At 49.8% G+C, this 47,919-nt stretch carries 53 protein-coding genes and 1 riboswitch; of the genes, 24 read left to right on the plus strand and 29 right to left on the minus strand.

The annotated features are described in order from the left end of the window. Positions 1–125 precede the first annotated feature (125 nt). Together AC5JLP_RS20415 and AC5JLP_RS20420 are read left to right on the plus strand one after the other, a co-directional pair. Positions 126–1,316 carry a DUF58 domain-containing protein gene (locus tag AC5JLP_RS20415; RefSeq protein ID WP_496069784.1) on the plus strand — a complete coding sequence of 397 codons (1,191 nt, stop codon included), beginning with the start codon at positions 126–128 and terminating at the stop codon, positions 1,314–1,316. A 365-nt stretch (positions 1,317–1,681) separates the two neighbouring features. Next, entirely contained in the window at positions 1,682–2,365 is a 684-nt protein-coding gene (locus AC5JLP_RS20420; protein ID WP_496069785.1) for a potassium channel family protein, read from the plus strand. Positions 2,366–2,659: 294 nt separating this feature from the next. Here AC5JLP_RS20420 and AC5JLP_RS20425 read toward each other — a convergent pair whose 3' ends face one another. Continuing rightward, positions 2,660–3,079, minus strand: coding sequence for a hypothetical protein (locus AC5JLP_RS20425; protein ID WP_496069786.1), 420 nt, complete (start codon positions 3,077–3,079; stop codon positions 2,660–2,662). A gap of 33 nt (positions 3,080–3,112) precedes the next feature. Continuing rightward, positions 3,113–3,162: riboswitch (Glutamine riboswitch) on the minus strand. Positions 3,163–3,397: 235 nt separating this feature from the next. Then, positions 3,398–3,718, minus strand: coding sequence for a hypothetical protein (locus tag AC5JLP_RS20430; protein WP_496069787.1), 321 nt, complete (start codon positions 3,716–3,718; stop codon positions 3,398–3,400). Between the two features lie 305 nt (positions 3,719–4,023). Between AC5JLP_RS20430 and argF the strand changes: the two genes are divergently transcribed. The 3 genes from argF (at position 4,024) to AC5JLP_RS20445 (ending at position 6,905) form a co-directional block, all read left to right on the plus strand. Continuing rightward, entirely contained in the window at positions 4,024–4,944 is a 921-nt protein-coding gene (gene argF, locus AC5JLP_RS20435; protein WP_496069788.1) for an ornithine carbamoyltransferase, read from the plus strand. A 398-nt stretch (positions 4,945–5,342) separates the two neighbouring features. Next, positions 5,343–5,543 (plus strand): hypothetical protein, encoded by a 201-nt coding sequence (locus AC5JLP_RS20440; RefSeq protein WP_496069789.1) that lies wholly within the window; start codon positions 5,343–5,345, stop codon positions 5,541–5,543. 129 nt (positions 5,544–5,672) lie between these two features. After that, positions 5,673–6,905, plus strand: coding sequence for a class I SAM-dependent methyltransferase (locus AC5JLP_RS20445; RefSeq protein WP_496069790.1), 1,233 nt, complete (start codon positions 5,673–5,675; stop codon positions 6,903–6,905). A gap of 454 nt (positions 6,906–7,359) precedes the next feature. Here the strand turns inward: AC5JLP_RS20445 and AC5JLP_RS20450 are convergent, their stop codons facing one another. After that, positions 7,360–8,634 (minus strand): septal ring lytic transglycosylase RlpA family protein, encoded by a 1,275-nt coding sequence (locus tag AC5JLP_RS20450; protein ID WP_496069791.1) that lies wholly within the window; start codon positions 8,632–8,634, stop codon positions 7,360–7,362. Between the two features lie 796 nt (positions 8,635–9,430). Between AC5JLP_RS20450 and AC5JLP_RS20455 the strand changes: the two genes are divergently transcribed. The 3 genes from AC5JLP_RS20455 (at position 9,431) to AC5JLP_RS20465 (ending at position 11,378) form a co-directional block, all read left to right on the plus strand. Then, the gene (locus tag AC5JLP_RS20455) at positions 9,431–9,673 is read left to right on the plus strand and encodes a hypothetical protein (protein ID WP_496069792.1); all 243 of its coding nucleotides are present in this window, start codon (positions 9,431–9,433) and stop codon (positions 9,671–9,673) included. Positions 9,674–9,947: 274 nt separating this feature from the next. Beyond that, positions 9,948–10,826 (plus strand): alpha/beta fold hydrolase, encoded by an 879-nt coding sequence (locus AC5JLP_RS20460; protein ID WP_496069793.1) that lies wholly within the window; start codon positions 9,948–9,950, stop codon positions 10,824–10,826. 165 nt (positions 10,827–10,991) lie between these two features. Beyond that, positions 10,992–11,378, plus strand: coding sequence for a hypothetical protein (locus AC5JLP_RS20465; protein WP_496069794.1), 387 nt, complete (start codon positions 10,992–10,994; stop codon positions 11,376–11,378). Here the strand turns inward: AC5JLP_RS20465 and lipB are convergent. After that, positions 11,329–12,081, minus strand: a complete 753-nt coding sequence (gene lipB, locus AC5JLP_RS20470) for a lipoyl(octanoyl) transferase LipB (protein ID WP_496069795.1) — start codon at positions 12,079–12,081, stop codon at positions 11,329–11,331. The two genes, AC5JLP_RS20465 and lipB, sit on opposite strands and share 50 nt — an antisense overlap. 176 nt (positions 12,082–12,257) lie before the next feature. Here lipB and hpf point away from each other — a divergent pair, with 176 nt between their 5' ends. Further along, the gene (gene hpf / locus AC5JLP_RS20475) at positions 12,258–12,941 is read left to right on the plus strand and encodes a ribosome hibernation-promoting factor, HPF/YfiA family (protein WP_496069796.1); all 684 of its coding nucleotides are present in this window, start codon (positions 12,258–12,260) and stop codon (positions 12,939–12,941) included. A 297-nt stretch (positions 12,942–13,238) separates the two neighbouring features. On the opposite strand, the gene AC5JLP_RS20480 is transcribed toward hpf, so the two are convergent. The 12 genes from AC5JLP_RS20480 to purU form a co-directional block, all read right to left on the minus strand. Continuing rightward, on the minus strand, positions 13,239–14,609 hold the full coding sequence (locus AC5JLP_RS20480) for an FMN-binding glutamate synthase family protein (RefSeq protein WP_496069797.1): 1,371 nt from the start codon (positions 14,607–14,609) through the stop codon (positions 13,239–13,241). Between the two features lie 27 nt (positions 14,610–14,636). Beyond that, positions 14,637–15,557 (minus strand): hypothetical protein, encoded by a 921-nt coding sequence (locus tag AC5JLP_RS20485; RefSeq protein ID WP_496069798.1) that lies wholly within the window; start codon positions 15,555–15,557, stop codon positions 14,637–14,639. 26 nt (positions 15,558–15,583) lie between these two features. Further along, positions 15,584–16,264 carry a hypothetical protein gene (locus AC5JLP_RS20490; protein WP_496069799.1) on the minus strand — a complete coding sequence of 227 codons (681 nt, stop codon included), beginning with the start codon at positions 16,262–16,264 and terminating at the stop codon, positions 15,584–15,586. Then, complete coding sequence (locus AC5JLP_RS20495; protein WP_496069800.1) at positions 16,252–17,160, minus strand: class II glutamine amidotransferase; 909 nt, start codon at positions 17,158–17,160, stop codon at positions 16,252–16,254. Before AC5JLP_RS20495 ends, AC5JLP_RS20490 begins: the two co-directional genes overlap by 13 nt. 169 nt (positions 17,161–17,329) lie before the next feature. After that, positions 17,330–18,658, minus strand: a complete 1,329-nt coding sequence (gene glnT / locus AC5JLP_RS20500; RefSeq protein ID WP_496069801.1) for a type III glutamate--ammonia ligase — start codon at positions 18,656–18,658, stop codon at positions 17,330–17,332. Between the two features lie 181 nt (positions 18,659–18,839). After that, positions 18,840–19,544 (minus strand): hypothetical protein, encoded by a 705-nt coding sequence (locus tag AC5JLP_RS20505; protein ID WP_496069802.1) that lies wholly within the window; start codon positions 19,542–19,544, stop codon positions 18,840–18,842. Next, positions 19,541–22,645, minus strand: coding sequence for a 2Fe-2S iron-sulfur cluster-binding protein (locus AC5JLP_RS20510; protein WP_496069803.1), 3,105 nt, complete (start codon positions 22,643–22,645; stop codon positions 19,541–19,543). Before AC5JLP_RS20510 ends, AC5JLP_RS20505 begins: the two co-directional genes overlap by 4 nt. After that, positions 22,642–22,902, minus strand: coding sequence for a sarcosine oxidase subunit delta (locus AC5JLP_RS20515; protein ID WP_496069804.1), 261 nt, complete (start codon positions 22,900–22,902; stop codon positions 22,642–22,644). Before AC5JLP_RS20515 ends, AC5JLP_RS20510 begins: the two co-directional genes overlap by 4 nt. A gap of 53 nt (positions 22,903–22,955) precedes the next feature. Continuing rightward, the gene (locus AC5JLP_RS20520; RefSeq protein WP_496069805.1) at positions 22,956–23,285 is read right to left on the minus strand and encodes a low molecular weight protein tyrosine phosphatase family protein; all 330 of its coding nucleotides are present in this window, start codon (positions 23,283–23,285) and stop codon (positions 22,956–22,958) included. Positions 23,286–23,310: 25 nt separating this feature from the next. Beyond that, positions 23,311–23,619 (minus strand): antibiotic biosynthesis monooxygenase family protein, encoded by a 309-nt coding sequence (locus AC5JLP_RS20525; protein WP_496069806.1) that lies wholly within the window; start codon positions 23,617–23,619, stop codon positions 23,311–23,313. Positions 23,620–23,734: 115 nt separating this feature from the next. After that, on the minus strand, positions 23,735–24,976 hold the full coding sequence (locus AC5JLP_RS20530; protein WP_496069807.1) for an FAD-dependent oxidoreductase: 1,242 nt from the start codon (positions 24,974–24,976) through the stop codon (positions 23,735–23,737). A gap of 9 nt (positions 24,977–24,985) precedes the next feature. After that, positions 24,986–25,846: a formyltetrahydrofolate deformylase gene (purU, locus tag AC5JLP_RS20535; RefSeq protein ID WP_496069808.1), complete on the minus strand. Its 861-nt coding sequence runs from the start codon at positions 25,844–25,846 to the stop codon at positions 24,986–24,988. A 130-nt stretch (positions 25,847–25,976) separates the two neighbouring features. Between purU and AC5JLP_RS20540 the strand changes: the two genes are divergently transcribed. Beyond that, positions 25,977–26,603: a helix-turn-helix domain-containing protein gene (locus AC5JLP_RS20540; RefSeq protein WP_496069809.1), complete on the plus strand. Its 627-nt coding sequence runs from the start codon at positions 25,977–25,979 to the stop codon at positions 26,601–26,603. Positions 26,604–26,608: 5 nt separating this feature from the next. On the opposite strand, the gene AC5JLP_RS20545 is transcribed toward AC5JLP_RS20540, so the two are convergent. The 4 genes from AC5JLP_RS20545 to AC5JLP_RS20560 form a co-directional block, all read right to left on the minus strand. Further along, positions 26,609–26,986 (minus strand): type II toxin-antitoxin system VapC family toxin, encoded by a 378-nt coding sequence (locus tag AC5JLP_RS20545; protein ID WP_496069810.1) that lies wholly within the window; start codon positions 26,984–26,986, stop codon positions 26,609–26,611. 6 nt (positions 26,987–26,992) lie between these two features. Continuing rightward, positions 26,993–27,211: a type II toxin-antitoxin system VapB family antitoxin gene (vapB, locus tag AC5JLP_RS20550; protein WP_496069811.1), complete on the minus strand. Its 219-nt coding sequence runs from the start codon at positions 27,209–27,211 to the stop codon at positions 26,993–26,995. A gap of 125 nt (positions 27,212–27,336) precedes the next feature. Further along, positions 27,337–27,531, minus strand: coding sequence for a hypothetical protein (locus tag AC5JLP_RS20555; protein WP_496069812.1), 195 nt, complete (start codon positions 27,529–27,531; stop codon positions 27,337–27,339). Further along, positions 27,510–27,929 carry an endonuclease domain-containing protein gene (locus tag AC5JLP_RS20560; protein ID WP_496069813.1) on the minus strand — a complete coding sequence of 140 codons (420 nt, stop codon included), beginning with the start codon at positions 27,927–27,929 and terminating at the stop codon, positions 27,510–27,512. Before AC5JLP_RS20560 ends, AC5JLP_RS20555 begins: the two co-directional genes overlap by 22 nt. A 427-nt stretch (positions 27,930–28,356) precedes the next feature. Between AC5JLP_RS20560 and AC5JLP_RS20565 the strand changes: the two genes are divergently transcribed. The 3 genes from AC5JLP_RS20565 to AC5JLP_RS20575 all read left to right on the plus strand — a co-directional run bounded on the left by AC5JLP_RS20565 (position 28,357) and on the right by AC5JLP_RS20575 (position 32,132). Further along, positions 28,357–31,179 carry a COR domain-containing protein gene (locus tag AC5JLP_RS20565; protein ID WP_496069814.1) on the plus strand — a complete coding sequence of 941 codons (2,823 nt, stop codon included), beginning with the start codon at positions 28,357–28,359 and terminating at the stop codon, positions 31,177–31,179. Between the two features lie 87 nt (positions 31,180–31,266). Continuing rightward, positions 31,267–31,437 carry a hypothetical protein gene (locus tag AC5JLP_RS20570; protein WP_496069815.1) on the plus strand — a complete coding sequence of 57 codons (171 nt, stop codon included), beginning with the start codon at positions 31,267–31,269 and terminating at the stop codon, positions 31,435–31,437. A gap of 323 nt (positions 31,438–31,760) precedes the next feature. Next, positions 31,761–32,132: a hypothetical protein gene (locus AC5JLP_RS20575; protein ID WP_496069816.1), complete on the plus strand. Its 372-nt coding sequence runs from the start codon at positions 31,761–31,763 to the stop codon at positions 32,130–32,132. A 183-nt stretch (positions 32,133–32,315) separates the two neighbouring features. On the opposite strand, the gene AC5JLP_RS20580 is transcribed toward AC5JLP_RS20575, so the two are convergent. Together AC5JLP_RS20580 and nei are read right to left on the minus strand one after the other, a co-directional pair. After that, complete coding sequence (locus AC5JLP_RS20580; RefSeq protein ID WP_496069817.1) at positions 32,316–32,951, minus strand: HD domain-containing protein; 636 nt, start codon at positions 32,949–32,951, stop codon at positions 32,316–32,318. Positions 32,952–32,995: 44 nt separating this feature from the next. Continuing rightward, positions 32,996–33,817: an endonuclease VIII gene (gene nei, locus AC5JLP_RS20585; protein WP_496069818.1), complete on the minus strand. Its 822-nt coding sequence runs from the start codon at positions 33,815–33,817 to the stop codon at positions 32,996–32,998. Between the two features lie 314 nt (positions 33,818–34,131). Here nei and AC5JLP_RS20590 point away from each other — a divergent pair, with 314 nt between their 5' ends. From AC5JLP_RS20590 to AC5JLP_RS20635, 10 genes are all read left to right on the plus strand, one after another. Beyond that, a complete protein-coding gene (locus tag AC5JLP_RS20590) occupies positions 34,132–34,866 on the plus strand; it encodes a hypothetical protein (RefSeq protein ID WP_496069819.1) in 735 nt (244 codons plus the stop codon). Further along, positions 34,863–35,246, plus strand: a complete 384-nt coding sequence (locus AC5JLP_RS20595) for a VOC family protein (RefSeq protein WP_496069820.1) — start codon at positions 34,863–34,865, stop codon at positions 35,244–35,246. The genes AC5JLP_RS20590 and AC5JLP_RS20595 overlap by 4 nt, the downstream gene beginning before the upstream one ends. A gap of 30 nt (positions 35,247–35,276) precedes the next feature. After that, positions 35,277–35,414: a hypothetical protein gene (locus tag AC5JLP_RS20600; protein WP_496069821.1), complete on the plus strand. Its 138-nt coding sequence runs from the start codon at positions 35,277–35,279 to the stop codon at positions 35,412–35,414. A gap of 20 nt (positions 35,415–35,434) precedes the next feature. Continuing rightward, entirely contained in the window at positions 35,435–35,851 is a 417-nt protein-coding gene (locus AC5JLP_RS20605; RefSeq protein ID WP_496069836.1) for a Uma2 family endonuclease, read from the plus strand. Positions 35,852–35,857: 6 nt separating this feature from the next. Continuing rightward, entirely contained in the window at positions 35,858–36,565 is a 708-nt protein-coding gene (gene purQ, locus AC5JLP_RS20610; protein WP_496069822.1) for a phosphoribosylformylglycinamidine synthase subunit PurQ, read from the plus strand. A gap of 110 nt (positions 36,566–36,675) precedes the next feature. Next, positions 36,676–37,164 (plus strand): YfbM family protein, encoded by a 489-nt coding sequence (locus AC5JLP_RS20615; RefSeq protein WP_496069823.1) that lies wholly within the window; start codon positions 36,676–36,678, stop codon positions 37,162–37,164. Between the two features lie 69 nt (positions 37,165–37,233). Continuing rightward, positions 37,234–37,521 carry a hypothetical protein gene (locus tag AC5JLP_RS20620; RefSeq protein WP_496069824.1) on the plus strand — a complete coding sequence of 96 codons (288 nt, stop codon included), beginning with the start codon at positions 37,234–37,236 and terminating at the stop codon, positions 37,519–37,521. Continuing rightward, complete coding sequence (locus AC5JLP_RS20625; RefSeq protein WP_496069825.1) at positions 37,518–37,973, plus strand: type II toxin-antitoxin system VapC family toxin; 456 nt, start codon at positions 37,518–37,520, stop codon at positions 37,971–37,973. The genes AC5JLP_RS20620 and AC5JLP_RS20625 overlap by 4 nt, the downstream gene beginning before the upstream one ends. Before the next feature lie 454 nt (positions 37,974–38,427). Further along, entirely contained in the window at positions 38,428–38,709 is a 282-nt protein-coding gene (locus AC5JLP_RS20630) for a hypothetical protein (RefSeq protein ID WP_496069826.1), read from the plus strand. Positions 38,710–38,773: 64 nt separating this feature from the next. Beyond that, on the plus strand, positions 38,774–38,932 hold the full coding sequence (locus AC5JLP_RS20635; RefSeq protein WP_496069827.1) for a type II toxin-antitoxin system HicB family antitoxin: 159 nt from the start codon (positions 38,774–38,776) through the stop codon (positions 38,930–38,932). On the opposite strand, the gene AC5JLP_RS20640 is transcribed toward AC5JLP_RS20635, so the two are convergent. Continuing rightward, a complete protein-coding gene (locus AC5JLP_RS20640) occupies positions 38,929–39,177 on the minus strand; it encodes a hypothetical protein (protein WP_496069828.1) in 249 nt (82 codons plus the stop codon). The genes AC5JLP_RS20635 and AC5JLP_RS20640 overlap by 4 nt on opposite strands. A 58-nt stretch (positions 39,178–39,235) precedes the next feature. Continuing rightward, a complete protein-coding gene (locus AC5JLP_RS20645) occupies positions 39,236–40,540 on the minus strand; it encodes an ABC transporter substrate-binding protein (protein ID WP_496069829.1) in 1,305 nt (434 codons plus the stop codon). A gap of 260 nt (positions 40,541–40,800) precedes the next feature. On the opposite strand from AC5JLP_RS20645, the gene AC5JLP_RS20650 reads away from it, so the two are divergent. Beyond that, entirely contained in the window at positions 40,801–42,063 is a 1,263-nt protein-coding gene (locus AC5JLP_RS20650; RefSeq protein WP_496069830.1) for a hypothetical protein, read from the plus strand. 39 nt (positions 42,064–42,102) lie between these two features. On the opposite strand, the gene AC5JLP_RS20655 is transcribed toward AC5JLP_RS20650, so the two are convergent. From AC5JLP_RS20655 to AC5JLP_RS20675, 5 genes are all read right to left on the minus strand, one after another. Further along, entirely contained in the window at positions 42,103–42,930 is an 828-nt protein-coding gene (locus AC5JLP_RS20655) for a SirB1 family protein (protein WP_496069831.1), read from the minus strand. A 57-nt stretch (positions 42,931–42,987) separates the two neighbouring features. Further along, positions 42,988–44,544: an FAD-dependent oxidoreductase gene (locus AC5JLP_RS20660; RefSeq protein WP_496069832.1), complete on the minus strand. Its 1,557-nt coding sequence runs from the start codon at positions 44,542–44,544 to the stop codon at positions 42,988–42,990. A 93-nt stretch (positions 44,545–44,637) separates the two neighbouring features. Then, positions 44,638–45,813 (minus strand): beta-ketoacyl-ACP synthase, encoded by a 1,176-nt coding sequence (locus AC5JLP_RS20665; protein WP_496069833.1) that lies wholly within the window; start codon positions 45,811–45,813, stop codon positions 44,638–44,640. Between the two features lie 118 nt (positions 45,814–45,931). Then, positions 45,932–46,693, minus strand: a complete 762-nt coding sequence (locus tag AC5JLP_RS20670) for a peptidylprolyl isomerase (protein WP_496069834.1) — start codon at positions 46,691–46,693, stop codon at positions 45,932–45,934. 81 nt (positions 46,694–46,774) lie between these two features. After that, positions 46,775–47,341 (minus strand): photosystem I assembly protein Ycf4, encoded by a 567-nt coding sequence (locus AC5JLP_RS20675; protein WP_496069835.1) that lies wholly within the window; start codon positions 47,339–47,341, stop codon positions 46,775–46,777. Positions 47,342–47,919: the final 578 nt, after the last annotated feature.

The raw sequence follows: 47,919 nt of genomic DNA on the forward strand, positions 1-47,919 counted from the left end.
CCTGGACTTGGCATGACCTTTTAACCTATCCCACCCTTGTCTGATGCACAACCCTTTATTTGTCTGCACTCTCCACGGATTGATATCTTTGCTTCAGTTTGAGTGCATTTAGCGTAGCAATTTTGATGAACACTGCAAAACGGATCGCTCATTGGCTAGAAACCCATTGGGTTACCCCTGCTTACAGCGGCTGGTTGTTAGGTAGCTTATCCCTCTTCTTTTTTGTCTCCGCCACCAATACGTTAGCAGGTTGGCTTTACGTCATGAGCGGGATTAGCTTTGCCCTGTTAGCGATCGCCGCGATCTTACCTGAGCGCACGTTGCGTAGCCTTCAAATTCAGCGCCGCTCAATCGCTCCTGTAAGCGTTGGAGACCAGCTTACGGTGGAATTAGCGTTAGAAAATGCTACCAACCATCCCAAAACGTTGATTCAAATACACGATTTACTTCCCTTCGTGTTGGCTCCACCCGCGATCGCCGCCATTGAGACCATTGCACCTCGGAGTATCTATACCTGGCGCTATCAGCAACTCGCCCAACGACGCGGCATCTACCGTTGGCATACGGTGAGCCTACGCACCGCCGCACCTCTGGGTCTTTTTTGGTGTCGGCGTTCGCAGAGAGTCCCTGCAACCGCGATCGTGTACCCTACTGTGTTGCCTCTACCCCAATGTCCGTTGATGGATGATATGGGCCGAGATGCGAGTTGGCAGTTTAACCACGATCGCCGTGCCCAGGCAGCGAACGAAGGACTCACACGATCGCTCCGCCCTTATCGTTGGGGAGATCCCATTCGTCTGGTTCATTGGCGCACCAGTGCCCGCTATGGCGAACTGCGTGTCCGCGAACTGGAAACCTTAGCCAGTGACCAGGCACTTATCATCTGCCTGGATAGCGCCATGCTCTGGCAACCCTACCCAAGAGAAGGTAGTTCCGCTGAGCCGTTTGAGCAAGCCGTTGTTGCAGCAGCTTCTCTGTACTTCTATGCGACTCATCGCAACCTACACGTCAAGCTTTGGACCGCAGGCACTGGGTTAATCCATAGCAGTCAAGCTGTACTCGAAACGCTTGCCGCTGTACAGGCTGGCGAAGAGGTTCATGCCGAAGCTCTACCAGACGCCCCCCTGCTTTGGCTGACACAAAACCCGGTTGGGCTGTCTACCTTGCCGATCGGTAGCCGTTGGTTACTTTGGGCAAGAGAACCGCTGGATCTCTCCACCTCGAACAGTCCTGGTCTTTTGGTACAGCCAGACCAGCCACTACAGCTACAGCTTCAAGGGGGACTGGGAGTGAGGGGTGAGGAGCGAGGGGTGTAAGAGAGGCAGGGGCGGCAAGGGAAGCAGACAGGAGACTAGAAGACAGGAAACCTGTATCGCAGAGGGTCTGCGCTGATTGACTGACAAAACTCCTGAAAGGCTGTGGCTTCGTTGCTCACCCGCCCGTAATTAGAAATCGGGCCAGTCCGTGTGCAAACCCGTTGTAGGCTTTGCCTTCCCAAAGGGTAACGGGTTGCAAGTCTCTTGCAGTCTTCTTCAGAGGACTTCCTGCTGTTAGTTCGCACTTTAATGCAAGACGAGGCAGGTGATTGCTAAAAGATTTGTCAGTCAACCAGGAGGCTGCGTGTGAGGAGAGTCAGGTTATCGTGGTATGGACTCCTTCAGACATAAAGGCAATTTAAGCGATGTATGTCCTTATTGGTGGCGCAGGCTTAGTCGGATTGGGATTGGCCCAGCGATTGATCGATCTGGGGCACACGGTTGCCATGATTGATATTGATCCATCGGCCTGCCGCTACGCGCGAGAACAGTTGGGGGTGATGGCGTTTGAAGGCAGTGCCGTCAATACCAGTGTTTTGCTGGAAGCCGGGATTCGCAAGGCAGATGCATTAGCAGCCGTCCTAAGAAACGATGCGCTGAATTTGGCAATGATTACGCTGGCAAAGCACAATGGCGTGCATCATATTCTGGCTCGCATGCGGCATCGAGATTTTGCAGAACCGTATCGCATTGCTGGGGCTACCCATGTCGTCAACGCGATCGATCTTGCCGTTTCAACGATGGCAAACGCGATCGAATACCCTCAGGTAGAATCGATGATGCACTTTGAGCAAGGACAAATAGAAGTGCTAAAACTTGCTGTTCCTGAGTGCTGCAATGTGGTCGATCGAAGCGTAGCAGAAGTTGCCCACGATCCTCGTTTCCCATCTGGCTCACTCATCATTGGTTATCAGCCGCATCCACAAATGAACCTGTCTATTCCAAATGGCAACACGGTTTTAGAAGCAGGCTCAACCATTTTGGTCGTCACAAAACCAGGCTCAATGCGCGAGATGATTGACTTTATCGAACGTTGCACAAAAGATTAGTTTGCCCACATAAAACTGGCTGTAGGCATTAAGATAGTAGCCCTAAATCAGTGTGAGCAAGATTCAATGTGAGGCTATCAGCGATCAGCTTTTGGTGATGTCGATCGCTCATAGCTGACAACAAAATGATCTTCGTATCAGATTAACCACATTAAATTGAGAATGTGACACATTCTGTCAAGGCAAGGCATTGACTTGCCTTGACTCTTAAAGGCTAAATTCTGTATCCTGAACTCTGCATATGAGCGAAAATTCGAAGCCTGACTAACAAGAATCTGACTAATAAAAGCTTGACTAGTGATAGAGGCGTTCTTCAAGCCAGATGTGGACTTCCGCTTCTGATTCCAAATAGGCCGTCTGCCCAGTGAGGGGATCGTAAACTTTCCACCAGGTTTGCCCGGTCCGATCCAGCGTTTGTTGAATTTCAGGCTCTGATGGCGAGAACGAATGCTCAAAGTTAATTGGCTGGTTCAACCAGTGCCAGAGCTTTCTCAACAGCGAGTGTTTCTCAATGGTTTGAGAGCACGGCAAGCTCAGCCGCCGCTCTAAATATTCCACCTGATACTCATAGTCAAGTAGAGCAGCGCGACGGTTGAGTAGCGATCGCCAACGTTGATCTAAATAAGCGATTAACGGCGAGTAAATTGTTTGTGGTTCTGCTGCCCCTTCAGGCAATAACTCTAGTTCTTTATATCGTTGCCATTGCGTTTTCATATCAACGCTCCATAGATCCTGCTAAGAGAATGAAGCGCGTTCCTTCGGGTCTTTATCCCTACTTCCGTCCCTCCCTGAACGGACAAAGCAATCTACTTTGCGTAGTGGTAACGCTCTCTTAAAAATTGATCTCAGAGAAGCGTCATCACACGATGAATTGGCTATTGCTACATAGCTTAGTTAATAGCTAGATTTAAGCGGTTAAGAGAGAGATGAACGGTTTGATTATGCGATCGAGAAAGTGTGCTTGACAAAGCAAGTGTAGAAACAAGTGTTTTAATTCCCATCCTTATCTAGCAAGCAGTAGCTTAATCTTAACTACCGACCCTTGTAGTTCTCTTCAATCCAAAGACGCAGTTCTGCTTCAGAGTCTGCGTAAACAAATTGCCCTGTCTGCGGATTAGATGCGACCCACCAGCGATCGCGACCGTCCACAATTTCACACACTTGCAGCTCTGAGCCACCAAAAAGTCGATTGGCAACAAACTGGGTCATGGTTGTCCACCAGTTGCGGTGTAATTGGACTGCTCCAGTTGTTTTCTGAGGCGCAACCTGCTGCTCCTCTCGCTCTAGCAGCGCGACTAAATGAGGGTTGTTGTTGGCTCTTGCAACGTCCAGACGGTGAGCTAAAGAAGCCATGATGCTGTCCTGGTGACTGTCCAGTCTATGTCGATCGTTGAGATGAAGTACATTTGTCATATGATAGTGGCCCCAAAGGATACAGTTGACGCGGAGCTTGCACCCCGCCATCTATAAATATAAGATTTTTTCTGTATTGCAAGCTACGTTTTAAACGTTTGTTGACATTTTTGATGAATGTTGAGGTTGCGGTAGCGACAAGTGCGCTGCTCAACGGTTGCCGTAGATCTTTTTCAGGAAGACCGCTAGGCGAACGGATGCAGATCTGATAGGGTTTTGAGGAAAATCTTGGAGAGTGAGACGCAATGGGGGCACTGAAAGGGCGGGATCTACTTAGTTTGGCGGATTTGAAAACAGACGAGCTATACGAGCTTTTGCAGTTAGCCGCCGCCTTAAAAGCGGGAACGCTCAAACCGAAGTGCGAAAAAATCCTGGGACTTCTGTTTTACAAAGCGTCCACCCGCACTCGCGTCAGCTTTTCAGCCGCTATGTACCAGCTTGGTGGGCAGGTGCTAGATTTGAACCCCAATGTCACGCAAGTCGGTCGTGGCGAACCATTATCAGATACAGCGCGAGTGCTTGATCGCTATCTCGATATTTTGGCTATCCGCACATTCGACCAGCACGATCTGGAAGCCTTTGCAAGCTACGCCACCATTCCCATCATCAATGCCCTCACCGACTTAGAACATCCCTGCCAGGTGCTTGCTGATCTGCAAACGATACAAGAGTCATTCAGTGACCTCAATGGACTGACGCTGGCCTACATGGGGGACGGAAACAATATGGCGCATTCGCTGATGCTCGGTTGTGCGATGACGGGGATCCATGTGCGCGTTGCGTCGCCACCAGACTATCGCCCTATGGATGCGATCGTCCAAAAGGCGCAAGCGATCGCCAACGGCAAGACCGAAGTTATTGTCACGCTCGACCCACTGGTTGCTATTAAAGGTGCTCAGGTTGTGTATACCGACGTGTGGGCAAGCATGGGGCAAGAAGCGCTCGCAGAAACGCGCATTCCAATCTTTCAGCCTTATCAGGTCAGCGAATCGTTATTAAGCCATGCCGATAAGTCGGCGATCGTGCTGCACTGTTTGCCTGCCCACCGGGGTGAAGAAATCACCGATGCAGTGATAGAAGGATCTCAATCGCGGGTGTGGGATCAAGCTGAAAACCGGATGCACGCGCAAAAAGCATTGCTGGCTAGCCTACTAGGGATAGTGTGACGTAACAGGTAGTAGTCTTACAGCGGCTTTCGTTGTGATTCATCATAAGCCGCGCCCGCAACACTCGGTACCTGTCATAAACGCTGGTAAAACTTGCCCTAACGCTAAGTTTTGCTCAGGATAACCTTGAGTGCTTGTAATGCCCTACTGTGCTGCAATCACAACCTCTCAGGCGCTGAAATTAAGCGCTGAAAAATATTTTATTTTGTAAAATGCTTGCAGTTTAAAGCGTTAACCGCTATCTATAGTAGTGACGCTGAAAGTGAACGGCTACATATAGCGTTTGACTGAAATTCAATGACGTAGTTTTCGTCGCGTTGAATCCCTGTCTCACCAACAGTTCACTGCTGTGAGCTGCAGCCATCAGCAATAAACCCATTAGCCATAGAACGAAACCAATGAGCTACCAACAACAACTGAGTCCGTGGGTCATTCACAAACTGCTGCCAAACCTAAAGCATCTCACAATTACCCGGTTTCGCCGTCGTCCGGATGCTGAAGCTTACCTTAAGGTTTTGATGCAGTCGCAGCCTCAGGCACAATTTGCGATCACGTTTGACGCCGGTTCGACTGAGTTTGCAACTCAAGCTGAGCTGTAATGGCCTGTTTTACCGCCTTGGGAGTGTGGTGTTGAGACAATTAAATAGATACGATCGACAATCTATGGTGCATTCACTCAGTCACAACGTCTACCTATGCCAAAATAGAGACCGCTATGAGTGGTGGTTATGGCAGCGGAGTTTGACAAGCATGATAATAACTTGGCTCTCAGTAAGCTGATCGCTCGACAGCTTGCTGAGAGCTTTCAGCAGCGTCTGACCTTTGCTGAGTATATGGATTTAGCGTTGTACCACCCACGACACGGATACTACGCGACGAATGCAGCCATCATTGGTGAGCGCGGTGACTTTTTCACGTCACCTCATCTGGGCGCAGACTTCGGTGAATTGCTAGCCGAACAGTTTGTGGAAATGTGGGAAGTCATGCAGCATCCGACCCCATTTACCTTAGTTGAAATGGGGGCCGGACAAGGATTGCTAGCAGTTGATATCCTGCGCTACATCCAGCGCCAGTACCCTGAATTTTTGCGATCGCTTGAATACGTCATTGTAGAGCGGGCTGCTGCACTCATTGCTGAGCAGAAGCGGCAACTCAACGCCTCAGAAGTGCCCGATGTGCCTCTCCACTGGTACAGCCTTGATGAGATCCCGCTTCACTCAGTCACAGGCTGCTTCTTTTCTAATGAATTGGTGGATGCTTTTCCTGTGCATCAAATCACCCTGGCAGCAGGGCAACTACAAGAGCTTTACATCACCCTTGTCGAGGGTGAGGATGGTATGGTGCAGTTTGATGAGGTTAGTGGCGAACTGTCCACACCCAGGTTAGCGGAGTACTTCGAGTTGGTCGGCGTTCAGCTAGATGCTGCGATCTATCTCGATCGCTATCGTAGCGAAGTGAATTTGAACGCGCTGGAGTGGCTGCAAAACGTTGCTGATCGCCTTCAACGTGGCTATGTTCTCACTATTGATTATGGGTATACCAGCGATCGCTACTACAGCCCGACTCGTAATCAGGGAACCTTGCAGTGCTATTACCAGCACACACACCACTCAAATCCCTATCTCCACATTGGGCAGCAGGACATCACAGCTCACGTTGATTTCACGGCTTTAATCCGTCAGGGAGAAGCATCTGGCTTGCAGGCGATCGGCTTTACCCAGCAAAGCCTCTTTCTAATGGCACTGGGTTTAGGCGATCGGATGGTTGCACTCAGCCAATCCACAGCCACCAAGCCTCAAGCGATTCAAACCCTACTGCACCAGCGCAACGCCTTGCATCTTCTTATCAACCCGATGGGCTTGGGCAACTTTGGCGTTCTAATACAGTCCAAGGGGCTTACCAGTTCAGAAAGTGTCCATCCACTCAAAGGGCTAAGCTTGCGATCGGGATACTCTAATTAAACAAGCCTTCTAAAGTAAAGCAAAGGCGACCTCAAGGTAGAGCCGCAGAGAATTGCAGCCACTTTCGGTTACATTAATCACACCCGACACTCCAACCCCCATACCCGTTCTTAAAGAACTGTGGCTTAGCCAAGCAACAACCGTTATAAGCGGATGTGACCGTTGACTCAGATAAAGACGATTGATTTAACCGCAGCGCAGACATCAAGCCTCACCGCTATGGCAGATGAAAAACTGTCTCCGCTGCGGCAGTTAGCAAAATGGCCCATTAGGCCAGCTTGCATTTAAGCGCGAAGACTTCAAAGGCATGCAGCTTGAAAGCCTTATCTTTTGTCATCTGACCAACGTTGCTGGTCTCTTTTATAAGACAGCAAAAACGAGACAGCCGAGATGGCATCAGAAACGATAGCAGCTTGTACCGACGGGCTACGGCATCTCTTAGAAGTGCCGTGTTCTAATTACCAGCAGCCGTGATTGCTCTGGGGCTGTTGTCGATCACATCAAGACGTACAGGGGCAACCCCAGACTGGATTAATCCGAGGACACGAGCTGCTGCTGTAGACAAATCAATAACACGATCGCCCGCGTAGGGACCCCGATCATTAATTCGCACAACAACCGACTGACCGTTAGCCAAATTAGTGACAAGCACCTGAGTGCCAAAAGGCAAGGATCTATGTGCTGCCGTCATGGCGTTTTGGTTGAATGGCTCACCGCTAGCACTGGGGCTACCGTGAAACCCAGGACCATACCACGAAGCCATACCGATCAGTCGCTGTCGAATCGCACCAACCGCAACTTGCGTCCAACCATTCGGCTTACCAGACACGCTGGAAAGTGGGGCTGCATTACCCAATAAGCGTCGCAAACGATTGGTTGCTTGGAGTGCGTCTTTCTCCAAGCTACGGGTAGAGTCAGGCAGCATGGTGTTTGCGTCAACAATAGCAATCAGGGTTTTATTAGCCTTAATTGTGTAACGCTCACCTGTAGGAGCCGCTTTGTTAGCTTGCGTATTCCAGCTAACGGTAATGGCTTTGGCATCGATGCCTTCGCGGTTAAGTTGATTAATTCTGGCTGCGATCGCGGCGGCTCTTAAAACGGGATCGTTTTGGGAAAGGGATGCATCAGCCTCTACCTTGCTCGCTGTTTGGGGCTGTGCTCTAGGGGAAAGGGGCACATCAGATGCGCTGGTATCTTCGAGCGCTTTTGCGGCGGCAATGGTGTTATTAGCCGTTGTCGAAGCCGCCTGTTGAATTCCCATCTTCACTTTCGTTGCTTGCGCTTTGCCAGAACCGACAAAAGTCAGGATGGGAATATTACGAACATAAAGGGTGGCAGCGTTGCGACCTGCCAAGTCATGTGCTTGAACTTTCGCGATCGCCTCAAGGTCAGCAGAGGTATTGGTCATCTGAGACTGTTGCTCACCAAGCTTGACGACAGCGCGTGTAGGCTGCAGATCTGGATGAGCTGTTGCGCTAAAAGCACTTGTCTCAACAACTTTGGCAGCTGCTTGAGCGCTGACAGACGTTTGAGCGAGCTGTTGATCGGGGTTGCTTGCTACGTCACCTTGCGTTGAGTCAGGTATTGTAGACTGGCTCGATACTGGGCTAGAGGTAGCCTCAGACACCTGGTTAACGGCGTTGGCTGGAGTTGCGCTGCTAGCTAGCGGCAGTCCAAGCGTGGTCATAAACAAGGTGGCAGTTAAACCACTAAGAACATTTTGATTCATACATCCACGTGTGAAGGGCATATGCCAAAGGGAGATTTGAACCAGCCAAGAAATCTTGATTAATAGTCAAAAATCTTCACTTGACATTTCTCATAACTCGTAGTCTTTCTGCATTTGCTCCTTTGCTTAAGAACTGCAACAGACTATCACGAACTTTTTGCTTTGGGGATCAGGGATTCAACCGACCTCGCCCAAACTAGTGAGTAACTTGTAGTCAAACAAAGCTAGCAAAGCACCGATTAAAGGGCGTTCCGCTGATTGAAGCTAATTTGTGCTTTTTTAGGCACTTCATCAAAACTTTACGTTAACTTTACATTTTTGTGATGTAGATCACCCTGCTGGAGGATGAGGTATCAGAAAGTAAAAGGCTCTATTCTGGGGATGAAATCACGGTTCACGGTCAACGGGTATGTAAAACGTCTTACGCCACCCTTACTCCACGGTTAGGAGCAGCGTAATCTTTCATCGGCGCTTTCGTTAGATGCTTGTGCCAGATGCCAGACGTGGCGGTTCGCTTTGATAATAGACAGGCAACCAAGCCTGTTGATGTCATTCGTCCCTATGAAATTTGAACCAAAGGCTGCGTCTCAAAATAGAGTATGGATGGCGATGTGTATGCATTCGGTTTGGAGGAAACTACTCGTCTAGCTGCACCATACAGAGCGATCGCTCCGCTGCCAAACTTGAACTGCCATTGTGCGTGTGTTGCCCAAAGCACTAGCCATTAACTACTAGCCATTAATTACAGGTGAAACGTCGCTTGCAGCAGAAGAGTCGATGACCTGGTTGGCACAGATTGACCTGGACGCGATCGAATGCCATTGACCTTCAGCCTGCCCGTATTAAAGTGGGCTTGTGCTTCACTGGCTTTGGCGCGCTGGCAATGGCCTTGCTGTTGCTTTACCTTTCGGCATTGCACCCTGAACTCCACTCAGCGCAGCAACTGCATCATGACAGGTATACGTACATTTGGTTTGTTTGCCTGGGTGTTGCAGGACTGTTTACGCTTTGTCGCGGAGCGCTGCGTCCCCCGCAGTAAGCGAATGCTGTAAGCTAAACGAACAGGTGGCACGCATACAAAGTGAGAAACTCAGTGCTTATGACGATCGCCCGTTCGCTTGCAAGCGGTAATCACGTATGGTCGCCGTACTGGGCGAAATGATAGCCTGGAGAAGTAATGCTGTTGAAGGTGTTAAAGAGTTCTCCTGACACAGGACGCATCTAACGATTTTCACTGATGGCACTGCATCAATTTCCTTTGTCAAATCAAGTTATCAGAGCACCCTTTGCGCTCCCTTACTCCACACTTTTCTATGACAGCGCTGTCTTCTGAGTGGCAACATCATTTTGTTGAAACAAATCGTATCCGCCTGCACTGTGTCACCCAGGGGGACGGCGAACTTGTGTTACTCCTGCACGGTTTTCCTGAATTCTGGTATTCTTGGCGGTTTCAAATTCCTGCGCTCGCCCGCCACTTTAAGGTTGTTGTGCCCGATTTAAGGGGCTATAACGAATCAGATAAACCTTCCAGTGGTTATGACTTAGACACGCTTAGCGCTGATATCCGAGGGTTGATTGAAAGCTTGGGGTACGCCCGTGCACACATCGTAGGGCATGACTGGGGCGGCACGATCGCGTGGCATTTAGCACAGAAGTTTCCTCAGTATCTCAACCGCTTAGCCATTCTAAATGCAGCACCACCGCAACGCTTTGTACAAGAAATGGTCAGCAATCTTGACCAGTTGCGCCGCAGTTGGTATGTGCTTGCCTTCCAGGTGCCTGGCATCCCAGAGTGGTTGATTCAGCAAAATCTGAAAGAATTTGTCAGTAACTTGTTTCAGGGGCAGGCTATTCGCAAAGGTGCGTTTTCCAGAGAAGAAACGAAGCTTTACCAATCGGCTTTGGAGAAGCCAGGGGCGTTGTCTGCTGCGCTCAATTACTATCGCCAAATGCTTTCGCCCTGGAGTTGGCTCAAAGACTTTGGACGCACGCCAAATCTTGTGATGGCACCAACCCTGGTGCTGTGGGGTGAAGAGGATCCACTGCTGAGCCAGAACATGATTAAAGAGCTTGACCAACTTGTCCATGCCCCCTTCAAGCTCACGATGGTGCCGCATTGCGGGCACTGGATTCAACAGGAAGCGCCTCAAACCGTGAACCGAGAGTTATTAGCATTTTTGCGGCAGCAGTAAGATACGAAGGCTTTGTTAAGTATCGAAAATTTTGACCTCTGTAGAATTATGCACAAGAATTATGCACAAGAGTTGCTGGTTTGGACTGTCTGCGGTGTGATGCGATCGGTGCTCTTGCTGAGGGATTCAGGTTAAACTCTGGAAAAAATCACGCACTACTGGGTTATGAATAGCGGAGATGGAAACTCTACAACACAGCATCTACTCACTGTCTTGGTTCAGTCAACGGCTGAACTGAGTCAGTCGAACAAGCAGCAGAATCAGAAGATTGACTTGCTCACTGGCCAGATTGGGCATTTAACAGAGGTCGTGACGACAGGGTTTGCCGAACTCAAAGAATTGGCGCAGCAGCAATCTGACACAGCGAAACGGCAAGAGCAGAATATTACCCGTTTGGTGGGGATTGTAGAGGTTGACCTTAAAGAGTTAGCGCAACAGCAATCTAAAACTAAAGAATTGGCGCAGCAACAATCTGAAACGGCAAAACGGCAGGAGCAAAATATCACTCGTCTTGTGGGGATTGTAAAGGCTTTGGTTCAGCAGCGCCCCTAAGGTCTGATTGTTGCTCCTCAACGAGTGTGACCTGAAAAACTTCAGCGAAGGCGATCGCCACTTGCTTCCGTACCTGTTCAAACGACACACTGGGCACAAATTGCTCTAGACTGCCTACTGCCTTATCAGCAATCCCACACGGCACAATGCGATCAAACCCGCTGAGATCGGGGCAAATATTGAGCGCAAAACCGTGCATCGTGATCCAACGGCCTACTTTAATGCCAATTGCAGCAACTTTGCGATCGCCAATCCATACACCCGTCAAACCTGGCAGTCGTTCCCCTCGCAACCCGTAGCTGGCTAATACGCAGAGCAGCACTTCCTCTAATTGGCGTAAGTACCAGTGCAGATCTTTCTGATAGTAGGTCAGGTTTAAAATGGGGTAGCCCACTAGTTGTCCAGGGCAGTGATATGTGACTTCACCACCGCGCTCGACTCGATGCAGTTCCCATTCAGCCTGCGCTGAGTCGAATTTGAGAAATTTAGGACTGGCTGCCTGTCCCAATGTATACGTGGGGGGATGTTCCAGCAAAAGCAGCACATCATTAAGGTGCGGATTTTGGCGACGATTGTCTACTAGCGATCGCTGCCATTCCCAGGCGGTCGTATACGGGACAATACCCTTTTGATAAAGCTGGCAAAGACGACGTTCTGATTGATCGCCGTGCGGTAGTGACATCTCATCAATGCGTTGTATCACTGGTTCAAACTCATCAAAAAATCAAGGGGGTTCCAACGCAACTTTGCAAAAAATGAAGGGTGTTCTAATCAAGAATTGTCAAGGCTTGCAAAACATTCTAACGTCCCCTGTTGTGCAGAATACAAAGTGCTAGGGTGAATGGATACACCCATTCGTTCAGGGGAGGAAGCTCGTTTATGAAGCTTGTCATCCAGGGCAAAAATATCGAAATTACTGATTCGTTACGTGAGTACGTGACCAGCAAGATCGAAAAGGCGGTGAACCACTACCAAAACTTAACGACTGAAGTTGATGTCCATTTGTCTGTTGCTAAGAACCCCCGCATTAACTCTAAACAGACGGCTGAGGTCACGATTTATGTTAACGGTTCGATCGTCCGCGCTGAAGAAGGTAGCGAGAGCCTCTATGCCAGTATCGATTTAGTTGCCGATAAGATTTGCCGCCAGCTTCGTAAATACAAGGAGAAACGTCACGCTCAGAGCCATGCTTCGGTGAAAACAGCAGAGGTGTTGAGTGATCAGCCAGTAGTGGCTGATCTTTTGCAAGATCGATCGCCAGCCTTGCCTCATCAGGTTGTGCGAACCAAATATTTTGCCATGCCTCCCATGACAACGCAGGAAGCATTGGAGCAGTTAGAACTCGTGGATCATGACTTCTATATGTTCCTGAATAGTGAAACAGGTGAGATTAATGTCATCTATGAACGTAATCATGGTGGCTATGGCGTGATCCAACCTCGTAAGGGCAACGGTCACACCAACGGGAAAAACGGAAAAAATGGTAAAACAGCCCACTATGAAGAGAATGGTAACGGCTATGCACATCAAAGCGTACCTGTTGCTGAGGTGAGCCATGCGTAAGCGGCTGTTTGCGCCAACAGCCGCCCAAAACCCTACCTTCTAACGCTAACCGCCTGGTTTGATCACTGTCTCACTAAAGCAGGGTCAAAAGACAGGCGGTTTTTGCATAAGAGGATGTCTTAAAAGGCATGAATTGTTGCCCGAACTGCCCCCCTGCCCCCCAAGTTTGAGAGGTTCTGAGATGGAAGTCCCCCAGAATTGGGGGATAGAGGGGGCGAAGGCAGCGTCTCAGACACTTCTCAGACATCCTCTAATGTTGAAAAAGTAACTTCTGCCTCCTGCCCTCTGCCTTGCCACTTATTGCCAACCTGGAATCCAGGGCGTACCAGCGAGGGGCAATCGTGCCATTGCAGCGGCTTCTACAGTGAGGGCCACCAGATCTTCGCGCTCCAGATGATGGATGTTTTGTTTCCCGCAGGCGCGAGCGATCGTGGTCAGTTCCATATTCAGCGTTTGCAGATAGTTCTTTACTCGTTGCGCACCCACCTCTGGTTCTAACCGCTTCTCCAAAAGGGGATCCTGGGTGGTGACACCAACAGGACATTTTCCAGTGTGGCAGTGATGGCAATAACCGGGAGCGGTGCCGATGGCCGCGTAATCTTCCACCGCCGAGTGGTGTTCGCCTTGCTGGATGTAGGTTTCGCTATTGCAGCCCAACGCAATGAGAATGCCTTGCCCGATCGAAACAGCATCAGCACCCATCGCGATCGCCTTCGCCACGTCGGCTCCTGTGCGAATGCCACCAGATACGATCAATTGAACTTTGCCTTTCATATCCAGATCTTCGAGGGCATCCACTGCCTGACGCACGGCTGCGAGTGTGGGAATGCCCACATGTTCAATAAAGACCGATTGGGTTGCTGCTGTCCCGCCCTGCATACCATCCACCACAATCACATCCGCACCGGAATGCACGGCAAGTTTCACATCGTTGAACGTGCGCGAGGCTCCCACTTTCACATAGATGGGTTTTTCCCAATCCGTGAGTTCTCGCAGTTCTTGAATTTTGATGGTGAGATCGTCGGGGCCTGTCCAGTCGGGGTGACGGCAGGCAGAGCGTTGATCTACGCCTTCGGGTAAAGTACGCATCTGTGCTACGCGAGGATTGATTTTTTGCCCCAGTAACATCCCACCACCGCCCGGTTTTGCGCCCTGACCAATGACGATTTCGATCGCGTCAGCCTTTCGCACATCATCAGGATTAAACCCATAACGAGACGGTAAACACTGATAGATTAAGGTCTTAGAGGAAAGCCGTTCTTCAAGAGTCATGCCACCGTCGCCTGTAGTCGTCGAGGTGCCGACAGCAGTTGCGGCAAGCCCCAGTGCTTCTTTGACATTGGCAGAGAGGGAGCCGAAACTCATGCCTGCGATCGTGATGGGAATCTCCAATTCAATAGGTTTTGTGGCATATCGCGTGCCCAAGATGGTTTTAGTGGTGCATTTTTCCCGATAGCCTTCCAGGGGATACCGCGAGAGAGATGACCCCAAAAACACCAGGTCATCAAAGTGAGGTAAGCGACGTTTGGCACCCAACCCACGAATTTCATACAGACCATGCGCTGCTGCATTTTGAATGTAGCTAATCATGCGGCTGTCGTAGCCCCAGGAAGCTTCGAGCGAAAGCGGTTGATGGGATTGAGCGTTGTTCATATTCACTAATAGCATAATAGGTTTTCCTGATGACCAAATGTCTTAATTTTGCTCTGCCGTAACTTCTCCAACCTTCGTTTTTATCCAACTGTCCCTATCAAAATCAGTTAGATTTTGTTCAGAAATAGTTGCCCTTATGCGAGAAATATTCTTTTGCATAAAAAAGATTGAACGTTCAGCTTTATATTCTTCTAGCTGACGATCATAAAAAGAGAACTTTTCTTGATTCCACTTAAGTTCATCATCCCAGAAAACTTTTGTGATTCTTTTAGGCTTTCTAGGGTGCTGTGAGATATACATATATTCAGGCGTAAAAACTAAAGAAACATTTTGAGTTCCTTCATTTCTAATTTTATAGTTGGCTGTAAACTTTATTAGATCCCAACCACCAGCGGAATTGCCATATGTTAATGGCTCCGCTGCCACAAGCTGGAACTGACGCTTATTAAAAACGATTATCACTACAATAGTCAGTTCAATTCCCGTACCCCCCGTTTTGAGAGGAGCCAAAATAGATTTCTTACCATCTCCTAACAGATCTTTGTACTGAATTTCCCCTCCAATATAATGTGAACGTAGTATAAGACTATCAGTCCTAATAAATTCACCTCGATTACTCCTATCGTAAATATCAAGAATGAAGTCATGCGAGATAGTATATGTCTGAATAACACAGCTTTCCTGAATTTTACCCTTAAGATGTTGAAGTTTACAGCCATGTTTTAAGGCTTTCTGTTGATTCTCAAATTTTGCAGGTTTTTCACTTTTCGGACGTGTGTATATTGCCTCTTCTTCAACAGAGGTGGCAGACGTATTCAAATCAGTTGTTTTTAATTGCGTAGAACTTTGACTGACTACTTGCTGAACTTGTAACAGTTCTGGACAATACGCTGAACCGTATGATGACAAAACTAAAGCGAAGCCAGTAAATGCCAACACGGAGAAACTGTTGTAATAGCCCATAAGTTTTTTAACAACTGCGAATCTTTTTAATACTCCTGATTAGCATCTGCATTCCAGTGATAAAGCTGCTTGGCTGAGGCGAGGCGTTTGAATTCCTTCGGATCGTGAGAAAAACCTGCTTTGGTAAGTAGCTCACCCACCACTTCGTAATCGGCATCGGTCATGGGTTCCATCTGAGCATCGGCACCGAGCGATTTGATGGCACCACGCACGTAGATGACGGCTTCATAGAGAGAATCGCCGAGGGCATCGCCTGCATTGCCGCAAATCACGATGCGTCCTGCCTGTGCCATGAAGGCGGAGAAACTGCCGACACTGCCGCCTACCACAATATCTGCCCCTTTAAGCGAAATGCCACAACGCAGGCTGGCATCACCATCGATAACGAGTAATCCACCCTGAGCCGACGCTCCGGCGGAAACGGAGGCAAAGCCTTTGACGTGGATTCGTCCTGACATCATATTTTCGGCAACACCGGGACCGACGTTACCCAGAATGGTGACGTTTGCGAGCTTGTTCATACCAGCGGCGTAATAGCCTGCATGACCCACAATTTCGACTTCCATCGGCGCATCTAAACCTACTGCAATGTTGTGAGCACCGTTGGGATTTAGAATACGGATGGATTGGTTGCTGGATGGTTGATGGAGAAAGCGATTGACTTCACGCAGGGGTGTTTGAGCGAGGTCGAAGGTTACACCGTCCATACGTACATTTCCTCTGGTGCGGGTTCGTAGATGTGGGCGTGGTTAATGTGGGGAAGATGGGCGAGCGATCGAAATTCGGACGCGATCGCCACATAATCATCGGTTTCGGCGACTACAGCAGGCTTACAGGCAAAAGCATCACGTACCAACGCCAACTGATCAACAGTGCCCATGAGAAAAGTATAGAAACCATCCAGTGCTTCAAAGCCTTTTTGAATGGCTGCTTTCAAATCATCACCTTCCTGCATTCGCCATTCGAGAAAGCGACAGGCGGCTTCGGTGTCATTGTCGGTTTCAAAGTGGATGCCGTGATGTTCAAGCTTGCGACGAATTTCATAGGGATTGGAAAGGGAACCGTTATGGACAAGGCAGAAGTCTTCGCCTGCGGTAAAAGGGTGAGCGTGGGCAGGCGTAACCGCCGATTCCGTTGCCATGCGGGTATGCCCGACGAGATGAGAGCCTTGTAGATCTTGGAAGTGGTAGCGATCGGCAATGCTAGTCGGACTTCCCGCATCTTTGTACAAATCTATCGCTCGCCCAGTTGAAAGAAGATGGATGTATGGATAGTGCTTTTGTAGCCATTGCTTAACAGTGTTGGGAGTAAGCTCAGCCGTAAGCACGGCTTGATTTCCGTGAATTTGAAGTTCGGGCGTCGCGTTGAAATGGGTTTGAAATGCCTGTGCCAGTTCTGACCAGTTGAAGTTACCATTTGTATGGATACTACCAGAGTAGAGGCTATATTTGCGCTGGTTGTCTGGTAGAGCGTCAGTAAAAACGGCGAGTCCAGCAGAATCGGGGCCGCGTTGACTCATACCGATGAGCATGGGTACCATGAGTTCACCGAGAGACGATCGTAGTGATGGATTTTTGACCAGTAAGCCGACGATGCCGCACATAGAGGGAATAGGTTTGAGTTAAGAGTTCTGAGTTGGAAGAAAGGCTAAAGGCTAAAGGCTAAAAGTTTTGAGTTGCAGGAGAAGACAAAGATGAAGGATAAAGGGCAAAAAATCTGAGCTTTAAATTTAGCTTTGACCACTTCCCACCCACAATCTTCTGCCTCCTCCCTTAGAAAAATTCTAAATACCGCTGCACTTCCCATGCGGAAACGTGGCGCATGTATTCGACCCATTCCATACGCTTAAGGCTGATAAATTCGGCAGCAAGTGGGCCAAGGGCATCGGTAATAACGGTATCTGCTTCGAGGGCGTCAACGGCTTCCTTTAAGCTCTGCGGTAGGGTCTTGATGCCTTTGTCCTTAAGGTCGGCTTCGGAAAGATCATAGAGATTGATGTTGTACGGATCGCCTGGATCGAGTTCTTTTTCGATACCATCAAGCCCAGCGGCGATCGCGGCAGCCGCTGCCAAATAAGGATTACAGGAACCATCAGCTAGACGAAATTCGAGCCGTCCCCCTGGAATGCGAACCATGCTGGAGCGGTTGTTGTCGCCGTAGGTAATGTAAGCAGGTGCCCAAGTTGCACCACTGAGTGCACGTCCTACCACCAATCGCTTATAAGAGTTGATGGAAGGCGCACAGATGGCAGTGAGCGCTGGTGCATGAGCCAGTAAACCACCAAGGAAGTGATAACCCAATTTGGACAGTCCTAACTGGCGAGGATCGCTGTCATCCGCAAAGAGATTGGCATTGCCGTCAGACATGGACATGTGCATGTGCATTCCCGTGCCCGTCCGATTAGAAAAGGGCTTGGGCATGAAGGTCGCAATCAATCCCATTTCTTTGGCGATCTCAGACGCAGCCATTTTGAAAAAGATATAGCGATCGGCGGACGTGAGGCAATCCGTATACGTATAATTGATTTCAAATTGACCATTGGCATCTTCGTGATCAATTTGATACACGTCAAAACCCGCGATTTGTAAACTTTCCACCAGTTTTTCAATGAAGGCACGACTGCGAGAAAGTCCTTTGTAGTCATAACAGGGTTTTTCTAGCGTATCGGTGGTATCAGCCGGAAAAATGTGTCCCTGAGCATCTTTTTGCAGAAGGGCAAATTCAGGTTCCAATCCGGTGTAAAACGTCCAACCCTTTTGCTTCAGCCGTTCTAGCTGCTGCATCAGCACAAATCGTGCATCATAAGGATAAGGCTGTCCATCTACATGACCGACGCAAACCATCCGCGCAAATCCTGGCATCCAGGGGACAAGCGTTAAGGTTGATGGATCGCCGATCGCCATGAAATCGTGGCTATTCGGTTGCTGCGCCAAGCCCCAAACCGCAAACCCTGCAAACCCTGCACCTGGGTCGAGAATGTCATCAAAATGGGATGCAGGCACGGCCTTTGTTTTGGCGGTACCGTGCATATCCACAAACTGCGCTAGGACGAACTTAACGTGGTTATCTGCTAGGAATTTTTTTGCCGTTTCTGGAGACATGAATAGGTTCCTTGAAGTTAGTAGTCAGTGGGCAGGAAGCAGAGGGGAGGGGAGGGGAAGCAAGGAGAGCAGGGGAAGCAAGAGATTCGAGGGCACTTGAATTAACTCAGAACTTTTAGCCTTTATCCTTCATCCTTTATCGTTTAGTTTTTCCCAATTCCAAGCTCAAAATTCAAAACTTTTAGCCTACCCTATGCCTTCGGCAGGCTTCGCCAACGGGAAGCAAGCTACATCCCTCATCCCTCATCCGTTTTGCTAAACCAATCACGCCGCCGCCCAACTCTTGGACGATCGCTTCTAAGGTTTGCCATACATATGTTCCAAACGTACCATCACACCAGATACGGTAGAACGGGTTGCCATTGCGATCGCCAGGAATGATGGTAACAGCGACTCCTACCATTGATGTGAGCATGACGGGATGTTCCAGCAATGATAGAACGCGAAAGTTAACGCTACAGGTTTGCAGTAGGAGTTCGTTGACTGCTGAACCACAAAGGACGATCGCAGCATCCTGACGTAAGACGGGATAAACTTTGGCGGGTGGCTGCTGGCAGAGTTTGGCTAGATTAACTGCAAAATGGCTTTGCAAATCGTCTTCAATCAAAAATTCTGTTAAGCCGAGACGGGCAATGATGCCACCATCAGGAAGGGGATTCCAGGTATTTGGGCGATCAGGCGTTGTGATGCCTTGACTCGATAGCCAAGCGGCTGCATCCGCTCCTTTAACACCAAAACGAGTCAGGCAAGAAACATCAGCGATACCTAAATGAGTGGCTATCCTAACCTCATCAGGAACGGACAGAAGAGTTGGCATTCCATTCAAATCTTGCAACGTTCCATTGATGCATTGGAGTCGGTCATGCATTGGACTCAGGCGAATCATACCGTGACTTCCTCCTGTTTTTGGATAGCTTCTTTCTGGCGGAGGTTTTCGGGATCGTAGAAGGGAGTGGGATGAATGGTTGCGGTGACGAAGGAACCATCGGCGCGGCGAATGGAAAGGCGATCGCCCACTGTCGCCAACTCTGGTTTCACAAATGCTAATCCAATAAATTGTTTTAAGAAAGGACTGAAGGCAATGCTGGTAATGCGACCCGCTATTTCATTGCGATCGATAATGAGATGGCATTCCTGCGGTGGCAATCCTTGAAATGGCTCTAGCACAAAGCCCACCAACGTATGTTTGATCGGATTTGTCATACTTTGTAGACTGCGTTGACCAATGAAAAACGGCTTGTCTAGCTTGACAGCCCATCCCAGACCAGCTTCTCGCGGAGTGGTCAAACCGTCGGTATCCTGCCCGACAATTAGGTGTCCTTTCTCCAGTCGCAGTAGCCGTTGCGCTTCGACACCAAAGGGCTTAATGCCGTATGCTGCACCTGCTTTTAGTAAAGCATCCCAAAGTGCGATCGCCGAGTCTGCGGCGACATGAATTTCGTACCCCCACTCACCGACAAACCCAACGCGCATCAATAAAGCAGGAATGCCAGCAACAGTTGCCTGACGTACGCCAAGGTAGGGGAAAGCGTTATGGGACAAATCCAGATTGGTGAGTTTGGCAAGCACTTCACGAGCATGGGGGCCAGCCAGATTGATGGCCGATCGTGCACCTGTTGTATTCACAATGCCACAGTCCAAGTGCCACATGGTGTTGAGGCGCGACAGCTCACGGTAGATGTTTGTTGCACCAGAGGTCGTGGTAGTGAAGTAGAAATGCTCGGTTCCAAAACGTGCGATTACACCATCATCAATGATGACTCCTGTTTCATCGAGCATCAGGGCATAGCGCGACATTCCCACTTTCAGGCTGTCGTAGCGTCCGGTGTAGACTCGCTCTAGAAACTCTGCCGCATCAGGGCCGCGTATTTCCAATTTGCCTAATGTGCCGACATCAATAATACCGATGCGGGTACGAACGGCGATCGCTTCCTCAGAAATACACTTGTCACGGCTCTTTCCCTCCTGAGTGTAATACTCGGGTCGTCGCCAGTTGCCTGTGAGCATGAATTTGGCGTTTAATGCAGCATGGCGACTGTGTAACGGCGTTTGGCGCTCTGGTGTAAACCCACGTCCTGCCAGATGGGAGAGAAGCACGGGATGGAAAAACGGTCGTGCGGTAGTGGTACCGACTTCACCAGGAGTTTTGCCTGTAATCTGTGCCAAAATTCGCAAAGCGTTCATGTTGGAATGTTTTCCCTGGCTGGGTCCCATCCCAAAGGTGGTGTAGCGTTTGAGGAGTTCTATATTATCAAAGCCTTCCTGGGCAGCGTTGTAGAAGTCTTTAAGTTGCAGGTCTTCATCGAAATCTACGAAGTTTTTATGATGGGGATGAGGGACGATCGGCCAGGGATGAGAAACACTCTCACTTTCACACGAATTGTCGTGTATGGAGATTTGGGCTTCGTTTCTAATCTTGTCCGGGGGACTTCCCCCCGCCCCCCCGCTTTGTGGGGTCCTAACTCCCCCACGCCCCCCGAAAGGTGCTAATTGTTCCAGTTCCAGTCCCTCGTAAATCGGCTCGATTTGGGTAAGCTGAAGGTTGTTACACCTCGAAAGAGAAGAAGAGTCAGGAGCGGTATTGGGAAAGCCTAGAAACGCTGCTGCTAGATTACCAGCCCTATCGCTATCTAATATTTTCTGCTCAAACTCGAAGATACCATTCACTTGACCACAGGCAAAAACACCTGCGGGCAAAACGTCTGGGACAAACTGCTGTAAGTGTTTATTAAAGCGCATCTTGGCACCGACTTGATACAGCAAATTGGCAGCAGGTGCCCAACCTACACTCATGACAATGCCATCACAGGCGATCGACCGTTTTTGTCCTACTTGTGGTTCGTTACCATCAAACGGACAAACTACAGCGCTGGCAATGCCATCACCTGCTGGATTTTGCTTTGCTTCGTAAATGCAATGATTTGTATAGATGGGAATGTTTTGCGATCGCGCCGCCTGCATGAGATCCGTTAATGTGGGAGTAGGACGTAGATCGACGATCGCCATCACGACAATTCCATGTGCTGCCAAATCTAATGCTGCACGGTATCCATCGCTGTTTGCAGCCAAGACAACTGCCCGCTGCATGGGCTTGACCGCATAGCGATAGATGAGCCGTTGAGCAGCAGATGCCAACATCACGCCTGGGAGATCGTTGTTGTGGAAAACGGCAGGTTGATCGTAGGCACCGCTGGCAACAATGACCGACTTGGCACGCATCTTGGAAAGTCGATCGCGATCGACTAAGGGAATCCAGTGATCGGCGTAATAGCCTGCTGCTTGAGTGCCTATATACAACCGAATGTTAGGATGGGAGGCGATCGCATCCAGCAATGCAGCCGTTTTCTCAGCGTGAGATGAATTGCCACCCAGTTGATAGCCGCCGGAACCACCTGCCTTCGCGTTCTCATCGATAATGACTACATCTGCGCCTGCGTTTGCCGCTGACAGTGCGGCTGACAAACCAGAGACCCCAGCACCAATCACCAACACGTCACAAAAGTCGTAGCGCTTGGGCGTGCGGATGTGGGGAGTGGCTGGATTACCTTCACCCAAGCCCGTCATGCGGCGAATCAGGCGTTCCCATATGGGAAAGAGTTTTTTATCTAGAAAGGCTTTGTAGTAAAAACCAACGGGCAGGAAGGGTGAAAAGAAATTGAGAACGCTGGCACGATCGCCCATTACGCCGCCCACCGTATTAATGGCTGTGAGCGTCATCCCTGCTTCTAACGGTGTGACATCTGCCCGAACATTCAGCACCTGACCAGATTGCATCAGCGTGTTGACGTCGTGATTCGCAAAGCTCAGTAGCCCACGTGGACGATGGTATTTGAAGCTGCGTCCCAACACTCGTTGTCCTGATGCCCATAACGCACTGCTGATGGTATCGCCTGCATACCCCCGAAAATGCATTCCTTCAAAGGTGAAGTCGATCGGTCGGGTGCGATCGATCCACTCCCCTGGTACAGGCGGTAGACGTTGGCTCATGCGGCCTCCTCACCATACAAATAGGTACGAAGAATTTCATCGGTTGCGGTATTGCGATCGACCAGAAACCAGGTATTACTCGGCGTATGGCACCACCATTCCTGCTTCACGCCTGCGGCACCGTTGCGGTTAAACACATAATCTGCCCACGCTACATCATCTACGGTCTGTGGATCGGGCATAGGACGCACTTCGCCACCATACACAAATTCCGAAATCGGTCGAGCACCATTCATTGGACACACCATTAATTTCATCGTTTCTTCCCATCCATCAGAGTCCCACCCATCGCAGTCCATCTATTTCAGTGCTAAAAGGTGCCTAACAGCGGCAATACTTTTCTCTCAAGGAGTTCTACCAGAGCCGATTCCATATACTCATACTCGTCATGAATATCCAAACAAACAATCCGTTTACCATTAAGATAAGGCTGAAACTTTTTTGAGAGCTTACTCCGGTGTACATTTTCCATCACAAAGATGACATCTGCCCATTGAATTGTCTCGCTAGATAGCGGCGTATCTGCGTCCCGGTCGATCCCCGCCGATTCGACTTCCAATCCCTCATAGCGCGAGAAGATCGTTTCAGCAGTCGGGCTACGTAAACGATTTTTACCGCACACAAAGAGTAATTTCTTCATAAGCGTCGAACGTTCATTAGAAGATTCACTCTTGCCGCTTGCAGCTAACGACTTCTATAAAATGTTCAACCACTGGGAACGGATCATAGAAATGGTGCAAAAGCTGTTTCCATGTTTGATAGATAGATGATTGGCGAAAGCCGATCGTATGGTCTTCTAGCGTATTCCATTTCACCAACAGCAAATACTTTCTGGGCACTTCCAGGCATTGATGGAGTTCATGGGATTCATACCCAGGCATAGAGGCAATTAAGAGCGAAGCCTGCCTGAACGAGGTTTCAAATGCTTGCTCTAATTCATTTTTGACCATTAACATCGCCACCTCAAGCACCATAAACTCTCCTCAATTTCGATTCCCTGCTCCCCACTTTTCAACTTAAAACTCTCTAGCTTGTCGGCGCAGAGCACTACTCAAAATTCCCCCCTCCCCATTCCCCACTCCCCACTCCCTAATGTCCCACCGAAGCCGCACCCTTTTCACCCACCAAAGCATAGTTGGCAAAACGATCGAGAGAAAAGTCTTGAATCAGCTCATGGGTGCGATCGTTCGCCACTGTATATGCCATCGTTTTACCTGCTACAGGCGTTGCTTTAAAGCCCCAGGTGCCCCAACCGGAATCCAAATAAAAACCCTCGATCGCGGTTTTTCCCATAATGGGTGCGAAATCTGGAGTCATGTCTGCCATGCCTGCCCATTGCCTCACCACTTTGACATGCGACAGGAAGGGAAAAAGTTCCAGCATATTTGCTGCCAAGCCTTCTACAAAATCGAGGGTCGATCGGGTGGAATGTAGCTCGTAGGGGTCAAGCGACGCACCCATCACCAGTTCTCCCCGTGCCGTTTGGCTGACATACACATGCAAACTACCCGAAACAATGATGGGATCAAGCCATGCTTTCATGGGTTCGCTCACCATTGCTTGTAAAGGATGGATGTGGAGGGGTGATCGCAATCCCACCATAGCCAGCAATCGTGGCGTTGATCCAGCGACCGCACAGAGAACTCGTGATGTGGAAATCTTTCCCCGTGACGTTTCTACACCTGTCACTCGACCTGCTTTAGTCGTAATGCCCAACACTTCCGTTTGTTGATGGATTTCTACGCCGCGCTGATCGGCTCCACGACCGTAACCCCACGCCACGGCATCATGGCGGGCAATGCTTCCCGGTGCATGGTAGAGAGCACCAAGAATAGGAGCGTGTCCACCACAGGTTATATCCACATGTGGGCAGGCATCTTGCACCGCATCAGCATCCACCAGTTCACTAGCAATGCCGAAATGCTTGTTGACCTCCGATCGCCAGCGCATGGTTCGCACCGACGCATCCGTGTGTGCTAGCGTAAAATGCCCGCGTGTGGAATAGAACACATTCAGGTCAAACTCTTGTGACAAGTCCTGCCATAGCCGCACCGATTCATCGTAGAACTTCACGCCTTCAGGCGTAAGGTAGTTAGAACGAATGATTGTGGTGTTGCGTCCCGTATTGCCGCCGCCGAGGTAGCCTTTCTCCAGCACCGCGACATTGTGTATACCGTGATCGCGTGCCAGGTAGTAGGCAGCAGCCAGCCCATGACCACCCCCACCAATAATTACCGCGTCGTAACTCGACTTGAGGCGATCGGGCTGCCGAAACATCCGGGGTTCGGGATGCTTTTGGGAGAAACCAAATTTCAGTAAGCGCAATGGCATGGCAATCTCCTACCGAAACACGACGGTTTTGTTACCATGCACCAGCACCCGGTCTTCCACGTGATAGCGCAAGCCCCTTGCCAGCACCGCTTTCTCAATATCTTTGCCATAACGCACCAGATCTTCTACCGAATCAGAATGGTCAATGCGAATCACATCCTGCTCAATGATGGGGCCTGCATCCAGGTCTGCTGTGACATAGTGACAGGTTGCACCCGTCAATTTCACGCCGCGTTCATACGCCTGATGGTAGGGTTTAGCACCTACAAACGACGGCAGAAACGAATGATGGATGTTAATAATGCGGCCCGTGTAGCGATCGCACATCTTCGGTGAGAGCACCTGCATGTAGCGTGCCAACACCATCACATCTCCCTGTACGCGGTCAAACAAATGCATCACTTTATCAAAGGCATCGGCTTTTGTATCGGGCGTAACAGGCACATGATAGAAGGGAATCTCGTGCCACTCTACGAACTTGCGAAACCCATCATGATTGGAAATCACGCAGGGAATTTCCACATCCAGTTCGCCACTTTGCCACCGTGCCAGCAGGTCATACAGGCAATGCTCTAGCTTAGAGACTAAAATCACCACCCGCTTCTTTTGTGCGGAGTCGGTGACATTCCATTCCATTTGAAAGGACTCGGCGATCGGCGCAAACTGTGCTCGAAACGCTTCAATGCCAAAGGGAAGTGACTCAGCGAGAATTTCTTGCCGCATGAAGAACCGCTCTGCCACGCGATCAGCGTGATGCTGCGCTTCCACAATCCACCCCTGATGACTGGCAACAAACGTGCTTACGGCTGCTACAATGCCCACGCGATCAGGGCACGAGAGGGTTAAGGTGTAGCGTCGTACAGAGGGCATCGAAAAATTCCCGTTCCGTTAAGGAAACTTCAGTGACTATCATGCAGTCTTTGATTCATATATGTCAACTAAATTTCCTGCTATGATGCGATCTAGTCTGGAGTGACGCGATCGCACGTGAGGTGTAACGATGGTAGAGGCTACAACCAGCAATCTAGAACGAAACGTCGCTGAACATGCTCTAGAGCGCTATCTTGGCAATACCATTCGTGAACTGCGGCAAAAGCATGGGTTGACGATCGCCGAGGTTGCCGAACAAATCGGCATTTCGCGCGGGATGTTATCCAAAATTGAGAACGCACAAACGGCTACGAGTCTGGAAACATTGGCAAAACTTGCCAGTGCTCTCGGTGTGTCTTTGGCAACGCTGTTTCGCAACTACAACATCCCTGCGGGAAGTGCTCAACTGGTCAAACAGGGCGAAGGGATGGAAGTGGTGCGCCGAGGCACCAAACGCGGTCATACTTATCACCTATTAGCCTATGACCAGGGACCCACAAAACTCTTTGAGCCGTTCTTGATCACAATGGATGATGCCTCCGAGGTGTTTCCCACGTTTGAACATCCCGGTACAGAGTTTATTTATATGCTGGAAGGCGCGATCGAGTACCGTCACGGGCAATCCACCTATCTGCTAGAACCTGGCGATTCCCTCACCTTTCGCGGCGACATTCCTCACGGTCCCGAAAAGCTGATTACCTTACCCATTCGCTTTCTCGCCATCATTTACTATTCGTTGCTGCCTGTGGATGTGTAGTGATGCTACTCCCGCGATCGCTGAATTGAATACGCATCGAATTGTTCATCGCGGCTAATCAGCGTCAGATCGTGACTCATTGCTTGGGCGATGAGCATGCGATCGAACGGGTCACGGTGATGCAACGGCAGATTGAGATACTGCTCTATATCAGTAAAGGCGAGCGGCAAAACTTCAATCTCAAAGCGATCGAGCAAATCTTGCAAGTCGTGAAATGAGTAGTTAAGCCGCAGCTTGCCGATGCTAATTTTGATTGCAATCTCCCAAAGACTCACAATACTGACAAAGCTAGTATCAGCATTCTCGATTCGTTCTCTCACGACTGATGGCAGTTGCGGGTCGTCGTCAAGGAACCACAACAAGGTATGAGTATCGAGTAACATCTAGCTTCACATATATTCTTTGAAGTCTTCTAGCGGTTCATCAAAATCGTCTGACATCCAGATTCTTCCCTTAAGCGCACCCGCTTCGCGCTTCTTCTGAAGTGGTTCTACCGCGATCGCATCTTGAGGATACTTCTGCACCAGAAATTCGGCGTAATGCAGCACTTCTAGCTGTAGCGACTCAGGTAGTTTCTGTAACGTCTCCAACAAGGCTGCTTGAATCATGACTCCTCCAACGTAGCGTTAGACCGCAAAAGCATCGATCGCGCAATGCCTATACTCATTCTTCCAGAGTAAGCCAGCGTAACGCGATCGCCCACTTTACGATCGCACCCTCATTCCTCATCCCGTTAAACTGTTGATGATCGCCCCTCACACAAGTGCGCGATCGCTAACATTGCCAATGTGATCGTATCGATCACAAATGTATAGCCATCGATCACCAATCGATCGCGATCGAACTCAAATGTATGGCGATCGATGCCAAATGTATGCCCATCGATCTCGAATGTGACTGCATCGATCACGATTTGATCGCGCTGCATTGGCAATGTGGGCTATGTTCTGGGGGAAAACAGGCTTCTGCTACTTGTACAATGCGGGCTAGAACAGCTTGTAGATCGCTCAAAACTTCTTCATTGGTAAACCGCAACACTTGATAACCAAACGATTGGAGCCGTTCTGTTCGAGCATTATCATAGGCTTCTTGCTGGATATGAACCTCCCCATCGACCTCAATGACTAATTTGCAGGATGGGCAGTAGAAGTCAACAATGAACTGCCCGACGGGATGCTGACGGCGAAACCTAAGTCCTGCCAGTTGACGACAACTCAAAGCGTTCCATAATCGGGTTTCGGCAGGAGTTTGATGCTTCCGTAGCTGACGAGCAGCTTGCTCCGTTTGCAGGTTCGTGCCACGAATTCTAGGAGAGTCTTTCGGCATCAGTCTATCGAATCGACAGTTTTTCTTTTCTAGAGTGCCCTGATCAGCCCCCTAATCCCCCAATTCTGGGGGATTAGGGGGCTGAGTAACTTCGGACGTTATCAGTCGAGTCAGGGCGATCGTGTCTCTAGAGTACTCTGATCAGTTCAAAGTCCCCCAAAGTTAGGGGATTAGGAGGCTGAATCGCTTCGGACATTGGCATATAAGTGATGGACAGGACTTACGCCTTTGCCCCCAACCCCCAATTCTGGGGGCTTTAAAGCCCTGATGTCAGACGATCGCTTGAAGGAGAACGATCAAATTTCAGGGTGCTTCCTATTCCCGATCGCCCCTCATCCCCCATCCCTCATCCCACACCTCACACCGACAGCAGGTAAAGTATTGATCAACGTCGATCGCCAAATCGCTCAACCCGTGAGGTTTGCCCATGACAGACGAAGAACTGCTGCAAATCATCAAACAAGCGGCTAGAGAAGGAGCAACCGAACTTGATCTTTCTGGAAAAAGTTTGACAACACTGCCGCCAGAGATCGGTGAACTTACCAATCTGGGCACACTTTTTCTCCGCTTCAATCACCTGACAACAGTACCATCTGAGATCTTTCAACTTACGAATCTTAATACGCTTCAGTTCAGCTTCAATCAGTTGATAGTATTACCTCCTGAGATCGGTCAACTCACCAGTCTCAGTAGGCTTGATCTCAACGGTAATCAATTGACAACATTACCTCCTGAGATCGGTCAACTCACCAGCCTCAATAGGCTTGATCTTTACAGCAATCAATTAACGGCGTTGCCAAGCGAGATTGGGCGGCTTATCAATCTCATTACGCTTATCCTTAGTGATAACCAATTAACGGCAATACCACATGAGATCGGTAAACTTACTAAACTCCACACGCTTCATCTCAATAGCAATCAATTAACGACACTGCCAAGCGAGATTGGGCAACTTACCAGCCTCCTTACACTTGAACTCGACAGCAATCAATTGATAGCGCTACCAAGCGAGATTGGGCAACTTACCAGCCTCACAAAGCTTATTCTTAGTCGTAACCGCTTGACAGCGCTATCGCCAGAACTTATACAGCTCAAGAAGCTTCTACAGTTAGATTTACGAGACAATGCATTGCCGATTCCGCCAGAAATTTTAGGTGATGATTGGTATCCTGCCAGTATTTTCAGCTATTATTTTCAACTTCAGAAGGAACAGAAGAAGCCGCTCAACGAAGCCAAACTATTGGTGGTTGGGCAGAGCAATGTTGGTAAAACGTCTTTGGTAAAGCGTTTGATCGAGGGAGTCTTCAACCAACACGAGCGTAAAACGGAGGGCATTCAGATTCAGCCCTGGCAGATTCCAGTCAAAGAGCAGACCATTCGCCTCAACGTGTGGGATTTTGGTGGGCAGGAGATCATGCACGCGACCCATCAGTTCTTTCTCACCAAGCGCAGTCTCTACCTGCTGGTACTCAACGCCCGTCAGGATGAAGACGAGAACCGACTGGAATACTGGCTCAAGATCATCCAAAGCTTTGGCGGCGATTCGCCCATCATTATTGTGGGCAATCAGGTCGATCAACAGCCGCTGGATATTGATAGACGTGGCTTGCAAACCAAGTATCCGCAGATCAAAGCGATTGTGGAAACCTCTTGCGAAACGGATCAGGGTATTGATGACCTGCGATCGCTCATTACGCAAGAAGTGGACAAGCTCGAACACATCTACGACCCGCTGCCCCTCTCCTGGTTTACGCTCAAGCAACAGCTCGAAGCGATCGAGCACGATTACATTCCCTACACCGAGTATCAGCAGCTCTGCAACGCACAAGGCATCACCGACGACTTGAGCCAAACTACGCTCGTTAGCTTCCTACACGACCTCGGCATTGTGCTCAACTTTTATGGCGACGATCGGTTAGAAGATACCAACGTTCTTAATCCGCAGTGGGTAACAAACGGCGTGTATCGCATCCTCAACGACAACCCACTCATCACCGAGCATCGGGGCATTCTAGAACGCAATCACCTCACCCGCATCCTCGATCAAAGTCGCTATCCCCGCAGCAAGCATCTGTTCATCATCGACATGATGCGAAAGTTTGAACTCTGCTTTGACCTCGAAGGCTTTCACGACCAGAAGTTTTTGCTGCCCGATCTGTTGACGAAGGAAGAACCCTACACAGGCGACTGGCGAGACGCATTGCCATTTGAATATCACTACAAGGTGTTGCCCACCAGCATCATCTCGCGCTTCATCGTCCGCATGAACGACAAGATTCACCAGCATACCTACTGGCGCAACGGAGTCGTGCTGGCCTACGAAGGAAACGTTGCGTTGATTAAAGCCGACCGCGAAGACAAGAAAATCTTTATCCGCATCATAGGTACTAACCACGGTCATCGCCGCTTTCTCACCGTTATTCGCGCCCAGTTCGCCGCCATCCATCAAACTATTCCTGGTTTGGACGTTGACGAGAAAATTCCCTTACCCACTCATCCAGGCATTGAACCGATCGACTATCAGCACTTGCTCACCCTGGAGGAATTGGGCGAAACCAGCTTCATTCCCACCGGACTCAAGGAACGTATCAGCGTCCAATCCTTGCTAGATGGCATCGAATCGGTACAGGAACGGCAGCAAAGACGACGTGATCCAGGAGCAACAAGGATTAACCTGCGATCGCAACCAGAGCCAGAAAAAGAAGTCTTTATCTCCTACGCCTGGGGTGATGAACGCGAGGCATTTGTCAACCGACTGGATGAAGCGTTTCAGGCAAAAGGTATCACCATCATTCGTGACAAGCGAGACTTGGAGTACAAAGGGCTAATTCAAGCATTTATGGAGCGCATCGGTCGCGGTAAATGTGTGATTGCAGTCGTCAGCGATAAATATTTGAAATCTCCCAACTGCATGTTTGAGCTGGTGCAGGTGGCAAAAAATCATCAGTTTTACGATCGCATTTTTCCCATCGTCCTCTCCGATGCAGACATCTACAAACCAACCCAGCGCATCAAATACATCAAGCATTGGGAAGACGAAATCAACGCACTCGATGAAGCAATGAAAGGCGTTGGATCTGCAAACCTACAAGGCTTTCGTGACGAAATCGATCAATATACAGACATCCGCAACACCATTGCCGAACTGACGGGCATCTTCAAAAACATGAATACGCTCATGCCTGATCTTCATAGTCAGGATGAGTTCGAGGCATTGTTTGCCGCGATCGAACGTCGGCTAAATGCATAGCTAGGATCGCTCTTTACAACGCTGTTGTCTAATGATTCATTACTTCAACATGCACTCACATAGCAATGGTTGCTACCCACAATCTCAATGCAGTCCATCAAAGGTGTATTTGCACTGCGGGCATTACTGAATGCAAACGACCACATTAGTATTGCATTCAGCGCACATCTTTATGCGGTTGACAACCGTCGTATAGTGACTGCGGATATTACTGACTGTGGCTTGCAACGATGGTGCTGTCGCGCGATCGCACGCTAACGTCAGTGACAGCATTGGTATTGCATGACCAGACAACACTATAGTTGCTTTTACTTAAAACGTATTCGACATTTAACCATCAGCATTGTCCACTAGACGTTGAACCTTGTGCAGGGCGACTTCATTTTGTTTGGCAGCAGATAACAACGGATGAAACAGATGCGTTTTCTACTGCTAGCAGACCATTTATCCGCTTCATCTGTTGTTCAATCCGTTGCCAAATGGACTCTACTCCTGGAATGAATAGCCCTTGAACTTGTGACGTGTGATTTTTTCTTTGAGTGGGCACATTAAAGGTGTCATCCTCTACCCTCTGGTTCACCATGCCTATTCAAATTCCCAATCGTCGTTTATCGCCTCAACTCATCAATCAAGACGTTGATGCCTTCAACGGTATTGGCACAATTCCCGCTTACAAAACCACTCGCCCTGAAGCCACTACCGAAGCGCTACAATCCGCCTTTCAAAACATGATTGCTCAACAGCAGCTTGAAACCGAAAAGCAAGCGCTCTATAAAGCTGCCGCTGATGCGGCTCGTCAGGCAGAATGGGAATTCCACAACGCTGTTATTGCCATGAAAGAAGTGGTACGTGGACAGTTTGGTTCCGATAGTAACGAAGCCCGCTCGGTTGGTTTGAAGAAAAAGTCCGATCGCAAGCGCCCTACCCGCACCAAAACTGCTGTTGCTAGTTAAAGCTCTCACGCTGCACTTGTCTGTATCGGGTTGATAGAGCTTGCGATCGAGCTTCGCTAGAGGCAATGCCTTATGCCATCCTCGATCGATTCGATCAATAGTATCTACGCAACAACGACGTAAGGGCACGGCAATGCTATGTCCTTACAAAACCTGAATCAACAGGTTATCTCATGCACGAGCCTAAGACTGCTGCCCATGCAGGGCTGCGATCGACTGTTCCAGGTTCCACCGTGCCTGTGCTTCTAACCGCTCTCGAAAAAACGGCGTGTAGTAGATGGTCGATCGTGCCAAAAATCGTTCCAGCACTGCTGATCGTCCAGCACGATAGCCCTCTTCTGTCACCCAATGATATTCAGTACGAATGTGTTGTTCATACACGGCAAACGCTTTCGGTGCTTGTCCCAGAATCGATAGATCAATATCGAGCAACAACGCGCCGTCATGGGTCGCTGGTGAGCGATCGTGCGTTGTCGCCAGAATCATTGCGGTGATTCGATCGCAAACCACAGCACTCACTCCACTTTGCTGTAATGCTTGGCTGGCCCACAGCGCACTTTGGGCTTCGTTATCGGTTGCCTGGAGATCATAAACCGCATCATGGAACCATAGTGCTACTTCCACCTCGGTAAATCGCTCTGCCTCCGTTGCCGCAACATTTAACTGGTGCAGGCAGGCTTCAATATGAGCCACCGTATGATAAGCGCGATGGGGTTGCCGATACGCCTCCAACAGTTGGGCGAAAAGCTCTGCGCTATCATCTTCACAACCAAGACGCTGCCATACCGTCTGAAAGCGAGTTGCATTAAACAGAGTCATGAACGGTTAAAGCAATGAAAGTGTTGAACGGGCATTCATTCCATTTAACTCTGTTGGCAATGGGGACAGTAATAGAGACGACGACCACCTGCAATCTCTTTCAAAATAGTAGTGCCGCAGATGTAGCAAGGTCTGCCATCGCGGTTGAAGACGTAGAAGCGGTATTGTTGGCGTGTCTGTCCCTGTTGTTTGAGTTGAGCGACAATCTCCAGGTCATTGGTGATGCCTTTGGTGCGGTAGGATTGGCGGCTCACCGCGATCGCGCCTTCTGCCAGTCTGAGAATCTGATCAGCGGTGCAATCGATCGGGCGCAATGCCGGGTTCACTTTGGCAACAAACAACACCTCGCTACGCAGATAGTTGCCCAAACCGCACAAAAACCCTTGATCCAGCAGCAGACTAATTAACCCACGACGATAAAAACGTTTGTCTACAAAGCGAGTTTGCACCTGCTCTACGCTCGTTGCGTCATCCAGCACATCTGGCCCCAAACGACTAAGGAACGGATGGGTCAAAATTTGCTCATCCGTGATGACATCAATGTCTGACGCGCTGTACAGCAGAGCTGCTTGCGTTTGCGTGTGGATTGCCAGCCGCAGTTGGCGGTTTGTCGCTGGATAGACATTGGCCTTTTGGATATACCACTTTCCGTAAAGCTGATTGTGACTGTAGATATTGAGCTGATTGTGAAAGCGAATCAAGAGCGCTTTGCCTTTTGCTTGCACTGCCCAGATCTGCTCCTTCACCAAAATCTCTTCATAAGGCTGCAAACGCTCGAATGCAAACGCAATGTGGAGCAGTGGCTTTTGAACGATCGCCCGCGCAATGGTATCGGCGGCTTGTTTAATTTCGGGGCCTTCAGGCATAAAATACGTTCGCTATAGTTGGGTGGCTAATACCCATTTGATTTGTGAATGCGACACATGAGATCCCCCTGCCTTCGGCCTCTCCCTTGATAAGGGGGACTGAGGGGGATCGGTTCGGAGCCAAGATCTGCCACCGTGACTGTTTGAATTGGCATAAGATTGCAACTCCAGGCAACCATCGGACAAGTGCACGTTAATTTTTCTGTAAGGTTATTTATGTGCCTTGAGTGATGGCGTTATGGTCATAGAGCACTCAGCACTGAACGAATGCTTTAGTGCATGTGCCGTCTCAGTTACAGCTTACAGGTGAAGGTATGGTTACAGCTCTTGCGATCGAAAACATTGATCCGACTCAGCTTTCGATCGAGGAAAGCTATGCATTTGCCATTCTGAAAAACTTGCCCGTTGAGCAGGTGAATCAACTCAAGCAATTGATGAAGTTGGGCAAACCGGGTGCTATTGGGCCAGCAACCTTGACTGCTTTCATCCAACTATGTCATCAGCAAGGCTTCGATCTGTCGATCGCGGGCGTGAGTGCGTTCAAAGACAAACATCGCTTGAACAATACAGGTGCGTATCAAGGGGTGATTGGGCCTCAAACAGCAGGCGTTTACTTTCAGGAAGTGATTGCCAACAGCCATACCACAACAACAGCCGATTTGAATGCTGCGATTCTGACCGCTGCCCAAAGCTTGCGAGACATGTGTACCACCGATGGCCCCGATGGTGGCAACAATGCCTGCGCCTGGTCATTGAACCGCGTTCTCAGCAAAGCGGGTATCGCACCTTTGGGAGACAACCCCAACTATGTGCCGTCGTTGTTTGAAGCATTGCAAAACGGACGCGGCAAAGAAATTTCACCCGCAGACGCAAAAGCAGGGGATCTCGTCGTTGCCTTTGGCGAAGCACACATTGGCGTGGGGCTGGATAACGGTTGCCACCGTGTATTGTCTAACTCTTCATCCAGAGCACTCTTTGCTTGGGAATCTGATACGGATTTCGATGATTCGTATGGTGGCCCAAGCACTATCTTTCGCCTGGTGCGATGATGCCACTACACTGCACTACCGCTCTGCTGACACTAGCAACGCCTCACTTTGCATCCCTCACTCAGTTCTACAGTCAGCTTTTGAATCTGCAACCCGCTGTGCTACGCCCAAATATTTATGCTGAATTCCATCTCTCTGGATTAAAACTCGGCATCTTTCACCCCAAAGCCACTCCCCACTCCCCACTCCCCACTCCCCACTCTCTCACTGGCCTGAGTTTGTGTTTAGAAGTGGAGAATCTAGAGGCGGCGATCGCCCACCTTGCTCAACTCGGCTACCCGCCCTCTGGCGACATCATCACTGCCTCTCATGGTAGAGAAATTTATGCTTACGACCCCGATGGCAACTGGCTGATCTTGCATCAAGCAGAATCCCTCTAAAATGAGAACTAACGTAACGGTTCACGCACTATGGTTGTTCACGCAAAAGGGTTACTGTCGCTTGAGGAATTTTTAGCTCTCTCGCCAGATGAAAATGATCTGACTTATGAGTTAGTGGATGGTCAGGCAGTTCCTAAGATGTCTCCAAAAAAAAACACTCCAAGTTAACCCGTATCTTTATCTATCTGATCGACGGATGGAGCAATGGACGCGGCGAAGTGTGCCCAGAACTGGCAATTACGTTAACTCGTAACGGGCAAAGCTGGGTGCCTACACCTGATCTTCTATACATTTCTAATGAACGACTGCTTGCGGATTGGGCTGAAGATGGGGCGTGTTCCGTACCTCCTGACCTCGCGATCGAAATCATTTCGCCCGGTCAAACCTTTGGTCAATTAGCCGCAAAAGCGAGAGCGTACCTGGATGCTAACGTGCTGCGAGTGTGGGTGGTTGATAGCACCAGAAGCGTTACTGTTTTCTACCCCGATGCGCCACCTCAAACCTACATCGGCGATACACTACTCACAGATCCGCTTTTTGAGGGGTTAGCATTCACCGCAGAGCAAGTGTTTCAGCAAGCAGGCATTCCGTTAGATTCGCAGTAGAACGTCATGGTTAAATTTGGTGTCATTGTCTTCCCTGGTTCCAATTGCGATCTCGACGTGGCATATGTCACGCAATCGCTGTTGCAGCAGCCCACACGCATGGTCTGGCATGAGGAAAGCGATCTGGCTGATCTGGATGTGATTGTCGTACCAGGTGGTTTTAGCTACGGAGATTACCTTCGCTGTGGCGCGATCGCCCGCTTCTCACCCGCCATGCAAGCAACCATCAAACATGCCGAACAGGGAAAGCTCGTTCTGGGCATTTGCAACGGCTTCCAGGTGTTAACGGAAGCAGGCTTACTACCAGGTGCGCTGGTGCGAAACCGAGATCTACACTTCATCTGCGATCGCGTGCCCCTCCGCGTCGAACGCACCGATCTACCCTGGACGCAACACTATCAAAAGGAAACTGTCATTACCTTGCCGATCGCGCATGGTGAAGGCAATTACTATGCCGATGCCGACACACTGGCAGATCTGGAAGCAAACGGTCAAATTGTGTTCCGCTACGCCACCCATGCAGGAGATGTAGATGATGCCAGCAATCCCAATGGTTCACTCAACAACATCGCAGGCATTTGCAACCGCGAAGGCAATGTCTTAGGCATGATGCCACACCCCGAACGCGCTGCTGATTCAATGTTAGGTGGAACAGATGGCATACGATTGTTTGAAGGGATTTTAGCGGCGATGGGCGATCGGGCGATCGCTTAGGTATTTTTGAGAAATAATTTAGTATGTAGTTCAGGTTGTTGTTTGTAACAGTACTTTAGGGGTGAGCGTTGGGCATTATAGGCATGTTGTTGTCAAGTCCATGAGTTTACATGACAGGTCGAGGAATCCATTTTGCACTGTCAAATGCTCAGGTTCAGGCTGTACTTGAAGCTGCAAACGACGATGGACTGATGTTAGTCATTGAATCAATTGAAGGAGAATGGGACGAAAAATACCTTGCTGAATCTGATAAAGCTTGGAATGCAATTCATCGTTGTCTAACAGACGGGAGTTTGCTCTACGAAAGTGGTCAATATCCACTCAATCACTGCATCTGTGGTGGCGAACAACTTTATGACGGAGAGGATTACACTGTTTCCTTTACTTCTGCGGTGCAGGTAAAAGATGTTGCATTTGCGCTTAGTCAGATTACTGAACTTTGGCTTCGAGAACAGTATCTTGCTATTCCACAAGACGATTACGGGACATTAAGCAACCGTGATTTTGAATATACGTGGGAGTGGTTTCAAGCGGTAAGACAACTGTACGAAAAGGCATCAGCAGAGGATCGAGCCGTAATTTTCACGGTTGACTGTTGAAGCCACCTCTCTTCTAGTGATATGCGTTAAGTAGTTGATCATGTTTTGGAAATCAAGTAAGTAATCTAATTGGCACTACAGAAAAATCTTTATTTCGCAAAACTGCAAGTTATGCTGCGAGAAGACCTTAAGAAGGAACTGGATACACTCAACGACGATCAACTCAAAAAGGTTGCTGATTTTGTTGCATTTATTGAGTCTCAATCTGAACAAGCCGCGACATCTGTTCCGTTTTGGCAAAGAGCCACACCTGCTGAAAGGGCAAGGGACTTTCGTGGATGGGTTCTACAGCTTCCTAAAGGTAGTCCGAGCTTGCCTGACGAAGCCTTTGACCGCGACAGCATTTACGAAGAATGACTCGATATTTGCTTGATACGAATGTTGTAATGCGTTTCTGCAATGCTTCTGATGTACAACATCGCCTTGCAACTGATGCTATCTCTCGCTTATTGGCGCAGGAAGATGAATGTTTGCTTACAGCGCAAGTGCTTGTTGAATTTTGGGTTGTTGCTACACGCCCAGTTGATGTTAATGGCTTGGGATGGACTGTAGAACAAGTAAGAAACACGATCGATCAACTGCTTGATCGCTTTCCGTTGCTAGAGGAAACATCGCAGATTTTTCCAACCTGGTTGAACCTGGTCACAAATAGTAAAGTGATTGGCAAACGAACTCATGATGTTCGTCTTATTGCCACGATGCTTGCACATGGAATTACCCATCTTTTGACCTTTAACTCAAGCGATTTTGCAATCACATCGAGTATTACAGTTATCCATCCACAAGGTCTAGCAAGCTTTGAGGCATGATTGCGGAAACAAGCAATAGCTATGTCTAAAATTGCTACTGACTGCTGACAAGATGACTGCCAGTAATAAAAAATCCCCAGCGGGAAGCCAGGGATTGATCAGGGTGCATCTACCACTCCTTTCTTCTGGTTATGCCGAGGTCATCAGGAAGAATCGTATGAATTTAGCGGAACGAATCGATTCTCAAACGGCTGCCGACGGTTAGAAACAAAAAAATCCCCGACATGAAGCCAGGGATTTGATCAGGGTGCATCTACCACTCCTTTCTTCTGGTTACGTCGAGGTCATCAGGAACAATAGGCAATTTTTTTGAGGCGATATCTGGTTCAGCCCCGATCGCCCTTTACAGCTTTGTTCTGTGTTCATTGCCCGGTATTACCAGGGTCAAAAGGGCGAACTTGCTATGATCTTGAGGGTTGTTGCCTGTCCTACCTTATAGCGATCGCCACGCGCTATGACTAACCCATCATTTCATGCCTGCCCAATTTGTTCCGCTCCCGTGCAGCATCAAGAGCGGTATCCGCAAGCGGTTTGCCATGCTTGTTACGAAAAAGCCTGTGACGCTCAAGGGCAACAGCTTAGCTTCTTCAATGTCTCTATGAGCGGCGGGTTTGGCGCAGTTATCGCTGACACGCAAGAAGACTACCCCAGTCATCTTTGCTATATCGAAGGAGTTACGTGCTGGGCTGATGAAGCTCGCTTCGGTGGCATCGTCATGCAGCCCCATAGCGGTTGATGCCTTGAACATCTAAGGTTCGTTACAATTTGAACGGCTGCATCCCACAACACTTTTGAGAACGATGAAGCTAAGAGTTATCCTGGAGCCAAGCGAAGAAGGCGGTTACACACTCCATGTTCCCTCACTGCCCGGTTGCATCAGTGAAGGGGAAGATATTGAAGATGCGCTCACAAATATTCAGGAAGCGATCGCACTCTATCTTGAACCGGATTATTTCTAACCCTTGCCTTCTTCTTGAAGCAGTTTATCTTTGGAGTCGCCCCAGTAAGCGCTGTACGTCCACACTTCGTTGCTGCCCTTGGGTTCCATCGACCAGCGATAGATGACCGACTTCGGTTCCACGCCAATTTCGATGAGCTTGGCACCCATGTAGTAATGCATCTGCTCCTTCGTGCGTGTTTTGAAGGCGTTCGGCTTGTTTGCTTCGATCGTGCGTGTAATGTGTGCCTGAGTATGCTTTGCCATCGTGTTGCTTAAAGATCCTTTTTCAGTTTCCAGAATAAAAGAGTTTAAGGATTAAAGGTTAGGCGCGCTGATTCCATTGATCGGCGGCTTCAGCGATCGCCTGATCCACCGTTTTCTGCCCCAGCATCGCGGCTTGCAGGTTATCGTAGATCACTTTTTGCAGTTGCTTTACGTCCTTCATCGCTGGAATGAGCACTTCAGCATCTTTTAACTGTTGGGCGCTGATAATGCGGGCTTTGTCTACGGGTGTGGCATCCGCAGGCGCAGTTTGAAAATAGCTGTCCTGTAAGGCTTTGACGGTGGAGGGCAGCACATTGGCGGCTTTAGCAAACGAAAGTTGGTTCGCATCGTTGGTGACAAAAAGGGCAAACTTCAGTGCGGCTTCGGGAACGTCGGTATCTTTGGGAATGACCACATTCATGACGGCCACGTTCTTCTTGCCCGTTTCACCCGTCAGTTGAGGCGCAGAGGCCGAAGCTTTGGCGATCGTCGGTGCGTTCTTGGCAATGGTATTCAGAAATTCGGCACCGGATGCCAGAATCGCGGTTTGCCCTTGCTGGTAGAGGTCGATCGCGTGACGATGGCCTTCGGTAAGCGCTTCCTTGGGCATCAAACCGTTTTTGTACAGGTCAACCCAATACTGGAACGCTGCTTTACCCTTGGGTGAATTAAACGCCGCTTTGCCCTGAGCATCGACTAAATCCACACCCATCTGCACAAACGATTCCAGCACCTCGCCAGAGTCCTCGGGGACAACGGTAACGAAGAAGGCATATTTTCCCGTTTTGTCTTTGATTTGTTTGGCGATCGCAGCCAACTCTGCATAGGTTGCAGGCGGTTTGCTAACCCCCGCTAGCTTCAAAATGGCGGTGTTGTAAATCGCCACGCGCGTCGTGAGATACCAGGGAATGCCAAAGCTTTTCTCATCCAACGTGCTGGCTTTCCAGATGTTGGGGAGGTACTGCTGCTGTGCTTCATGGGAAACCGTGCCATCCAGAAGCATCCAGGCATTCCGCTGTGCCAGTTGGGAAGCAAAATCTGGGTTCAAGTTCACGACATCTGGCGCAGTTTTGGCAGAGACCGCAGTGAGAATTTTGCGCTGCATGTCTGCCCAGGGCACGTCCACCCATCGGATCTTCACCGTCGGATTTTCCTGTTCAAACTGAGCAATGAGCTTGTTGAAATAGTCAGTGAAGTCAGGCTGGAGCTGCATTGTCCAGAATTCGACTTCTTGCTTGCTAGATGCCGTTTGTCCACTATTGCCAGCGATCGGTGTGCCCGTACTGCAACTGATCAACCAACTGAGCAAGCAGCCCAGCAGCGCGAAAAGACCGATTTGTTCCCAGGTTTTTGTCCGACTCATGGCACGTGAAGGCTAACAGGGGTTGAATTGATGTTGGGAGGGATGACTTGCCTGCGGTGTGGTTTGTGTTCGCATGTGGGTCGATCGCCTCGTTTAGTTTAGAGGATGTGGTGCGACCTATGGGCGATCGGGCTTCGACTGCATCGTCAAACTCTTTCTTTTTATAGAGGCTTTTACATCCAGGGACTTCTAAACTCGACCGTTAATCATGACTTTAGTACCATGACTTTGGTATTTGTTTCAGACAAGCGGAGTTTCCTATGTCTATCCTACGCCTGACCGCGTTCTTGTCGGTGGCTTTCGTGCCGTTTATGCTGCCTGGTAAGGGGTTCAGCCAATTAGCCCTGCAAGCGCGATCAGTGACAGCCACCCAAACAGAGCCGATCACGGTTGAAGCTATTACCACGATTGCTCAGGCCACAACAACGGGACAGGCGACCGGAACAACTCAGTCATCGGATTTTTCAACCCCTGGTACGAATTTGCAGACGCCTGGTGCAGGTATACAAACGCCTGGTGCAGGCTTACAAACCCCTGGTACGAATTTGCAGACACCCGGTACAAATTTGCAAACTCCTGGCGTCGGTCTACAAACTCCTGGCACAGAGCTACAAACTCCCGGTGTGGGTGGACAGTCCTCTGGAGTTGGCGGGCAATCTGCGGGAGTTGGAGGACAATCTGTGGGGGTTGGCGGGCAATCTGCGGGAGTTGGCGGGCAATCTGTGGGCGTGGGTTCACAAACGTCTGGCGTGAGTTCGCAATCTCAAGGGGTCGGAGGGCAGTCTACTGGTGTTGGAGGGCAGTCTGCGGGTGTCGGAGGACAAACGTCCGGGGTTGGAGGACAAACGTCCGGGGTTGGCGGGCAGTCTGTAGGTGTAGACTCCCAAACGTCTGGTGTAACTCAACCAACGACTGGGACATCTGGTACTGCGGGGCAAGCCTCTGATGGTCAAGCGATCGGGCCAAGTCTGCCGTTGTCAACAAAGGTTCCGGGAGCTGAGCAAACGTTTGTCAACGGTCGTTCTACCGGAACAAGACAGGTCGCACCACCCATCAGCCAACCGTCCTCTTCAGGCGTGACTGGAACACAGGTTGGCCCCAACACTACTGTGTATCCTCCTCAATTGATTGAGGGAGGCGGCACCGCTCCCTCAACGACTCAGCCTGCTACAGGTACGCCTGCAAATAGCGCAGCGCCACTGCAACCTCAATCTACTACACCCCGCACTGGGACGACTACCACTGCTGCATCAGGTACAAGCCAAGCTTCACCTGCTCAGCCTCAGCCAGGGCAAGGTACGTTGGATACGGCTTTACAGCAAGCCACCTGTACGCAAAATTGGCAGCAAGCCATTCGATTGGTGAATACCGCGATCACCGCTACGCCTGTAAGCCAAGCCAGCTACCGGGCGCAACTGGTTTCCTACCGCAGTCGATTACAAACCCTTCAGGCAAAAGGTGTACGGGCACCCAATTGGTCACAACAGTGTCGAGGTGGTGTGGCAAAGGTGCCGGGGCAGTAATTGAGAGGGCGGAGGGATTAAGGAGTGGGCTATAGCGGTTCAGGGAGTCTTTTCTCTAAGTGCTTTTAAGAGTTTTTGGATACTCGAAGCATCGGGGGCGGCTGGTTCAAGGGCGAGGTAAGCAGTCAAATCTTGCTGTGCCTCGGTTGGGCGATCGGTGCGGTAGTAAACCAGTCCCCGATCGCGCAGTTCAGTGGGTGCATTGGGAAAAAGGAGCAAGAGCCGATCGATCGCCGCCAGTGCATGTTGGAAATCGCCTCGATCGATGTAAACGACCTTTAAATTGGTCAGCATGCGTGACAGGTATTGGCGGGTCGTGACAGGTTGCAGAAAGGCGGGGTTCAGGGCTACTGGATGTCCATATACTTGAGCCAACCGTTCTTCGCAATCCTGTGGAAAGAGAATTTCGCCTTGATGGAAAGCATCGACGCAAATTTCGGCATCCTCAATGACCGGACGGATCAAGAAATGTCCTGGCATATTAATGCCCACCATCGGGAGTCCAATGCGACGTGTGATCGAAAGATAGACCAGTGACAGCGTAATGGGAATCCCCGTGCGACGATCAATGACTTCATTGAGAAAACTATTGCGCGGATCGTAGTAATCGGTCGTGTTGCCTACAAACTCCAATTCGTCGTAGAGATAGCGATTAATCGCTTGCATCTTTTTCAATGGATAGGATTCGTTGGGCGATCGTCCTTCCACGTCTGTTGCCATGTTGTCCAGCACCTTCAGGTATTCCTCCACGTCTAGCGCTGGATAATCTTCTTGCGCCAGGTAGAGTGCCGCCCGTTCCAGATCAATCTGCTCATCTGGTTGCTGGACTTCGCGGTGAAATAGCTGTCGTGCGAGAGGAAACGGCATAGGGAGAGGATAAAGGGCAAAAGGCTAGAGGCTGACTGCTAATTCAACTCAAAACTTTCATCCTTCATCTTTCCCGTAGTCCCTACCCGATCCGTACTTCAGCGCTTCACGCCAGCGATCGCAGTAATAGCGAGGGACTGGGGGAAGGGTTTTCATCCAGGGTTCTAAGGAGCGTGCGAGTGGATAAAGGGCAGCGTAGGCGGCGAGGGCAATGTAGTGAAACAGCCAGTCAATCAGCGTTGGCAATCCTACTTGCGGCACGATTTTTAGAGCGATCGTCGGCTGAGTGAGCGTTGTTTGCGCCAGCGTTTGAAAGAGGGCAGAAAACTGCACGACATCTTGCAAAAAAGGCTTGATTACGGGATCACCCAGAGTTTCCATCGCCTGAAACACGATCGCCAGCAGTTCGTTGATTTGATTAGGGTTGATCGTCTGGTTAATGCCAACGCTCATCGATCGCTGAAACAGCCACGTAACCGACAGGTTGGGCTGGTAGGGATGCAGTCGCGACAAAGCGTCCCGCTTCAGGGTATCGCTTTCCAGAGCTGCATGAATGCCACTGGTGAGTCTTGATAGATGGCGGATCATGGCACCAAACCCGCCAAAACTGAGGGGAGACTGGCTACCACTACTGTCGCCGATGGGTAGAATATAGTCCCACCTGGGTTTGAGGGGGCTTTGACGATAGCAGGGAAAGAAGCCAAACAGCGCTCGTTTAAACTGAAGCTGCTCTAAGGACACCTGCTGATAGTCGGGTAGGAGGCGAAAGTAGTCGTCAAAAAGTGTCTCCAAACTGGGTCGATCGGGATGCGCGTCCAGGTAGGTAAACAGATAGGTGGTGCGTCCATCGCGTGCAGGGAAGGCTTCCCAAAAATACTGACACTGCTTTTGAATCGGGGTAATGGTAGCGATCAAATCGCCAGAGGTATTGTGAGAAAAGCCTTCCGCACAGGTGCCGACGACGAGACACACCGCATCTGGTTTCTTACCCTGCCGCGCTTGCTGCACGATCGGCGAAAAATGCCCCATCGCATCCAGCATGAGGCGCGTTTTAAGGGTGTGTTGCCCGGCTGTAACTGTGACCCCGTTGGCGTGAACGATCGCCCCATCAACGGGAGTGTTTTCAAACAACTGACCGCCATGCGTCAAGAATTTTTGCTTCAGCGTTTCTAGCAGTACTACTGGATCAACGCCAATGTTCAACACATCCCTAACCTGCACAGGCGGACTACCTCGAAAGGCAATACGCGATGGGTTGAACGAGGTGGCGATTGTCTGTGCTAACTCCGCTTCACTTAACAGCGCCAGTTCGACGAATACCTGCAACTCTTGGCGCGAAATATTCCACTCCTGATCACGCCCCCGCAGCACCCCACGTTCCAGCAAGGCTACACGCCAGCCCCGTTGTGCCAAAGCTGCCCCCAGCAAAATGCCCAGCGTTCCACCGCAAATGACCACATCCCATGCAAGGTCGATCGCATCCCGCCTTTCTTGAACGACAGTGGGTACTGGCTGTGTGCCCTCTCTCAGCGACTGCCAAAGGGCATCCACTCGTCGCAGCTCATCCAGCGGGGTTCCGGGCATTTGGGAAAGAATCTGGGTAGTCAGCGTCATGGCAAACCAGCTTCATAGTCAATAGTCTGAGTGTATCGCGTTCTCTTCTACCCGACTCCCGGCTTCTACCCTTTGCCTTATGCTCTCTGCCCTCTAAGCTACCCCAAACGCGATCGCCGCATTCTGTCCACCAAACCCAAAGCTAAGACAGAGCGTTGTGTCAATCTTGCTGGGCAGCGGTTGTGTCACAAAATTGAGCGCAAATTCTGGCTGGCTTAGCCCAACACAGGGCGGTAACCGTTGATGCTTTAAGGCCATGAGGCAGAAGGCCGCACCGATCGCGCCCGAAGCCCCAAGCGCGTGACCAGTCGCTCCTTTGGTAGAACTCACAGGCACTTTATGCGGAAAAAGCGTTTGAATGAGATGCGCTTCGTTGCGATCGTTGAGGGCGGTTGCCGTCCCATGAGCGTGAATGTAATCAACCTCAGCCGCATCCAAGCCTGAACGCTGTAAGCACTGTCTGACAGCGGCGATCGCGGCTCGACTTTCTGGTGCTGGTGCGCTGACATGATAGGCATCGGCTGTCAGCCCCGTCCCCAAGAAGCGACCATAGACCTTTGCGCCCCGCTGTGCTGCCAGGTAGCATGCTTCCAATACCAGGATTGCGCCGCCTTCCGCTAAGACTAGCCCTTCGCGGTAGCGATCGAACGGGTAGACTCCTGTTTTGGCTAGCGCACCCATTTGAGTGAAGCCGATTAGCGTCAGTGGTGTGATAGGAGTTTCGATTGCACCAACCAGTACCCGTTCATACTGTCCAGTCCGAACCAACTCAAAACCCTGGGCGATCGACCATAACCCAGTTGCACAGGCTGCCATCGGTGCCTGCACGGTTGCCTTTGTTTGGGTATAACGAGCAGTGGCGATCGCGGCAGCATGGGGCAGCGTCTCTAACCAATTTGAGGAGGGTGTAGGGTGTAGGGTGTGGGGTGTGGGGTGTGGCTTCTCCCATCCTCTTGCCTGCTCACAGAACCTTGCGCTTGCTAACCGTTCCCACTCTGCTTGATTACTCCGACTAGACCCCACAACAACCGCACAATCCGGTAGAGGTGGCCTTAGTCCAGCGTCCTCAAGTGCTGCTGCAACGACTTGCTGAGTTAAGGGCGCTAGGGAAGATGGCTGTTCATCAATGAGTGCCAGTGGACATGCACTCAACGCTGCAAACGGCTTACCTTGACGTATCCCTGATTCACCTGCCAGTAAGCGCTTCCAGGTTTGACTCAGCGATCCCAGGGCTGAAACTAGACCGATTCCAGTAACGACCACATCCATAAGTGGAAAGGCTAAAGATTCAGAAAGGCTGAAGTATGAAGGCTAAAGGCTAAATCATTGTCCACTGCTTTTATCTTTGATACTTGAGCCTCTATCCTTTCCTTCTTTCCTTCATCCTTTAGCCTTTCTTCAAATTCTCCAAACCTTTCACTACCTTTGCCGACTCAATGCGATCGCCCTGCTGAATTTTATCCACCGTTTCCATGCCCTGAGTGACATAGCCGAATACCGCGTAGTTACCATCCAGAAAATTTACGTCAGCCAGCGTGATGTAGAACTGTGATGAAGCGGAATCGGGTGGTTGCGATCGTGCCATTGCCAGCGCACCTCGCTTGTGGGTTAGCTTTGGCTTTGCTGAAACCCCAGCCATTTCAAAAGTCTGGTGGTAAACAGGGCTTTTCGCGCCTACAGGTGTAATTTCGAGAGGAACGTAGCGGGGCTGTCCCGTTGCCGGATTGACAAAGCTACCTGTGCCCAACTGTTCTGGCGGAAAATTTGGGTTTTTGCTCTGTGGATCACCACCCTGCACGACAAACGGCTGCGGTTCGCGGACGACACGGTGGAACACCAACCCGTTGTAGACGCCACGCTGCACCAAATCTACAAAATTTCCGGCAGTGACAGGCGCATTGGTGCCATCCAATTCGGCGGTAATCGTGCCACCTTTCACGACGATCGCCACCGTTGCCTTTCCTTCCAGCCGGGGAATGTCAGAGGCTTGTGGGCTGCTACTTGCCTGCACAACGGGAGAAGATGCCGTTTGCGTCGGTGACGGATTGGCAGCAGACGATTGTTCACCTGATTGGGGCAAACATCCTCCCAACACGATAGCACTCGTCACGACTACCAACGCTAACCATTGTCGCAAAGTCCTAACCATAGCCATTCACCATCTGAACCAAAACGAATCATTATGACACGAGAGTAAGACTAGCACTTAGCCTTCAGCTTTAGCCTTTTCCTAAAGCCCTTCGAGCGGCACACTCAAAAAGCGAGCCAGTTCTGCGCCTTCGTTCTCCAACTGAGACAAAGATAGGGGTTGCCCCACACGAGTCAGCGGTACATCCCGCTTTCCTTTAACCCGTAAGGAAAGGGTGCGTTTGGGATTGAGACCTTCCCTCAAATCCACTTTGACGGCTTGTACATCGTCCAGTTTGTAAATCAGCTCAATCTTACGGTTCTTACCAGGAAAACCCCAGCGAAAAATGCTCGCCTGCCCTTTGGCTTTGTCAAATTCGTTATAGCCACCACCGACATCCCAAAGAATGGTCAGCCACAAGTACAGGCTAAAAAGGGTTCCGACTAGCCCATAGAAGCCCATAGCAATTCCCTGGGGGATAAATACCAGTTGGGTCGGATCAGAAAACGGGAGCAGATTTACGTGGAGATAGCTTGAAATGCTAGCAAATAAAAAGCCTAACGCTCCAACAGAAACAATCACCGCCCACCAATAGTTACTGAATCGGCGAGATCCGATTACTCGTTGACGCAGAACACTTGTTTCAGAAGCAGTGGTTTGTGCAGTCATGGTGTATGCAATCTTATTGAGCAATAACGACTCAGCAGATCTTTATTTCTTAAGATCTTCATTTCCAAGACCTCCATTTTAACGGATGTCGGCAGCGGCCTTTGCTCCAAGACTGTTAGAAATTTAAGACCATAAAACGGTCTGGAAATGAGGTCATTATTAATCTTTATTTAAACTTGTATCGAATTTCTACAATTCGTTCGAGTCAATGCGTCTTGATTCGACTCGTTCGCTCACTTTAAGGTACGTAACACGTATAATTGCCTATCGGATATGGCTGAATTGCAGCGATCGCGGTTCGGTTTAAGTCGTTAGTCAGCCAGTTCAACGGCATAACGTGCTCACTTGTCAAGTAGTTTTAGCTATTAAAAGTGGGGCTTACGATTGCTGAGACTTTACATGTAGGTTTGTAAAAATTCTGATTTCTCCTATTATGTATAGACATATGAATCCATTCACTCTCTAGAACGATATCGATCGGAATAGAGGGCTTGCAATTTTAGTAATGCCAGAGGATTTCACTCTATGACCATAGCTGTCGGGCGTGCGCCAGCGAGTCGGGGAGCGTTTGACGTTCT

The sequence above is a fragment of the Stenomitos rutilans genome, from assembly GCF_059505485.1.

Coding starts and splice junctions, on each gene's coding strand:
- AC5JLP_RS20445 (WP_496069790.1), top strand. CDS start 5,673: ATGGCAGCGGAGTTTGACAAGCATGATAATAACTTGGCTCTCAGTAAG.
- AC5JLP_RS20630 (WP_496069826.1), top strand. CDS start 38,428: ATGACTAACCCATCATTTCATGCCTGCCCAATTTGTTCCGCTCCCGTG.
- glnT (WP_496069801.1), bottom strand. CDS start 18,658: ATGTCTCCAGAAACGGCAAAAAAATTCCTAGCAGATAACCACGTTAAG.
- AC5JLP_RS20520 (WP_496069805.1), bottom strand. CDS start 23,285: ATGAAGAAATTACTCTTTGTGTGCGGTAAAAATCGTTTACGTAGCCCG.
- AC5JLP_RS20570 (WP_496069815.1), top strand. CDS start 31,267: ATGCAGTCCATCAAAGGTGTATTTGCACTGCGGGCATTACTGAATGCA.
- AC5JLP_RS20650 (WP_496069830.1), top strand. CDS start 40,801: ATGTCTATCCTACGCCTGACCGCGTTCTTGTCGGTGGCTTTCGTGCCG.
- AC5JLP_RS20575 (WP_496069816.1), top strand. CDS start 31,761: ATGCCTATTCAAATTCCCAATCGTCGTTTATCGCCTCAACTCATCAAT.
- AC5JLP_RS20540 (WP_496069809.1), top strand. CDS start 25,977: ATGGTAGAGGCTACAACCAGCAATCTAGAACGAAACGTCGCTGAACAT.
- AC5JLP_RS20510 (WP_496069803.1), bottom strand. CDS start 22,645: ATGAGCCAACGTCTACCGCCTGTACCAGGGGAGTGGATCGATCGCACC.
- nei (WP_496069818.1), bottom strand. CDS start 33,817: ATGCCTGAAGGCCCCGAAATTAAACAAGCCGCCGATACCATTGCGCGG.
- AC5JLP_RS20565 (WP_496069814.1), top strand. CDS start 28,357: ATGACAGACGAAGAACTGCTGCAAATCATCAAACAAGCGGCTAGAGAA.
- AC5JLP_RS20670 (WP_496069834.1), bottom strand. CDS start 46,693: ATGGTTAGGACTTTGCGACAATGGTTAGCGTTGGTAGTCGTGACGAGT.
- AC5JLP_RS20590 (WP_496069819.1), top strand. CDS start 34,132: ATGGTTACAGCTCTTGCGATCGAAAACATTGATCCGACTCAGCTTTCG.
- argF (WP_496069788.1), top strand. CDS start 4,024: ATGGGGGCACTGAAAGGGCGGGATCTACTTAGTTTGGCGGATTTGAAA.
- AC5JLP_RS20640 (WP_496069828.1), bottom strand. CDS start 39,177: ATGGCAAAGCATACTCAGGCACACATTACACGCACGATCGAAGCAAAC.
- AC5JLP_RS20430 (WP_496069787.1), bottom strand. CDS start 3,718: ATGGCTTCTTTAGCTCACCGTCTGGACGTTGCAAGAGCCAACAACAAC.
- hpf (WP_496069796.1), top strand. CDS start 12,258: ATGAAGCTTGTCATCCAGGGCAAAAATATCGAAATTACTGATTCGTTA.
- AC5JLP_RS20465 (WP_496069794.1), top strand. CDS start 10,992: ATGAATAGCGGAGATGGAAACTCTACAACACAGCATCTACTCACTGTC.
- AC5JLP_RS20665 (WP_496069833.1), bottom strand. CDS start 45,813: ATGGATGTGGTCGTTACTGGAATCGGTCTAGTTTCAGCCCTGGGATCG.
- AC5JLP_RS20555 (WP_496069812.1), bottom strand. CDS start 27,531: ATGCAGCGCGATCAAATCGTGATCGATGCAGTCACATTCGAGATCGAT.
- AC5JLP_RS20600 (WP_496069821.1), top strand. CDS start 35,277: ATGGTTGTTCACGCAAAAGGGTTACTGTCGCTTGAGGAATTTTTAGCT.
- AC5JLP_RS20490 (WP_496069799.1), bottom strand. CDS start 16,264: ATGGACGGTGTAACCTTCGACCTCGCTCAAACACCCCTGCGTGAAGTC.
- AC5JLP_RS20460 (WP_496069793.1), top strand. CDS start 9,948: ATGACAGCGCTGTCTTCTGAGTGGCAACATCATTTTGTTGAAACAAAT.
- AC5JLP_RS20615 (WP_496069823.1), top strand. CDS start 36,676: ATGACAGGTCGAGGAATCCATTTTGCACTGTCAAATGCTCAGGTTCAG.
- AC5JLP_RS20625 (WP_496069825.1), top strand. CDS start 37,518: ATGACTCGATATTTGCTTGATACGAATGTTGTAATGCGTTTCTGCAAT.
- AC5JLP_RS20480 (WP_496069797.1), bottom strand. CDS start 14,609: ATGCTATTAGTGAATATGAACAACGCTCAATCCCATCAACCGCTTTCG.
- purQ (WP_496069822.1), top strand. CDS start 35,858: ATGGTTAAATTTGGTGTCATTGTCTTCCCTGGTTCCAATTGCGATCTC.
- vapB (WP_496069811.1), bottom strand. CDS start 27,211: ATGATTCAAGCAGCCTTGTTGGAGACGTTACAGAAACTACCTGAGTCG.
- AC5JLP_RS20660 (WP_496069832.1), bottom strand. CDS start 44,544: ATGACGCTGACTACCCAGATTCTTTCCCAAATGCCCGGAACCCCGCTG.
- AC5JLP_RS20530 (WP_496069807.1), bottom strand. CDS start 24,976: ATGCCATTGCGCTTACTGAAATTTGGTTTCTCCCAAAAGCATCCCGAA.
- AC5JLP_RS20420 (WP_496069785.1), top strand. CDS start 1,682: ATGTATGTCCTTATTGGTGGCGCAGGCTTAGTCGGATTGGGATTGGCC.
- AC5JLP_RS20440 (WP_496069789.1), top strand. CDS start 5,343: ATGAGCTACCAACAACAACTGAGTCCGTGGGTCATTCACAAACTGCTG.
- AC5JLP_RS20545 (WP_496069810.1), bottom strand. CDS start 26,986: ATGTTACTCGATACTCATACCTTGTTGTGGTTCCTTGACGACGACCCG.
- AC5JLP_RS20415 (WP_496069784.1), top strand. CDS start 126: ATGAACACTGCAAAACGGATCGCTCATTGGCTAGAAACCCATTGGGTT.
- AC5JLP_RS20515 (WP_496069804.1), bottom strand. CDS start 22,902: ATGAAATTAATGGTGTGTCCAATGAATGGTGCTCGACCGATTTCGGAA.
- AC5JLP_RS20580 (WP_496069817.1), bottom strand. CDS start 32,951: ATGACTCTGTTTAATGCAACTCGCTTTCAGACGGTATGGCAGCGTCTT.
- AC5JLP_RS20505 (WP_496069802.1), bottom strand. CDS start 19,544: ATGATTCGCCTGAGTCCAATGCATGACCGACTCCAATGCATCAATGGA.
- AC5JLP_RS20495 (WP_496069800.1), bottom strand. CDS start 17,160: ATGTGCGGCATCGTCGGCTTACTGGTCAAAAATCCATCACTACGATCG.
- AC5JLP_RS20595 (WP_496069820.1), top strand. CDS start 34,863: ATGATGCCACTACACTGCACTACCGCTCTGCTGACACTAGCAACGCCT.
- AC5JLP_RS20450 (WP_496069791.1), bottom strand. CDS start 8,634: ATGAATCAAAATGTTCTTAGTGGTTTAACTGCCACCTTGTTTATGACC.
- AC5JLP_RS20425 (WP_496069786.1), bottom strand. CDS start 3,079: ATGAAAACGCAATGGCAACGATATAAAGAACTAGAGTTATTGCCTGAA.
- AC5JLP_RS20635 (WP_496069827.1), top strand. CDS start 38,774: ATGAAGCTAAGAGTTATCCTGGAGCCAAGCGAAGAAGGCGGTTACACA.
- AC5JLP_RS20655 (WP_496069831.1), bottom strand. CDS start 42,930: ATGCCGTTTCCTCTCGCACGACAGCTATTTCACCGCGAAGTCCAGCAA.
- AC5JLP_RS20645 (WP_496069829.1), bottom strand. CDS start 40,540: ATGAGTCGGACAAAAACCTGGGAACAAATCGGTCTTTTCGCGCTGCTG.
- purU (WP_496069808.1), bottom strand. CDS start 25,846: ATGCCCTCTGTACGACGCTACACCTTAACCCTCTCGTGCCCTGATCGC.
- AC5JLP_RS20675 (WP_496069835.1), bottom strand. CDS start 47,341: ATGACTGCACAAACCACTGCTTCTGAAACAAGTGTTCTGCGTCAACGA.
- AC5JLP_RS20485 (WP_496069798.1), bottom strand. CDS start 15,557: ATGGGCTATTACAACAGTTTCTCCGTGTTGGCATTTACTGGCTTCGCT.
- AC5JLP_RS20560 (WP_496069813.1), bottom strand. CDS start 27,929: ATGCCGAAAGACTCTCCTAGAATTCGTGGCACGAACCTGCAAACGGAG.
- AC5JLP_RS20525 (WP_496069806.1), bottom strand. CDS start 23,619: ATGGTGCTTGAGGTGGCGATGTTAATGGTCAAAAATGAATTAGAGCAA.